General features: G+C 43.1%; 43 protein-coding genes and 2 pseudogenes (1 of these 45 cut by a window edge). 7 read left to right on the top strand and 38 right to left on the bottom strand.

Features of this window, described 5'->3' with window-relative positions; genetic code table 11:
- Positions 1-239: 239 nt before the first annotated feature.
- From HG263_RS08395 to HG263_RS08305, 19 genes and pseudogenes are all read right to left on the bottom strand, one after another.
- Positions 240-1136 carry a DNA/RNA non-specific endonuclease gene (locus HG263_RS08395; protein WP_171625616.1) on the bottom strand — a complete coding sequence of 299 codons (897 nt, stop codon included), beginning with the start codon at positions 1134-1136 and terminating at the stop codon, positions 240-242.
- Between the two features lie 162 nt (positions 1137-1298).
- Positions 1299-1475, bottom strand: a pseudogene (locus HG263_RS08390) (tyrosine-type recombinase/integrase); the annotation flags it as partial.
- A gap of 599 nt (positions 1476-2074) precedes the next feature.
- Positions 2075-2461, bottom strand: coding sequence for an eCIS core domain-containing protein (locus tag HG263_RS08385; RefSeq protein WP_343043966.1), 387 nt, complete (start codon positions 2459-2461; stop codon positions 2075-2077).
- 94 nt (positions 2462-2555) lie between these two features.
- A complete protein-coding gene (locus HG263_RS08380; protein WP_171625615.1) occupies positions 2556-3536 on the bottom strand; it encodes a Pvc16 family protein in 981 nt (326 codons plus the stop codon).
- Positions 3537-3569: 33 nt separating this feature from the next.
- Positions 3570-5528, bottom strand: a complete 1959-nt coding sequence (locus HG263_RS08375; protein WP_171625614.1) for an ATP-binding protein — start codon at positions 5526-5528, stop codon at positions 3570-3572.
- A 21-nt stretch (positions 5529-5549) separates the two neighbouring features.
- On the bottom strand, positions 5550-7532 hold the full coding sequence (locus HG263_RS08370) for a contractile injection system tape measure protein (protein WP_171625613.1): 1983 nt from the start codon (positions 7530-7532) through the stop codon (positions 5550-5552).
- 51 nt (positions 7533-7583) lie between these two features.
- Complete coding sequence (locus HG263_RS08365; RefSeq protein WP_171625612.1) at positions 7584-7865, bottom strand: hypothetical protein; 282 nt, start codon at positions 7863-7865, stop codon at positions 7584-7586.
- A 62-nt stretch (positions 7866-7927) separates the two neighbouring features.
- Positions 7928-14278, bottom strand: coding sequence for a hypothetical protein (locus HG263_RS08360; RefSeq protein WP_171625611.1), 6351 nt, complete (start codon positions 14276-14278; stop codon positions 7928-7930).
- A gap of 23 nt (positions 14279-14301) precedes the next feature.
- Positions 14302-16647, bottom strand: coding sequence for a hypothetical protein (locus HG263_RS08355; RefSeq protein ID WP_171625610.1), 2346 nt, complete (start codon positions 16645-16647; stop codon positions 14302-14304).
- A gap of 77 nt (positions 16648-16724) precedes the next feature.
- Positions 16725-17672, bottom strand: a complete 948-nt coding sequence (locus tag HG263_RS08350; protein ID WP_171625609.1) for a hypothetical protein — start codon at positions 17670-17672, stop codon at positions 16725-16727.
- Between the two features lie 18 nt (positions 17673-17690).
- Positions 17691-20960, bottom strand: coding sequence for a baseplate J/gp47 family protein (locus HG263_RS08345; protein ID WP_171625608.1), 3270 nt, complete (start codon positions 20958-20960; stop codon positions 17691-17693).
- A gap of 13 nt (positions 20961-20973) precedes the next feature.
- Positions 20974-21396: a contractile injection system spike tip protein gene (locus HG263_RS08340; protein ID WP_171625607.1), complete on the bottom strand. Its 423-nt coding sequence runs from the start codon at positions 21394-21396 to the stop codon at positions 20974-20976.
- Between the two features lie 6 nt (positions 21397-21402).
- A complete protein-coding gene (locus HG263_RS08335) occupies positions 21403-21810 on the bottom strand; it encodes a GPW/gp25 family protein (RefSeq protein WP_171625606.1) in 408 nt (135 codons plus the stop codon).
- Between the two features lie 28 nt (positions 21811-21838).
- Positions 21839-23464 carry a phage baseplate assembly protein V gene (locus HG263_RS08330; protein ID WP_171625605.1) on the bottom strand — a complete coding sequence of 542 codons (1626 nt, stop codon included), beginning with the start codon at positions 23462-23464 and terminating at the stop codon, positions 21839-21841.
- A gap of 2 nt (positions 23465-23466) precedes the next feature.
- Positions 23467-24174: a CIS tube protein gene (locus HG263_RS08325; RefSeq protein ID WP_171625604.1), complete on the bottom strand. Its 708-nt coding sequence runs from the start codon at positions 24172-24174 to the stop codon at positions 23467-23469.
- A 3-nt stretch (positions 24175-24177) separates the two neighbouring features.
- On the bottom strand, positions 24178-24351 hold the full coding sequence (locus tag HG263_RS08320; RefSeq protein WP_171625603.1) for a hypothetical protein: 174 nt from the start codon (positions 24349-24351) through the stop codon (positions 24178-24180).
- A gap of 3 nt (positions 24352-24354) precedes the next feature.
- Positions 24355-24843, bottom strand: a complete 489-nt coding sequence (locus tag HG263_RS08315) for a phage tail protein (RefSeq protein WP_171625602.1) — start codon at positions 24841-24843, stop codon at positions 24355-24357.
- Positions 24844-25140: 297 nt separating this feature from the next.
- A complete protein-coding gene (locus HG263_RS08310) occupies positions 25141-25605 on the bottom strand; it encodes a phage tail protein (protein WP_171625601.1) in 465 nt (154 codons plus the stop codon).
- Between the two features lie 23 nt (positions 25606-25628).
- On the bottom strand, positions 25629-27029 hold the full coding sequence (locus HG263_RS08305; RefSeq protein ID WP_171625600.1) for a phage tail sheath family protein: 1401 nt from the start codon (positions 27027-27029) through the stop codon (positions 25629-25631).
- Between the two features lie 658 nt (positions 27030-27687).
- Here HG263_RS08305 and HG263_RS08300 point away from each other — a divergent pair.
- Positions 27688-28392, top strand: coding sequence for a substrate-binding periplasmic protein (locus tag HG263_RS08300; RefSeq protein ID WP_171625599.1), 705 nt, complete (start codon positions 27688-27690; stop codon positions 28390-28392).
- Between the two features lie 84 nt (positions 28393-28476).
- Here the strand turns inward: HG263_RS08300 and HG263_RS08295 are convergent, their stop codons facing one another.
- Positions 28477-28686, bottom strand: coding sequence for a cold-shock protein (locus HG263_RS08295; protein ID WP_070986022.1), 210 nt, complete (start codon positions 28684-28686; stop codon positions 28477-28479).
- 504 nt (positions 28687-29190) lie between these two features.
- On the opposite strand from HG263_RS08295, the gene HG263_RS08290 reads away from it, so the two are divergent.
- Complete coding sequence (locus tag HG263_RS08290; RefSeq protein WP_171625598.1) at positions 29191-30267, top strand: PAS domain-containing protein; 1077 nt, start codon at positions 29191-29193, stop codon at positions 30265-30267.
- A 122-nt stretch (positions 30268-30389) separates the two neighbouring features.
- Here HG263_RS08290 and HG263_RS08285 read toward each other — a convergent pair whose 3' ends face one another.
- Complete coding sequence (locus HG263_RS08285) at positions 30390-34322, bottom strand: GAF domain-containing hybrid sensor histidine kinase/response regulator (RefSeq protein WP_171625597.1); 3933 nt, start codon at positions 34320-34322, stop codon at positions 30390-30392.
- Between the two features lie 84 nt (positions 34323-34406).
- Here HG263_RS08285 and HG263_RS08280 point away from each other — a divergent pair, with 84 nt between their 5' ends.
- Positions 34407-35486 carry a response regulator gene (locus HG263_RS08280; protein ID WP_171625596.1) on the top strand — a complete coding sequence of 360 codons (1080 nt, stop codon included), beginning with the start codon at positions 34407-34409 and terminating at the stop codon, positions 35484-35486.
- A gap of 33 nt (positions 35487-35519) precedes the next feature.
- On the opposite strand, the gene HG263_RS08275 is transcribed toward HG263_RS08280, so the two are convergent.
- The 3 genes from HG263_RS08275 to HG263_RS08265 all read right to left on the bottom strand — a co-directional run bounded on the left by HG263_RS08275 (position 35520) and on the right by HG263_RS08265 (position 37318).
- Positions 35520-36347 (bottom strand): ATP-grasp domain-containing protein, encoded by an 828-nt coding sequence (locus HG263_RS08275; protein WP_171625595.1) that lies wholly within the window; start codon positions 36345-36347, stop codon positions 35520-35522.
- A 144-nt stretch (positions 36348-36491) separates the two neighbouring features.
- Complete coding sequence (efpL, locus tag HG263_RS08270) at positions 36492-37061, bottom strand: elongation factor P-like protein EfpL (RefSeq protein WP_171625594.1); 570 nt, start codon at positions 37059-37061, stop codon at positions 36492-36494.
- Positions 37062-37159: 98 nt separating this feature from the next.
- The gene (locus HG263_RS08265) at positions 37160-37318 is read right to left on the bottom strand and encodes a YqaE/Pmp3 family membrane protein (RefSeq protein WP_171625593.1); all 159 of its coding nucleotides are present in this window, start codon (positions 37316-37318) and stop codon (positions 37160-37162) included.
- Between the two features lie 567 nt (positions 37319-37885).
- Here HG263_RS08265 and HG263_RS08260 point away from each other — a divergent pair.
- A complete protein-coding gene (locus HG263_RS08260) occupies positions 37886-38311 on the top strand; it encodes a hypothetical protein (protein ID WP_171625592.1) in 426 nt (141 codons plus the stop codon).
- Positions 38312-38363: 52 nt separating this feature from the next.
- Here the strand turns inward: HG263_RS08260 and HG263_RS08255 are convergent, their stop codons facing one another.
- The 11 genes and pseudogenes from HG263_RS08255 to HG263_RS08210 form a co-directional block, all read right to left on the bottom strand.
- A complete protein-coding gene (locus HG263_RS08255; protein WP_439331986.1) occupies positions 38364-38996 on the bottom strand; it encodes a hypothetical protein in 633 nt (210 codons plus the stop codon).
- A gap of 70 nt (positions 38997-39066) precedes the next feature.
- On the bottom strand, positions 39067-39834 hold the full coding sequence (locus HG263_RS08250) for a hypothetical protein (protein ID WP_171625590.1): 768 nt from the start codon (positions 39832-39834) through the stop codon (positions 39067-39069).
- Positions 39821-40144, bottom strand: a complete 324-nt coding sequence (locus HG263_RS08245) for a cupredoxin domain-containing protein (protein WP_246239925.1) — start codon at positions 40142-40144, stop codon at positions 39821-39823. Before HG263_RS08245 ends, HG263_RS08250 begins: the two co-directional genes overlap by 14 nt.
- Positions 40145-40167: 23 nt before the next feature.
- Positions 40168-41502 carry an ATP-binding protein gene (locus HG263_RS08240; RefSeq protein WP_171625588.1) on the bottom strand — a complete coding sequence of 445 codons (1335 nt, stop codon included), beginning with the start codon at positions 41500-41502 and terminating at the stop codon, positions 40168-40170.
- Positions 41486-42142 (bottom strand): response regulator, encoded by a 657-nt coding sequence (locus HG263_RS08235; RefSeq protein ID WP_171625587.1) that lies wholly within the window; start codon positions 42140-42142, stop codon positions 41486-41488. The genes HG263_RS08240 and HG263_RS08235 overlap by 17 nt, the downstream gene beginning before the upstream one ends.
- A complete protein-coding gene (locus tag HG263_RS08230) occupies positions 42139-42792 on the bottom strand; it encodes a tetratricopeptide repeat protein (protein ID WP_171625586.1) in 654 nt (217 codons plus the stop codon). The genes HG263_RS08235 and HG263_RS08230 overlap by 4 nt, the downstream gene beginning before the upstream one ends.
- A complete protein-coding gene (locus HG263_RS08225) occupies positions 42789-43592 on the bottom strand; it encodes an SDR family oxidoreductase (protein ID WP_171625585.1) in 804 nt (267 codons plus the stop codon). The genes HG263_RS08230 and HG263_RS08225 overlap by 4 nt, the downstream gene beginning before the upstream one ends.
- On the bottom strand, positions 43592-44275 hold the full coding sequence (locus HG263_RS22345; protein ID WP_246239924.1) for an iron-containing redox enzyme family protein: 684 nt from the start codon (positions 44273-44275) through the stop codon (positions 43592-43594). The genes HG263_RS08225 and HG263_RS22345 overlap by 1 nt, the downstream gene beginning before the upstream one ends.
- A gap of 30 nt (positions 44276-44305) precedes the next feature.
- Positions 44306-45745, bottom strand: a pseudogene (locus tag HG263_RS22340) (AMP-binding protein); the annotation flags it as partial.
- Positions 45742-46386 carry a thermostable hemolysin gene (locus tag HG263_RS08215; protein WP_171625583.1) on the bottom strand — a complete coding sequence of 215 codons (645 nt, stop codon included), beginning with the start codon at positions 46384-46386 and terminating at the stop codon, positions 45742-45744. The gene HG263_RS08215 and the pseudogene HG263_RS22340, both read right to left, overlap by 4 nt.
- A 98-nt stretch (positions 46387-46484) precedes the next feature.
- Complete coding sequence (locus HG263_RS08210; protein WP_171625582.1) at positions 46485-49409, bottom strand: bifunctional diguanylate cyclase/phosphodiesterase; 2925 nt, start codon at positions 49407-49409, stop codon at positions 46485-46487.
- 177 nt (positions 49410-49586) lie between these two features.
- On the opposite strand from HG263_RS08210, the gene HG263_RS08205 reads away from it, so the two are divergent.
- Together HG263_RS08205 and HG263_RS08200 are read left to right on the top strand one after the other, a co-directional pair.
- Entirely contained in the window at positions 49587-50204 is a 618-nt protein-coding gene (locus tag HG263_RS08205) for a chemotaxis protein (RefSeq protein WP_171625581.1), read from the top strand.
- Positions 50201-50935 carry an oxygen-binding di-iron domain-containing protein gene (locus HG263_RS08200; protein WP_171625580.1) on the top strand — a complete coding sequence of 245 codons (735 nt, stop codon included), beginning with the start codon at positions 50201-50203 and terminating at the stop codon, positions 50933-50935. The genes HG263_RS08205 and HG263_RS08200 overlap by 4 nt, the downstream gene beginning before the upstream one ends.
- Before the next feature lie 20 nt (positions 50936-50955).
- On the opposite strand, the gene HG263_RS08195 is transcribed toward HG263_RS08200, so the two are convergent.
- Positions 50956-51303: a VOC family protein gene (locus HG263_RS08195; RefSeq protein ID WP_171625579.1), complete on the bottom strand. Its 348-nt coding sequence runs from the start codon at positions 51301-51303 to the stop codon at positions 50956-50958.
- Between the two features lie 164 nt (positions 51304-51467).
- On the opposite strand from HG263_RS08195, the gene HG263_RS08190 reads away from it, so the two are divergent.
- Positions 51468-52658, top strand: coding sequence for a cellulase family glycosylhydrolase (locus HG263_RS08190; protein WP_171625578.1), 1191 nt, complete (start codon positions 51468-51470; stop codon positions 52656-52658).
- 70 nt (positions 52659-52728) lie between these two features.
- On the opposite strand, the gene HG263_RS08185 is transcribed toward HG263_RS08190, so the two are convergent.
- Both HG263_RS08185 and HG263_RS08180 read right to left on the bottom strand, forming a co-directional pair.
- The gene (locus HG263_RS08185) at positions 52729-53136 is read right to left on the bottom strand and encodes a type 2 periplasmic-binding domain-containing protein (RefSeq protein WP_171625577.1); all 408 of its coding nucleotides are present in this window, start codon (positions 53134-53136) and stop codon (positions 52729-52731) included.
- 9 nt (positions 53137-53145) lie between these two features.
- Positions 53146-53352, bottom strand: the 3' end of a protein-coding gene (locus HG263_RS08180) for a porin (protein ID WP_171625576.1). Its footprint extends 987 nt past the window's final position; 207 of the gene's 1194 nt are visible here — the last part of the coding sequence; the start codon falls outside the window, past its right edge — the gene reads right to left on this strand; it ends in the stop codon at positions 53146-53148.

Genomic DNA, 53352 nt, shown 5'->3' with positions numbered 1-53352 from the left:
TAACTCTTTTGGTTAACTCTTTTGGTTAACTCTTTTGGTTAACTCTTTTGGTTAACTCTTTTGGTTAACTCTTTTGGTTAACTCTTTTGGTTAACTCTTTTGGTTAACTCTTTTGGTTAACTCTTTTGGTTAACTCTTTTCTTGGTTAACTCTTTTCTTGGTTAACTCTTTTCTTGGTTAACTCTTTTCTTGGTTAACTCTTTTCTTGGTTAACTCTTTCGACCTACCCTTTAAGCTCATTAAATTGTCTTGAGTTTTACAATTAGCGCTTGTGACACCCACGGCATTGCTCCAATCATTTCCAGATGTTCCAACACATCCTTACCGCTTTTCATCATCCTTCCATGTGGAGCCAACCTATCTATTTCCTCAGCCTTTCCTATAGAACCACCACCAACAGTCACCTTAACAGACTTCGCATTTACACCGGTAATCTCGGTACCAGAGGCAGTCGCAGGTTTTTTAAGCGGACACTTAGTAATCTTAGATACGTTTTGATCAGAAACGAAAGAGACCAAATTGTGGGTAACGTCTATTTCCACAGCTTTAACCCCTGTTCCGTTTGCTATTTCAGTTTCTAGTTGTTTGTAGGTCCTGTTGTTCATAGCAGCCTCCATTGGTACTAAATTATCGTAACCATCTATTTTCTCCGCAGTGCTCTGCACTGACCCTTTACCTAGTAAAGAATGACTTATTAAATGACCCCCTTGATAATATCCTGCACTGCCTGTTGTCAATGCAGCTTCTTGTACCCCTGCATGGCCAACCATTTGGCTATAGTGTGCATTCCGTGCATACTCACTTGGTCCGTTCGGTGCAACATTAGCCGAAACGGACTCCACCCTTTTTATGTATTTCGGCGTGTTAGGTAATATTTTTCTTAAGCTTGTCGCCACATCATCACCATCGGGATTCTTTCCAAACTTTGAAGTGTCAACTTTATTTAAGTATTGTTCAACTGGCGATTCAACCTCCACACTCTTAGACTCAAATTTTGTGACTTTTTTCTGAATAACAGTTGGTACTTGAGTTTTCTCAAAGGCAAAACCTTGCGCTACACAATTTTTCTTTTGAGCAACTGAATATGTATTCGCTCTACTATTATTCTCTTTAGGTTTATCTACTTGTTCATACATATCTCAAACCTTTCTAATTTTTTCTTTTTTCGATGTTATAGGCTTTTATTCCATTACCTATAACAAACCACGTACAACCCTATGGCTTTTACCTTGACTATCTCATTATCATTCTAAGGCGTTTTACACCCATTTAAGTCGTTATTTCGTCTCGCCTTTTCATCACTCTAATCCGTCGATGCCATCTAATGGTGACGAAACGTCATTAAACCCCTTTGTGGTTACATGCGTGCATATCTCCGTGGTTTTGGAACTCGGATGCCCAAGCAATGCTTGGATATATCGCAAATCCGTTCCCCGCTCTAAAGGGTGGCTAGCGAAGGAATGCCGTAAAGTATGTAACGTCGCTTTTTTTCTTTATCCCTGATGAAGCTAACGCGTGATAAGAGCAAAGAGATCAAACCACTCACTTCACAATCCCCTACCCAAAATAAAGCAAGTCAACTCGATACAAACGCACCAGCGTTTGCCCCAAGTCACTGTTTAACCCTTTTTCTATTACTTGTTTTAAATTTATATTTACCCCGCCTTTGGCCCACAAATTAATCGGGAATTAATTTGAACAGCTTTAGCTGGCCCGAAGGGTGGAAGGCAGGATGCCTGAAATACCCTAACCAGTGTTTTATATACTTAGCGATGCACTGTGTTCTCGCACCTTGCTCATAAAGCAGCTTAAGTTTACTAAAATGGTTAGCCCAGGTTTTCCAAGCGAGGGTGATGTTGGTTTTATGCTGTGGTTTTAACCGGTATCCCAAAAAGTCCACGCCGTCATGTTTTATCCTGCCAATATAAGTTTTAAATGGGTGTTTGGTTTGCTTAACTGCCTCTAGGGTCAGAAAAAGGGGTCAAGTCGCTTACTTCACAAGATCCTGACCTGCGTCAGGATGACGGTATAGTAAGTCAGGATGACGCTAGAAAGACAAGCAATCAGACCCCTTTTACCCAAATCTCGCTGCCTTCGCCCCCATAATATCAGCCTCTCGTTCTAGGCCTGCATTGTCATTCACTGCCATGCCGCCAATGGAGGTGGTGGGTTTTACCCGTCCTTGTTTTTGCTGCACTACGTGCCATGCTTCGTGGGCCACATGCTGTTGCTGTCCGGGGGCAACGTAAATGTTGCTGCCTTGAGTATACGCGTGCGCCTGCACCGTCGCGGGCTTTGAAGAATTGTAATGGACCTTTACATCTGACATATCCATGCCGGAGAGGCCCTCAATGCCGTTTTTTACTTTATCGGGTAAACCCGTATTGTTGGGCTTGCGTTGTTTGGTTGCATATTGATACATAAGCGTTCCTAAATTGTTGATTGATTGGGTCGAGCGCACAATCTGTGCGTTGTTTTTACCGTCGTTGAGCCGTTGTTGCGTCAGTCGTTAAAACGCTTTATTTGGCTAAGCAAGCAGAGGTTTAAAAGTAACGTTAATCCACTTGTCCATGCCAAACTATGGCCGCAGGCCATGCATTGTCTGAACTATCTAGCACAGTGATGTTCTCTCCTGTGGGCATTGGAGATGCATCGCGCAGTTGCACTTCACTTGCCACACCAATCTCGTACTCACCTGCTGGTAAGTCGTAAATAAAATAGTGACCATCTTGATTGATGTTGTAACTATCCACGGTGCCATCACTACGTTTTATAAAAATACGGTGGTCTTGCGGGTACTTGTTATTAGCAAAAGCAATGTTACCTACCACCGACATGCGGCTTTGCTCGTAGGCATTGTCTTTGTTATTGGCAAGTAGGTCGTCTTCGCTGAGCCCTTGGCGCACCGCACTATTAGCAAACTTTTTATATTCAGAACGAATGTTTTTAACTTGCGGCATGCGGGTATCGACGTCTTGCCAAACGTCCACTGGCATTACAATATTAAGCTGAATAATGGGTTTTGGTCGCGAGCCCAGCGCGCTCCAGAACTCGCCTTGGCTGCCCATATCAATCGGGTCGTCAAGCAAAGAGATCTCTACTTGAAAAGGGCTTGGTTCAAAATCAGAGTCTGCTACTTTTAATACACTGTGGGGCACATGGGTAAAACGCCCCAAGCTTTGAATGAGGTTCGATAACCAAAAGCTTTCAGTATTGAGTGCATCGCTTGCATCGCTTGATTTGCTCCACACCGACACAATGTAATGCAGGTTAATAAAACGCGGGCGATAAACCATATCCATCATGCCTTGGCTATCAACACTGGCAACGCGCATGGTTTCGCTTTGTCGGCGCTCTAAATTGTCGGTAATACGATTTAAATACACATTAATCACCGGCTTGCTCGGCAAAGCGGCCACAAATTCGGCGTCGGGCACATCAAAGCGTATGTCTGCCAAATCGCTCTGTTGTAAGGTATGTTTGCGGATCATGTGCTCCACAATACGATTAGCAATATGAAAAGCGCTGTAATTCATAATCTTCCTTAAAAATACTCTATTTGAGGTGAGCTATTTTGATAGCGCCCATTGCTTAAGCCAGTGCTCAACCATGGTGTTGCCATCTTGCTTTTGATATTCACGGTGTGCGCCTGCTGCGATATGGGCCTTGCTCAACTGTGTGGTTTGCTCGGCAGTTGCCAGTAGCATGGCATGGCGTACACAGTTTTTTATTTGTGCGGCTGAAAACACTAAGCGCTGTGCCAGTTGCTTAAGCTCTATGTCGGCACTGTAGCTAAAGTGGCCTTTGAGCATTGACTGCCAAAGCTTAAGCCTGTGTGGTTCATCGGGCAGGGTAAACTCAACACTTTGGCTTAAACGCCGTAAAAAGGCGTCGTCGATATTACCTTTAAAGTTGGTGGCCAAAATCAATACCCCAGTAAATCGCTCGATGCGCTGTAACAAATAGCTCACCCCAAGGTTGGCATTTTTATCATGGCTGCTTTCTACTTCGCTGCGCTTGGCAAATACCGCGTCGGCCTCATCAAAAAACAATACGCTGTGTTGGCGCTCTGCCATATCAAATAACTGCGCAAGGTGTTTTTCAGTTTCGCCAATCCATTTACTGGCAATGTTAGCCAAATTGACTTTATACAAAGGTAAGTGCAGCCGTTTTGCTAGTACTTCTGCGGCCATGGTTTTACCTGTGCCAGGGCGGCCCCAAAATAGTGCAGAGGTGCCGCTTTCAAGCTCAACGCCCTGCGACTCCAACGCATAACGGTGTTCAAAGCGCATCACCAATTCGTTTAATTGGGCATGCCCATCGGCACTTAGAATAAGGTCATGTTGCTCAAAACGCGGGGTAATGCGTGTTGCCAATTCGCCAAGCTGGCGAGCACTGTGTGCTACACAAGCCAACAGTACCTCATTGCTTGTAATAGGCTGTTGAGATGCAGATGTTACTACAGCGTTGACCAAAGCACGTAATTGCGCTGGGGTCATAGGGTAGTGATAGCACACTTGCTGGTAATTAATATCCACGATTTGATCAGGCGCACTGTAAGCGACGAACATGGCTTGCAGTATGTTTGCCAGCTCGATGTGTGATCCTAAGCTCAGCTCATAACTGCTGTTTGCGATATCTTGCAAGCGCAATGGCAACACAAATGGCGCGTCGTCCACTAAGTACAATCGACCACCACTTTGGCTAAGCCAATCAGCACAAATACGCACCAGCTCAGGGGCATCATTCAGTAACTGCTGGCCTTGTGGCCAGTATAAGTCGCCGCCTTGGCATAGCAACAAACGTAACACGTCGCTCAGTACAAGGTGTTTGTCGGTAAATTGTGCAAACTTACTGTGGTTCATCACATATAAAGGGCGCTGCCCACTGAGTTGCAGTGCGGCGCTTTTTTTACCTATACCCGCTTCACCAATGAGGCTTATAACCTGAATTGATTGCTCTGGCAGTTTTGCAATGTTTGCCACCAAGGTGTGCTTTGGAGGCTCTAATAAGGTTGCGCACTCGTTTGCATCGCTATGTGCTATGGCACCGGCAAAGTAGCTCAGCAGTTCAGCGCTTGGCATTAGCATGGGGTCCCCCAGTTGGGTGTGCGCTTGTATCTGCAACACTTGCCATTTAAACACCGGCAAGTGTTGCATGCTGGCCCGTAATTGCGCGCGCTGCGCCCTATCATCACTGACAAAGTACAACAGCAGCTCCAGTGATATGCCATTGGCTGAGGAGCTACCTTGCAGGCGCTCTATCGGGTAGCGCGCGCGTTCATCAAAACGCGGCAGCAAGCACAATAAGCACAGTGCCAACTGCGGCGCATCTAAATTAAAGCGCTGTGCAAAGGTGCTCAGTTCATCCTGTGCCAATAATGGCGCAATATGGGTATGTACTCGCTCGTTCCAGTGCTGCACAGCGGCTTGGTATGCCTCATCACTGGTGTCTACATCAGCAATGCGCAGGGTATATAAACTGTCGAGTAACTCACTCAGTGGCGTTAAATATGTATGAATATTCATATTGACCTTTTGCGTGGCACTTTAAGACCAGTGCCCATAAATAAGTAGTTCAGACCAAGGTAGTTTGATGGTGGCAATGCCAAATGGCAGGCTCTGCAACAATGCGTCTTGCGGTTGCTTTTGCACCGTTAAGCGATGACCATTGGCATAAGGCTCTATCACACACTCGCGACGAATGAACAAATCTCTGAGCGTTGCCGTAGAGTGCGTATTAAAGCCTTGCCAATGGTGCAGCAATGTCTCAAACATGCGCTCGCCCGCTTGTTGCATCTGTTCACTGGGCTGCTCGCATGGTTGCTCTATATGCTCAGCCCCAAGCCCAACCAGTAAAGCTGCGCTAAGCGGTATTTGCGCTTGCTCACCTGCAAGGTGTGCAAGCAAATACATGGCTTGGTACTGTGCCTGTTCATTTATAAATTGCGACTGTGTGCTGTTTAACCATCCCAGTTCGGCAAAACAGGCGTTTAACAAAGGCCACAGTAAAATTAGGCCGCCCGCAGGGCAGTGCCATTGTTCGCCTTGGTTTTGCTTGTCAAGCAGTGCTTGCGCTTTGGCCGTTAACTCTCGCAACTGTGCTTTTAATTGCTGTGCTTGAGAGGTTGACTCATTACTGTGTTGATAAGCGCGCTTAAGACGTTGTAGCGATTGTTTGTCTAGCTTGAGTTGCTGCCAATAAGCGGGCTGCTCTAAGCGCTCAGGGTGTGTTAACCACCCAGATTTTAGCTGTGACAAACTACTGAGCTGCTGATTTAACGCCGCTTTTTGCTCATCTAAAAAGTTAAGCGTGCTGGTTACTGCCGCATGTGTTGCGGCGCTTGGCACCGAGCGTGCATCACTTAGCCATTTAAACGCACAGGCGTGCTTGGCAAGCAACACGTTCGCCGCATGCGTTTGGTTTGCCACCAGCAGACTTTGCGCCTGACTTAAATCGCGATATTGCACCGCTTGCACGCTGAGCGATTTGCGCAGTTGGCGAAATAGCTGCCTGATAACATGGCTAAAGTGCTCCGCCGTATTGTTGTGAACAGGACCATGAACTTGATCATGTACAGTCGCACGCAATAGCTTAAACCATTGCTTTAACTCCTTACGTAATTGCGCCTGTAAGGGCTTTTTAAACATTAAGGCGTTAGACTTTTCGTGTTCACCGTTGCTGTGCGCTAAATTGCGCTCGCCGAGTACATTATCGCGACTTAACAATAGTAGGAGGTGCGAGAACACGTTCACTACCATTTTATGTTCAACCGCGCTTCGACTGCCCAGTACGTGTGCCCATTCGTTTACTTGCGCAGCATCTGAAGCGGGTAACAAGTTGGCCAACTGAACCAGCTTTAGACGCAGTTGCGCGGCAAATTGATGCGCATCCAAATGCCCTAAGCTCAGTTTGTGTGCCGCCACATGCAACAACTTTTGCAACTGCGCATTATTATAACGCTTGGCTGCTTGGGCTTGCTCAGTTGCCTGCCTAGCCTGTGCCAACCAAGTATTTAATGACGCGGGGATTGTGGGTTGCTGCTTACATATCCGTTCAAGTTTGGTTAACGCGTTACACCACGTTGATGAAGCAAATTCGCTACTTTGCAATTTGTGTAATTGCTGCAATGGCCCCTGTAGTTCGTTAACCTGATGCTTTGAAAATACCACGTTTGAGCTTGTCAGCTCACTACTTTGCTCGGCCGCACACTCGACAGGGCTAAGCGCAGCACTAGGCGTTAACGATGCCTGAGCGCCAACTTGAGCGATTGCATCATCCAACTGATGATATAAACGCGCGCGGAGCACCGTGCTTAACTGCGCTTCATCATGAGGTAATTCGCCCAGATCTAACTCCAATGACGACAATCTAACTGCTAAAGACACGGTTTTTTGCAGCGCATCTGGCACGCGGTACGATAGCAGCAATTGCTGTACCAGAGGCAGCAGCGTTTGCTGGGCAAAATCGTCAACAGCTGCGCTGCCTAGCGTTACATCAAGTACGGCTTGGTCAATTTTAATATCAACCATAATGATCCTTTAAAAGCAGATAGTGTGTTATTCGCATGCTTTCAGAGGCAGTTAAGCCTCTGACTGGGCCTCTATCGCTTGATATGCACGATGCCAAATTCCGTCTTGCTCAAGCACCACAGGTGCTAAACCTTCCGCTGTGACCATAGAGTTAATATCAAACTCAAACACAACAACCTCATTACTTTGCTGTGCGAGCCAAGGCTGCGCTTCAACCGGCTCTGTTAACTCCACATAACAACTGTGTGGGTTAATGGTTTTACTTGGTGTGGTAAATACCTCATCTTTTAGGACTAACCCAGACTCGGCACAAATTAATACATAGTGTTTCATTGTTTTTCTCACATAAAAAAGCCGGCTGCTTGAGCCGGCGTAAAGGTTTAGATTAAAGTTGATCAGCAGTTATAGTAATTCCAAGGGTAATAGGGGTTGCCTCTTCGTCCATCCACATATATACCGCTCCAATAACATCCACCTGCGTAAATATTCTTACTTGAACAGCGTGGTTGCTCGTCATCCTCATGCGTTTGGCTGCTACAGTCAAATGCTCGGTTACCACGCCAGTAACCTTCACAGATTAAGTCTTCGCATTCGTAAGCCGCCCCCCCTTTTTGACTAGCGCAGCAGCTTGTGGCTGTTAATTTAAGGCGCACACAGTGATAAGCTGCGCCCCCCATCATTGCGTAACATGCTTTGGCCACTGCGACACTATCAAATAATGATGCATAAGCCCCCCCTAAATCGGCGTAACATTCGCTTGCAGATAGGTTAGCTTGATACAAACCATAAGCAGCGCCGCCCTCGGATACATAATCTTCGCCATATTGATGTGCGCGGCACTGCTGAATGTGTAGCGCTTCAACTGCTTCGTTATATACCTGATAACAGCCATCAATATTATATTTAGGTGAATAAATAGCACCGCCACTGCCTTTTACGTAGTGGTTAATAAGTTGGCAATTTAAGGTGAGTTCTCGGGCATACTCCAATCGGAATGCGCCCCCACTTCCTTCAAATTCAAACTCGCAGCCATCAAAGGTCCAGCCTTCACAGCGAATTTTTTCAATCCAACAGTTTGCTTGGCCTTCGATGATAAATCGGCACGCTGCGTGCGCTTTTACGACTCTTGTTGCATCCATATCCAGACCAATAATGCTGGTGTGGCTGTTCAAACGCACCGCATTTTTTAAGATATATGCAGGCTGTTTTGGGTGTTGCTGGCAACAGAAATCGCACGCGCAATCGCATTCACAATCGCATTGATTGGGTATTTCAGAGCCCGAACATGGCAATTCATCACGCTCACTGTAAGTACTGTACTCACTAAATTGTGGTTCAATACCACCATCGCAGCGGGTATCAACATACTCACTCGGTGCAAGCAGTAAAATACGGGTATCAGCTGGTAACTCAACGACATCACATGAGCCATCGCCAAACACGGCATCAAACTGCGCTTGAGTTTGGATCACATAACGATGCTGCGCCTGTCCAAGTAATGCGGTTTTTTCATCAATGTAGGTTTTAATCGCCGACTTAGTTACCAACTCGTTGACACACGCGCTGCCCTCGGTGCTCAAATCGTCACTAACACCTTCTATCGGCATACCCATCTGACCAAACTTAATGCTTTGTTTAAAGTTAACAGGGCAGTCAAACTCAGCCTGTTTGGTGACATGCAGCTTGCCTTTTACATGGGTGGTTTTTTCAACCGTGAGGTTATCTTTAATGCGCGCATCACCATTCACATCTAAGGTGTACTCTGGGTTATCTGTGTGAATACCAACTAGCCCACACTTGTTAACCACCAAGTTACTACGCTCTCCTACACAACCGCCCTCAGCGACATTTTGAGTAACTTTAAACGCGTCACTGCTCGCGTTGTGAGGCTGACGAACCACCACGTTTTCTGTACAGTCTGCTTTGACTTCCAAACGAGCCAGTTTGTCCAAGTCGGTCACTTTAAGCACTGAGCTATTGTCGCCCGACTTACTCACCACCACTTTGGTGCTATCGCCTAGATTGCGCTTACCAAACGTGCCTTCACCTGCAACATATAAGTCATCGTGTAGATGTGATTTACCATTCACTGTCAGTGCAGGCTCACTCTCACAGCCTGCATCAGCGCGCCCTACGGATACGCCTTGTTCCAGTTCTGTGTGCCCGGCTACTTTAGCATCACCACATACTTGTAATGCAGGCGCACTCTGCATACAGCCTTGTGCTGGCGCTGACTTAACAATGGCACCTTGCGCAAACTCTGCCTGTTTTTCAAAAAGTGCTTTACCTGACACTTCTAGTGCTAGTTTGTCATCGTCTCCACAACCCGGTATTGATACGCTTAACCCATTGCGTAAGTCGGTTTTATCACACACAGTCAACTCGCCAGCAAAGTGGCTATTGCCATCGGTAATGTTTAATCCCTCAGAGCCTGTTATGGGGCCTGATGCATTGAGGCCACTTGTCAGCTTAGTTGCACCTGAAACGGTTAGCTCCGCTGCACAAACTTCACCGTTGAGCGTGGTTTTATCATCAACCAATAGGCTTGTAGTATGTGTATGACCTTGTACTTCTAGTGTGTTTTGTAACCCACAGGGCGCATTATCTGCACTAATGTGTACGCCACCTTTGAATGCACTGTAGCCATCGGCATTTAAGCTACCAGCTTGCTGTTGGGACTTATTAAGTGATAAGTCGCCAGTAATTTGCGTCTCACCCTCTACATTTAAACTTGGCTTCGTCGCTGTGCCACCGCTGATTGTCGTCCGACCGCTTAGGTGCGTTTCACCTTGAGATACTCGCAGTGCGAGCTCGTTGGCTGCGCCACCTGTCACCTCAGTATTACCCTGTAGGCTTGTGGTGCCATCAACCGTTAAAGCTACTTGCTCTTGGTCTGTTGTACTGATCTGCGCCGCGCCGTTAAGCGAAGCGCGCCCTGCAACCTGCAGAGCACCTGATGAGTTTTCACCCGCGGCAACTTGTACATCACCTTCTGTTGTCAGCGCCGTTTGTTTGCCAGATTCTGCTTGTATTTGTGCGCCACCTTGTAACAGCGCTTTACCTTTAAGCGTGGTGGTGTGTGTCACCTCAAGCTTACCAACCGTGGCTTGCTCTTCAACATCAAGATTACCTGTGCCAAGTTTCAGACCATCGCGAATAAACGCATCACCTTGTACATCCAATGTATGCATTGGCGTATCAGTGCCCACCCCAATTCTACCCTGATTATCGACGGTCAATGCGCTGTATTCAGACGACGGTCCTTCGGTTGCTGGCTGCGCAACATCAATTTGTAATGGGTGAGTATCTAAAGCATTGTGTTTAACATGCAAACGGGCTTGTGCGCTTTGCCCTTGCTCAAAGTCGCCCAATGCAATTTGGCCCGCAATTGAGGCGCTTTCGTCAACCTCTAAGTTATTTTGCACTTTTGCTGAACCATTTACATCAAGCAACACGCTAGGGCAATCGGTATTAAGACCAACCCAGCCTTGCTTGTCTACTATGACTTTAATTACTGATTCATCTTGAGCCGTTATTTTTAACAGATCCGCTTGAGATCCTTGAGGGCTGGAGATTTTAACTACTTGCTCACAGCCCCCCACATCAAACAAGGTATTGTGCTCAGCATCGTTGATTTTAAAAGCGTGTTTGCCTGAACGTCCTTGGACTACGACGCGACTTTGCTCGCCTTCCAAACGCTCGCCAATGGTCGTGTCATTCACAAACTTGGCATGCTGGGCAACTTGTAACTGGCCAGTCACATCCACATTACCATTAAGCTTAGATGGCCCGTTCACTGTGGCGCTCACAACAGGGTTGCCTTGCTCATCTGTGGCATGCGTGCCTATCACCGCTGACTGCGCTGTGAGTGTATTCAATGATGAATGCTCAGTAACGGTATGAGTACCATTGACCTGTGCATACCCAGTTAATGTCACTCCCCCATTGATGGTCGCCGACCCCGTTTGAGTACTGTCGCCGGTTAAATCAAATACTATACCCTCATGATTAGCTGCATTTGATGCTGCTCTGAGCTGAAATAGGCCATGCTGTTCCAATGTGCCAGTTACGCTCATATCCCCAGTGACATCTACTCGGTCTGTCACTGCCAGCACGTCTTTATCTGTGCCAGTGGCTTTAACTGTCAGGCCTTTTTTCAAGTCAGCAGTGCCAGACACCGTTAAGTTGTTCAATGAAGATTGCCCAGTTACATTTAACGTATTATCAAATGTGACGCTACCCGTGGTGTTTAAGGTGCCATTTAACTGAGTGTGAGCTGTGCCTTGCGTGCTTTTTACGGTCAAGCCATTTAACGTCGCATTTTGCGTAGTTGTTAACTTTGCAAGATTTGTATCGCCAGTCACCGTTAATGCTTTTTTTAGCTCAACGTCTTCGAGTGCTAGTACTTGACCGTTGAATTGGGCCACTAGTTCCGACGTCGGTTGGTTGTTTATTAATTGACCGAATGTCGATACTTTTTCAACATACAGACTGTTATGCTGTGAATGGTTATTAACGGTTAATGTACCATCTAGTTTAGAGGGACCTTTTACTTTAAAGTTATAGCTCTGTGCGCCTTTACCTGTTGAGCCTTCGCCATTTTCAATATCACAGTTGACTGACAACGAGTCCATCACACTGGCTTTTTGTAAAGTGGCCATCGTGTCTACGACTAGAGTGTCCGTATCCGTCGTACCAGTGACTTCCACGTCGTTTAAGTCTGTTTTACCTGTAACTGCTAACCCTTTGCGCAGATTTGCTTTGCCATTGACATCTAAAGCAGCCTCAGGGGCTGCAGTACCTATCCCCACATTACCGCTTTTATCTACACTTAAACGAGTGCGTAGTGCCTCATTTGCATTATCTAAATCTACTTTAAAAATTGCGCCTTTGGCATTACTTGGTTGCGTGACTACCAAGTTATCATCGCACCCTTGGCCGACAGAGACTCTGGTTCGGTTGTTGGCGTCTTTGATATTGAGTGCATATTTATCGTCTCGACGGGCTTTAACAAATAAACGAGCAGGGTCGGTGTTATCATCGTCTTCAACACCTGCGTTTAAGCCAATAGAGGTACGCCCAGAGATGTTGGTATTACCGCCAAACTGTGCCGTTTGCTTAGTCGTCAGTGTGTCTACTGTGGTCTGGCCTTCAACAATCAAGCCATCGCTGATTTTTGCATCGCCGTCAACCGATAAACGTTGCTCAGGCTCTTCAACGCCAATACCGACTTTACCTGACTTAGTGACTTTAAACTTGCTGTGCTCTTGCTCACCGCCATCAATGCTAATGTCGAGCAGTGCTTTGTTAACATCATTTTTTTGTTTGATTTTGACCGTACTACTTGGGGTGCCCACTTGTAAGTTAGCGTTGCCTGCCATATCAGACACAGACAAGGCTGGTGCACTACTTTGTTGTCGTACCGCCAAACGTGCGTTTTCATCGTCGCGACGCTCGCCTACAGAAACACGCTCATTCAATTGAGTGTCTTCTTTAACCTCAAGCTTTGTGCTGTAAAGCGTATCAGACACATCAACATTGCCTTGCACATCAAGCTGCTGAGCGGGCGTCTTGGTTCCTACGCCCACTTGCCCTTGTTCATTTACATGCAAAGCTGCGGTTTTATCGGTTGTGGCAATGTTTAAAGGCGATTGACCTTGCTCACTTTGTACACTTAGCTTACTTGTAGCTGTATTTGGATGCCCGCCAATGGCTAACTGATGGTCAACCTGAAGTGATGCCTGCGCATGCACATCGCCTTGTACACTTAAACCATTTTCTGGCGTATCTTGTGGTGTATTTGTATCACCAATTGTCACAGAGTCTTTGCTGACAATACCTTTCTCGGCAGATAATACATCGTTTACTTTGGCTTTTGAGTTTACTTCAAAACGCTCTGTTGGCCTGTCTGTATGAATACCCACTTTGCCATCAGCTTTAACAATAATCGACTCTGTGCTGCTATCGTCTTTTTTGATGCTCAAAGCATCTTTACTGTTACAACCGGCTAATGCCAATGAGGCATCGGCGTTGACGGTATGACCAACTTTAAGTGCACTTGTGGCGTTAAGTGTTTTGGCAATAGCTGACTTTGCATCTACTTGCTCACCCACTTTGAGGCTTTTTTCAACAACCAAGCCATCCTCAATGCCTACGTCAGATTTGCCAGCTATTCCTTTGCCTATCACTGCACCACCTGCCACTTCAAGCGCTTGCTCTGGGCTGGTTATGCCAATACCAAGCTTACCCTGCGCATCAAAGGCACTCTGTGCCGTGCCGTCACCTGACACTATCGCGATGGCATTTCTTTGGCCTGCGGCATGCACAGCTAATGTGTGTTCAGCATCAGCCGAGGCTGTAACTTTACTCGCATGGCCTGCTTTTTTAACTTGTAAGTCACCGTCTATATAGGTGTCTACTTTGGCTGTCACCGCCTTTGAAGTCACATCAAATAAAGCTTGCTCTTGATGTTTAATATGCAGTGCAGCAAAGCCGCCATCTGACATGTCATCACAATGATCGTTGTTCGAGACTGGATCTGTGTCATCGGTCTTAATTTCTACTTTGGCGCTTGGGTTAGGCTCACCTACGCCCAGCTTGCCATCTTTTGCATAAATTTCATCATCGGCTTGATTGATACCCGCGTCGATGAGTTGTTCAAATTGACTGCTAGACAGAGTCTGCCCGTCTGCGAATGCGTCTTTAAGCGCACTTCGACTATACGAGTTTGTCTTTGTATTAGACATACGTTTTCCTTCGTGATTATTTTTTAGATAGAGTGAGGTGGATTAACTGAAAGCACGAATGAGTCTGTGTTTGCTTTACCCACTCGCGTTTCTTGGTTAAGACGATGGCTTTTCTGGGAGCCAAGCACTAGCCCCTGACCCACATTACGCTCCTGCGGTGTCTCAGGCTCAAGCTCGAATAGCTTGTCCATTTTGCCTTGCAGGTACATGCTAAAGAACCTCTCCAGTTCAGCGTTTAGGTTTTTAAGGTTGCCTGTGATACCTAATGCCGCCGTTTTTTTTAGCTCATAGCGCCAAGCGGTATAAAGCACTTCAAATTTGTCCATCTGGTCACGCTCCAACCAGATGAGGTGCGGCATTAAGTGCAAGGGCGTTTCTTGCATTACAGTTTGCTGAACGACGTTTTTAAAACCATTGTCAGCAAAGCGAGTCGGCCAAGTAGGCAATACAAGGTATATTTGCCCTGTGTTATTCACCTTTTTTGGGTGATGTAACATCACCGATTCAACAACATGAAACCCTTCACGGTTGTGTTGTGTTAGCAAGCGTTCACTAAACGCCGTGATCCCCAAACGGTGACACAAACGTGCTTTGTATCCTGATGCACTGCTGGCTCCCCAAATCGGTTTGCTAAGATAGTCCATGCCTTGACCACGATTGCCACTGATACTTGGCATATTTATGAGCATACTGGCAAGGCTTTGCAGTGTTTTAAGCTTAACCAAACGGGCCAATAGGTTTGCGCCATGATTAGGCGCTTGACTATGCTGCGTTAACGCTTGCTCGTAATGCGCTAATACTTCTTGATATTTGAGCACAGAAGCATCGACTGGCTGCTCACCAAAACGGGCTAACAAGTGTTGCATGCTGGTAATACTACGATCGAGCATCGGCTCTGAAAAAGACACTTCCGTTAAGTCTGAAAAGCGACCTTGTTGATAACAGCGGTACTGTGCGCCCATCAACGTATCAAGCTCGTTAATCTCCGTTAATGGTTGTGTTAAGTGCGTAGCAGGTAACTGTTTAACGGCATCCCAAAACGCAGCTATTTGTTCGCTTGTTAGTCTTTTACTAGCGAACATGTCATCAAATACTTTGCCAATACCACGCCACTGGTCACTTTGAGGAATAGCAAACAAATGTTTGATGTTTTCTAGTTGCGCAAACAAGTTAGCCAACACTTGGTCAAACAAGGTTAAATAACCTTTAAGTTGCAATATCTCAGCATGACGCGCAGTGCCTTGTTGTACAGCCAGCCTCTCTTGACCTACACCATACATAGACGGTAGTTCATGTTGTACCGGTGTATAGTTTTTTAAGTGTCGATAACGACCCGCCAATGTGCGTTTAGAGTCTGGTTTTATTTGAGTCGGGGTTAATAACACGCGTACTTTTTCAGCCACATTGTCGGCATCAAAAGCCAATGTGTGACCACCTTGAGACACTTCAATCAAGTTATCTGAAAGCATGCCCAGATAGTCAAAGCGCAGAAAACTAGGTTGAGATAATGGCTCAAGTACCAGCACCCAGTTTTCAAAATCTAGCTTTTCATCGTCTTGTGCCACGCGCAAAAGATTAGGATGGTCTTGATTTTGCTCACCAACAATCTGTGCAATGCCGACACCTACGCTACGCTTTGCAACGCCGAGTATGTCAAAGCTGTCAATCCCCTTTACAGACTCAATCACCTTGATCAGATCAGAAACATAAACATGTTTGGTTGATTGTGTATTTTGCTCATGCTCACCACTGTCAATAAACTCTGTGAGTGCACCCAGCATCGTTGCTATGACGTCCTCAGCATCAACATGACCACTAAGGCTTATGGTCAGTTGGCAAACAACATTTTGTGGCACTGCCACATTTACCTGCTTTAGGTTATCACCTAGGTTGCGGTGGGCAACAAAGTGCCGTTTAACTTTAGCCATCAAAGCAGTTTGGTCGCTCGCCCCGTCTTGCGGTTCAACCGTAATATCAAACAGCCCATGCAGCTTTTGCTCACTCGCATCAGACAACGCGGGCTTAACGATAACATCTTTTATTTCAGGTAGCGTCAACAATAGCTGACGATAATCCTCGGTGGTGACTGGGTTAACCGCCAGTGCTTCGTGCTGCTCCCAGTATGGCTTGATTGAGGCAGCATAGGGGGAGGCTATCAAATCTTCAATTGGAAATGACAAACGATAACTCAAATCTGTGATGGCGTAACATAGCCCTTCCAGAATCGTGATACCCGGATCATGTGGATTATGATCCGTCCAAGTTTGTCCAGCCAATTGCTGTATAGACTCTAGGCCAATTTCTTTAAGGCGATAGAAGTCCATGCCCGTCTTTTCAAAAGGACGAGTCGCAATGGTTAGATTATCCATAAATATTCTACTCAGATTGGTGAGTATGAGCGCAAACGCTCAAAGATAAGTGTGAAAGTAATATGCTGTAAAAATGATTAAGGTGCTGGTGAATTATCTGAATCTTGTTGAGCCAGCAGTGCCTCAGCAGCTGCTAGCCTGCTTTCAAGCTCCTGAAGTTTTTTATACAGTAAATTACCATTCTCATCTGGGTCATTTGTATCTGGTTCATCAGTTAAGGCAGGCACTATACTGGTCCAATCAATATCTAGCCCGTCAGTATCAGAGGTTAACGCACTCCTTTCTTTCAACTTCAATGCAAGCCCCTCAGCATCAGATGCCAATGCACTGTCTTCTTTCAGCTTCAGTGCAAGCCCCAGAGCTTCATCCGTTAGACCCTCAGTTACGATTTCTAGCCCCTTGCTCGGTGCCAGTTTAAGCTCAAGTCCATTATTATCTTCGAGCTTGAGCCCGCCATTTGCGTTTATTTTGAGATCCAGATTTTGATTAAACTCGAGGCCTTTTGAATCAGTAACCAACTTAGCCCCATCTAGCGTAAGGCCTTTCTGGTCGGCTGATAACACACCGTTCTCGGCAAGTTTTAATGCTATTTTTTTCCCAGTTTCATCAAACTGAAGTCCTTTATCACTATCTACTAGTTTTTTGCCAATGGTATCCAATGAAACGGCCAAACCATCGTTATTTAGTATTAGCCCAGAGTCTGTTTCGGTCAGTATGCTGATCTGCTCATTCTCAATTTTTAAGCCGCTTTTTTCGGCGACTTCCAGCTTTGGCACTTGCGATTTTAGACCCTTGTTGCTTAGTGTAAGCCCGGAGTCTTCTGCAAGTTTTACTGCCAGTTTATCGCCTTCAAATGTCAAACCAGATTGGGCGCTTAAATTAGCCAGTATGTGTCGACAGTAGTCGGCCAATAACACTAGGCTCTCAAACTCTCCTTGTTTGGGCGTCGCCCCTGCTTTAAAAAATTCCTTTACGATATCGACATCAGGAATACTCGTATATTCTGGTGCTAGTTGCTGTGTCATAATGTTTTCCTCTTAAGTTTAATTGGTAGTAGGTGGTGCTACTTTGTCATTCTGTGCAACAGTAAAATCAGCCTCGATGACCATAGCGCCAATCCCAAAGAGCACCTCTTCTTGTTCACCAAATACGCGCAGTACGTGCTGTACTGCGGGCACTAAAACTTCATGCTCATTTCGTGCTTGTGTTGATTGGTTATTTATAGGTACGAAATCACCCTTTCTATTTTCAATGTAAGTTGAAATGCTGTGTATTAATTTAATTTCGTCTAACTGCGCTATGATTTTTGCCACTGATGACAAGCTCACATTGTTGTTAATTGGCTGCGGCGCTTTACCCGATTTTTCAATCCAAGGTGACATGTGCTCAATTAACGTTGCATTTATGCGCTCTAATGCCTGCCCCTTGTCATAACCATCTGATATTACTGCTGTTACTGAAAAGCGTATTTCTCGATAGTCAGGGTCTACCACATCAAGCTTGGCGTAATGTGGCATTTTGTCTGCCAAAAATTGAGCGATTTGTTTTTTCTTATGGTCGGCAAGCAAAGGCTGAAAATGCTCGGCGTCTCTAGTTTTGGGAATTGCCACAAGCGTAATGGTGCCTGCGGTATCTGCATTACTGACATTTGCATCATCATTGTTTGCATCATCTTTGTTTGCATCATCAGCATTCGTATTGTCAGTGCTTGCATTATCGGTAGTCGCTTGACTCACCACACCTCTAAAACATTTCACAAAATATAATTCTGGAAATGCTTCAAGCACCAAATGTTCATAATCCCACTGCGTCAACGCTCTACCTTTATGACGTAACTGCTCAGCACAATGTGTCACATAGTTCGACTCACTTTGTGCTGCGCGGCCAGCAAAACTCTCAGCAGGCTGCATTACACTATCTACCCGTGCATCGAGCGTTACCAGCTCATTGATAGACTCAGCTGGTAGTACTTGTCCAAGCTTTGGGTCGTCTGCTGACTTTTCAACATATGTGACTTCTACTGCTTGAGCCGCAAGATGCTTTAAGTGTGAGAGTCTTGCTAAGCGATTGCCGCCATAAGAAATGCTGGCTTTGATCCACGCTCTGCCACTTTGCAACATCGCGTCATCTAGGCTGGCCTGCTCAGGTAGTGCTAACCTCACGATGCCTGAATTGAGCAACCCATTGGTACTATCTGACAGCACTAACGCTTTGTGATTCGCCGAGTCTAAGCTATTTCGCTTTATTTCATGCCACTTATTTTGGTAGCGATAATGCCAAGTAATGGTTGGATTAAGGCTGCTAACAGAGTAGTTAAGTGGTTCAAGCTCTAACAGTAAACTCACTTCGCCTGGCAACCTTGGATTCACTAAGCCAATGATCAACTCGCCCTTGCTGTCTATTTGCGGCTGTAACGTAATTGATTTTTTGTCATTTTGCGCATCAATTGGCTCTTCACCCAATGGGTGAATGTGTCCAAGCTCTATGTTGTTTGATAGGTTATCAAATTTCACCTGCTCAGTGTGATAACCCATGTGTAAGTCTAACGCTTGCGGTATATAAGGTTCGGGTACTACCGTTGTGCCTGTCACTGGGTTGTCGATATTACCATTGACGTTACCAAGTACCTGAGCTGCGTAAAGCGATGCAAAATATTGCAAAGCAGGGCCATATACACCGGTGCCAAAGTCATCACCAGTGAGGCTCAGCTTAAACCACAATGGGTATTTTTTAGGGTCAACTGCGTCTAAAGGTAAGTCTAGATAGCCCTGCGAAGACCTTTTGTCCGCTTTTTTCGGCATCTGGGCCGCTGATGAAGATACTCCAAGGCCTTCAAACAGTGATAACCCCTCTGCCAACAAACCTTGTGCACTGTCTAGACGAACAAGGTGTTGTGGATATTGGTTCTCATCGAAGCCGGCCATTTGATAAATTGGGTTAGCTTGCAAAAATTGCTTATAAGCATCGTAGTAACCACGCATGTCTTGCGGTTTACCCGCCCAGTTAAAATCCAGTTTTAAATTTGCGAGCGGCTTTACGTTCAGCTCAGGGTGAGTAAAGTAAAACCCTGAGCCACGTACGGGTTCAGGTCCAAAGATCAAATCAGGGTTGTCAGCTTCCAGCTCCCCTTGGTCGTTAGCAATACTCGACGGCACGAGTCCCTCAGCTGACACCTGTAGCTTAAGTTCTGCAAAATTCACCTGATAGCTTTGTTGCTTTGCAAAGAGGCAAATATAAGGGTTGCGCCGACCTTTTTCGACATCGGCTTCAGACAATCCAATGGCAGGAAATTCAGGCTCAACCGTTAATACTAGGCTAAGCTCCTCGTCGCTTTGTTGTATGTCAACATACCCATCTTGGTCTGATTTGGCGGCGTCTGAAGTATCTTTATCTATGAGCGGCAACACCACTTTACCTTGCTCGGTCGAGACGGCGATATCGAAGCTTTTAAAAACATCGACTAAGGTATCTTGGTCATTTTCATCATCTGGTGCGGCATCAGAGTCATTAGAGACACGCGTAAACGTTATACCTGAGAAGGTGATATGTATTTGGCGCTTGCCGCTACCCAGCCAAAGTAATTTTGAGCTTATGATTAAACCCAGCTCAGCGGGCACCTCTGTGTTTTCGCCAAAACAAGGTACCCCCTCAGCAGGAAACACCAGTTGCTGCGATGTTGACTGAGCTTGTGTAACGTAAAAGCGGTTGCTATTTTTTTCTGAATGCTTTGCCAGCGTAATGATATCGCTCACTTGCGCTGTGTTAAGCTGAACGGTATCAGCCAAGGCGTACTCAATTGGCTCATCATTGTCATCCACCCCCGCTGAAAAGCGGGTACCTTCACGCAAGGTTAACACCTCAGTGTCTTCATTGAGTGTGACGATTAGGTTTGCTTTATCAGGCTCACCCTTCTTCGCGGCCAACCCTAAGACCCCACGGTAATAATGCTGTAAGTGACGCGCAGTGAGCTCATGAAATTGCTCAGCTGGATAATTGAGTAATTGAATAAACGTTAGCAACAAGCTCAGATCAGGGCGTGCAGCCAATGCTTTGACTTCATCAGGTATTGCCGCATCTTTTTGTAACCATTTAGCAAGTGCTTTAAGCTCGTCATTGTTTGGTAATAACTGCGCCCAAGTGCCATCTTCACCATTTTGCGTGTCAAAAAATGTGAGGCGAGAGGCAAATTGCTTAAGAAATAGCAACCAGTCTTCAGATGACCTTTGCTCTATTGAGTAATTGGCTTGCTCCAATGCTAACAAGCCTCTGTCGAAATACACCGCCCCATTGGTGACGCTGTTTTTTAAGTCCATAATTTTGTACCATTTATTTAGACGTGCACTTTAGGTTTAAAGAAATGAATTTGCCTTTTCCTTTGTACTTGGGTTTTGCGTCAGGAACCGGCCCCGCAGCAGTGGGCTGCTGAGCTGGAGATAACACCGTGAACTCAGCGTCAAAGACACTGCCTTTCAGTAGCGCTTTTTTGCCGTTGACGGTTTTTTTGCTGACTTGATTTCCTGCTAACTTTATGATTTTCAACATCCCCATACCGGGGATCACATAAGGTGGTTTGATGTAACCAATTTGCAGCTGTACTTTCTTTTCATCTCCTTGCAAACATATCAGCTTTCCCATCACAGTGACTTTACCGCTCGCTTTAATTGGCACCGGTGGCGGTCCCATCAATACAGCACCACTGAAAACAGGGTCAAACTGCACGAGATCGGCATCAAGAAGCAGTTTATCCATGCTCTGCTATACCCCTTGATATTCCGTCAAATAAAACGGAAAGACGAAGTTAGTGCGGGTGTTGGTATCTCTGACTACATAGTCAAGGTCGATTTCAAGTTTTTGCCCTTGCTCAAATGACAAGGCAACGTCCACATTTTTTAAATCGACTCTTGGCTCCAACGCAATTACTTGTCCAGCAATATGCTCTTTGAGCCATGCCAATGTATTGCCATCAGGAGATTCAAAGACATAATCCGCAATGGCAGTGCCAAAACTTGGTGCCATCGGGCGCTGCCCAAGCTGGGTAAATAACAAAATATATAACGCCTGACGAATGTCTTCTTCTGCAGATACCATATTAACGCCAGCGCCATTGGCGCTAAACCTAGGGGGGAAGCCCCACCCTTGACCTAAGAAGTGTGTTTCCTTCATGCTAAATCTCCTTTATCAGTTATATGAGTTAACTAATTTCAGTTTTTGATGCTTTGATTTTGGTCTTGCCGCTGGCTTTAATCGCTACATCTTTTTTAGCTGATAGAGAAACTTGAGCTCCACTTTGTAATTGAAGGTCTTTCTCAAGTACAACGGTTGTTTTATCTCGTTTCAGCTGCAATGACTTGTCATCGTTGATGGTCATACTGTTATTCTTGCCACCCGCTAAGACAGTGCTTTTTTCTTTTTCATCAAAAAGCAGTGATTGTTTGTCTTTAACAATGACCAATCCTCTGCGCTCTAATTTGCCGTCAAATGGTAAAGGCGGTTTATTCTTGGGGTTGTGCAGTGAACCTAAAATCACGGGGTGTTCGGGTTCGTCAGCAACAAAGCCAAGCAACACTTCATGTCCAGGTTTTGGCGGAACAAACAACCCCTCTTCTTTGCCAGCATAAGGAGAGGCCAAACGACACCATAAGCTTTTGTTAGTCAATGCGGGAATGCTGACCTTATAGCGATACAGTTTTTTTGGATCTTTGCTGTACTTAAGTACCTTACCAAACAGTAGCCCTTGCTCTTTGCTCGAAGCTTGCGTGTTTTTGGTCAACGATGTGGGAAATTGCAATCCTAAATCTAATTGCGTTTTCCAACCATTCATATCGACTTTATGACGTACACCACTGATGATGTATTGCCCGCTAAACTCATCCCCCATCTTACGGACCGCCAGTTTATCGCCCAGTTGAAAATGGCTTTGGCCTTCAACAACTACCTTGCCGCGATATAAGTCCAAAGTGCGATAAGTCGCCTGTGCCTTACTCCAAGCTTGCGCACTGGCCCTATCCTGAGGGCTTCCTGTATAACTTTTGAGTGGTGACTTGCTCAGTGCTTTTGCAGCTGCCTGTGGTTTTAATGCCCCACCGAATAAGGCCCGAGTGCGTGTGGTTGCAGGGCTAAGGTAGTCTTGCTTGGTCTCGTCATAGCCCACTCGACTAATACTACCAAGCTGCATAGACACATCATTTTCCAGCTCAACACTGACTACCTCATCAAGGCCCACTTCTAAGCTATGTGTTTTCGAACCCACAACCTCTATTGCAGCAATAGTGACTTTTTCAGGCGAAGGGAGCATTAAAAAGCCATTGGCATGCACACGCTCCATAACCAATTGCCAAGGTGTCATATTAAATCGGCAAAATTGCTCGTGCTCGATGTCACTTTTACTGACTTTGATATTGCTAATGGCACGCTCAGAGCATATCTCACGCACGATGGCATCATCCGTTTTGCGCTGACTAAAAATAAAGTCTTTTGGAGGGTCAACCAACTTAATTAAATCGCTATGCAAAGTGAGTTTTAGCTCAGTCACCCCATTACTCAACCTCAGTTTCTTTGCACAAATTAAACCACTGAATACCAAAGCTTGCGTATTTGGTTGACCCTGTCTGCCCAGCTTAATTTTTACCTCATTACCGCTTTTGAAGGCGCTATCATCAGCCATCGGATAACTCGCTGTAGCAGGGCTTCCGGCTCTTAAGGTGACGGTTGCGGTTGGGATCCGCTGCGCTCGGTAATCAATGTGTAAAGCATGAATGCCGTAGCGGTTTATTTCTTTACCATTGGCAATAATTTGAATATTAACGGGTAAATTCATCTTTAACGCTCCAATGGTGGAAAGATCAGGTTATCCCCAGTGTTCAATTGCCTAAAATTGTCCAAGCCGTTTACTCTGGCCACTTCTAGGTAGTAACGTGGATCTTGGTAAATTTCATTGCTTTTAAAAGGCAGCGTTTCTTTGGCTTGAACCGGCCTGATATGGCTCAGATCCGGAGAGTTTTTCTTAACTTTGGTGTCTCTTTGTTGTTTTGATAAGCATTCAATAAAAGCACAATTAACCTCTGCTTGTATCGGCTTACCTTGCTCATCGGCAGAGACAATGTGATATTCGATTGACTCTAATCGACAGTAGAACCCGCCACTGACTGAGTCGCCAATCGGCATATCACCCCATTTTAAAATGAGATAGTTTGGTTCATGACTACTGTCTTCCATCGTGTAAAGCAAACTAAGTAACTGCTTAATTTGTTTACTTACATCTGGTGTATCAAGCTTTAAGTCACTTAATGCTTTGAACTCATAGGCATCAAGAATAAAACGCATTGACGCACGCGTGGTATTGCTGCGCTGATACGTTATATCGCCACTGATTGAATTTAACGTACTAGGGTTGTCATATGCGTTGGATGCACTAATTTGTAAAGAGCTAGGATCGCCGTCAAGCTGAAAAACGTTTGCTTTGCCAGTGCGCTTAATATCCTTAAATGCACGAATTTCAACGGGCACTCTTGATGCAGTAATATTCATTCATTACTCCCACGTTCTCTCATTCATAATACGCTCGACCGTTTGCTCTATAAGCATTTGAATTTTTTGCAAGTCTTGTTCTTTTAAAGTCATACCTATGGGCTGGACTTGATGACCAAGCGGCTTGTGCGTACTAAGCTGAGCTTTCATTGTTAACTTGTTGATTTCAATAACCATAACTCACACTGAAACCTCATATATCTGTGAATACTTGTAGGTCATAGACTCAACAAATACTTTGCTCTCATCAGCGCTCAGCGGATCCCACTGCAATGATTCAAAATAGGCTTTTTTAATTAGCCATGCCCGCACAGGATGACCCTCAGGTGCCATTAGTGTCAGCAAGATCCGACAACGCAACGCTTTGGTTTTCCAAAACTGCGCTTCTAAGTGCTGCAAGTTTGTTAGGGGCGAGCCACTGATCCCAGGTAGTACAGCGCCGTCTTTGGTTACATTCATCACACCTCTTTTTAAGGTCAGAGGGTGCAGTGCCTCGCTGTCGGTTATCACCGGTTTGGCATTTTTTTCGCTGATATTACGGCTCATCTGCAAACCTGAAACTTGCTGAAAGCGGATATCGCTTAAAAGCGGTACGTTTCCGGCAAAGATCACCGCCGCAAACCGATAGTTCACCAGTGGCTTTAAAGAAATGTCTGCGATATCAAACATAAATATGGCCTTTGCTGTTATCAAAGGTGTAGCTGCCGCTACACCTAAATAACCTCAGCTGAGGTTAAATAATAAAGTAATGCCAATCCGCATTTTTGAGCTACCAGTTTGCCAGCAAAAGAATATGCATCACTCGCATCGCTATTGTGTTACGCCTACGCCAAGGCCCTCGCACATGTTGGCAAGGTAGAAAATTCTTTATTCAGTTGCGCTAAATCAGAAACTTTCGTGTAGCTAGGTTAATGGCAAGAATAATAGGGTAAGATTACGGATTGGTATAAGTGACAGTTACTACGATTAAGAGATGTACTCAACTTTGATGCTATCAGCACGTAAGTCAACTGACTCAAAAGCGATGTCACTGCTTGATGCATTGAGACTTGGGCCAGTAAGCTTTGTTGGGAAAGCGCCTGATACAGTCCAAGTGAGCAATGGTTCTAGTGCTGCGGGGCTTTCTGGGTCGACCTTATCTGGACGAGCGCCCACCAAACTAATGACAATGTCACGTTTATGAACCATATTGCCATTGACCGTACTTAACCATTTGTATAATTCACTGTGCTTATCACCAATGCCACGCTTTAACATAATGTTAATGTCTGTTTGCTGCCCTGGCATATGCACGCGATTTCCTTCACCGTCTTTGTAGGTGATAGGTTCAAACTCAATATCTAACCCTGATACTTCAGAAAAAGACATATCTTCGCCATTCAAAGACACTTTGAATCGATATGCGTTAAGTGGGTAGTATGGTTGTGTCATGTATTTGCTCCAAAGTAGTTGAATTAGCTAGAGATAGATTTATGCGAGAAGGTCAACACAATAAATTCCGCAGGGCGCACGGCTGCCAGCCCTATTTCAATATTGAGATAGCCATTATTAATGTCATTTTCGGTCATGGTCTGACCCAAGCCAACATTCACGAAAAATGCTTGCTCAGCGCTATTGCCAAATAATGCACCTTGCTTCCATAAGCTTTCTAAGTAGCTTGAAATCATGGTCTTAAGCTTTAACCAAGTAAACGCGTTATTGGGCTCAAACACAGCAAACTGACTGGCTTGCTGAACAGATTCTTCTACCATATTGAACAAACGTCTGACCGGAATATAGCGCCACTCGTTATCGTTACCAGCCAGCGTTCTGGCTCCCCACACCAATGTACCTTGACCAGTAAATGCGCGGATCGCATTAATCGACTTACCGCCAACCGTATCAACGTTCATTGACTCTTGAATAACATCATCAATCACGCGTGTTGGCTCAAATACCTGACTAACAGACACATTAGCAGGGGCTTTCCAAACACCGCGCGATTTATCTACTTGAGCGTAAATACCGGCCATAGCAGCCGATGGTGGCAAAACCAAATAATTTTTCGCCAGCGCTTTTTCCATCATAGACGCTTGCTCGCTGCCCGCATCTCGAAGGGCTTTGAGCTTATCCGAGTTATCATTTCCCAGCTGTGTACTCTCTGGGTCATAACTGCGTGCCATGGAAGTTTTCAAATAAGGGTAATAAGCGGCCCCATATTTTAGGTGCTCTTTGCCAATTGCTTCGCGCATTCCATCCATGTAGCTTTCCTTTAAGCTATCACTTGGTGAGAGCGCAGCTTGATCGTCCAATACATCAATTAAAGCAAAACGGTCTTTGGTATCGGAGCATTGTTTTAGCGCAGTTTGACACAGTTGGTAATACTCAGAGTTTTGGAACGGTGGTTCACCGATCAGACGTATTGCATCTGACAGCACCAATAGGGTGACTTCATCAACTTGCTTGACAGCTGCTAGACCTGCTTCGTAATCATCTTTTGTAGGTTCAGTGCTATAACCCGCTTCAGTGCTACCACCAACACTAGTGACGTAACATGCGCCACCGCCATTGGCAAAAAAGTGTTTAACGCAGTGGTACATAATATTCTTCGGTACTGCGCGATAGCCTGCACTTTTATCAATTTCACCGGCTGTCGTTATGGTGAATGTTTCAAGCTCGGGCCCGCCAAATACGGCTTCGTATTGAAGCATCGAAGTGATGCGTATAGGCTTATTAAGAAGAGAGGTTTCTCCATCTTGTTCAAGCTTTTTGTCGGTTGCGCCAATAAAAGCAGGGATAGCTGTCGCTACCTCAGCAACCGATGGAGGAAAAATTGACTTTTCCTCTACGTAAACGCCTGGCGTTTGTTTTTGCATTGTGTATTTCCTTGTTCTTGCCCCAAGCAAGGAGCTAGGTTTATAAAAAGGGATAGAAATATTCAGATTGAAATTTATGGTTTGGACAAGCTGAATACGAGCTTTGAAAATATCAGGTATTTGTGGGTGTACACCTTTCGGTTACACTGTGTGTTTAATAAGAATGTTAATTAACATTTGAATCTATGAATCAGCCACCTTTGAATCTAATTCCAGGATATGTAAATACTACCTATTATCTAAAAAAGGAACAGGTCAAAATCGCCCTAACCCACGAAAAATTAACAAAAAGCCAACTCATCGGTTACACTAGAGACATATCAAAAAAACAAGCAATTGATTAATAAGAAGTATTTTTATAAAACAGTGCTATAAAGCTAAATACAGAAACTGAGTGATACAAACTAAACCACTCAAACAAACAAGAAACGTCAAAGAAGGGTGAAAAACTAATCAAATGTCGCCAGCTATTAATAAACATCACCACTTGTGCTGCCTAAAAGTAATGTTGGCAAACGTGACACATTTAAATTGCTAAACATCATATAACTTACTTTAACTTTGCTACACTTCTAAGTATCAGTCTGTTTTGGGTACCGCAGTGGTAAGAATTACTCAACGCTCCTTGTTACATTTATTATGCTTTTGCGTTCTATGCATGAGTTTAAATTGTATTGGCGCAAATGCCAGCTCGCTGCCTCCTTTAACCGTGGTCACAGAGCTCTCCCCCCCTAACCAAACATTCAATAATGGTGAAGTAGGCGGCACCAGCACAGAACTTGTAAAACAGATCTTACAACGTGCTCACTTAAAAGCAGATTACCACCTCTTCCCTTGGGCGAGAGCCTTTAAAGTTGCAAGTGAAAAAGAAAATACTTTGATCTATAGCATTGCCAAAACCCCCCTGCGAGAACAAAATTTTCATTGGATTGGTCCTGTCGCTAAATTTGAGTTGGGCTTTGTAACAAACAAATACCGAAGTGATGTGGTTGTAAACTCACTTGGAGATGCAAAAAGGTATCGCCTTGCAGTACAAAGAGGAGATATTGCCGCAGAAGAATTGAAAAGATATGGCTTTGACTATGTGCTCACCTCCGATATTGAGCGCTCTTATCAGCTGTTAATTGCCAATAAAGTTGACTTGGTGCTCGATGACCCTCGCTACTTAAAATCAATGGCAGATACACTCAATTTGCCCAATGACCATTTTCGTTTTCTATTTAGCGTACCTGACTTATCAGTGAATGGTTACCTTGCTGCCAATATTCAAACCCCCGCAGAGATTGTTGACAGGCTTCGCATTGCCTTTGCAGATATTAAACGAACACAGGCATATAAGGACGTACTCTCTGGTTACCAATAAGACCGACATTTAATACGGTTTGAGAAGCGTTTTTTAGCCACAAAAAAAGCAAGCCTTAGCTTGCTTTTTTCTAAGTAATAAAACTTAGATTACAGTGATGTTCTCAGCTTGAGGACCTTTTTGGCCAGTAGCTAGAGTGAACTCAACACGTTGGCCTTCAGCTAAAGTGCGGAAACCGTCACCTTTGATAGCGCTGAAATGAGCAAAAACGTCTGGGCCATTCTCTTGAGCGATGAAACCAAAACCTTTTGACTCGTTGAACCACTTAACTGTGCCTGTTACTGTATTAGACATATCTAGATATCCTGATTTAAAAAATTTAACTATGCCCATCTGGGCGCATAGAGCAAAAATTAGACGGTACTTAAAAACTTCAGGACGGTACTACAAGTATGACTTATACAACAACGTAATGGAGATTTATAAACACTGACATATTTTTTGTCTAAACCCAGTCTATCTAGATAAGGCCTCAAGTCAATGAATTTTGCGACCAATGAAATGAAATTTCTGTGACACCTTATTAACACAAAACATCACTTTTACTTTCAATAATAAAAAATAACCAAACTACCCAAAACATCAAATAAAAAAGGATTAACTCAACGCATTACAGGCACATGGTTTGAGTAAAAACTCTAAAGAGCTAAGCAGTAACAGCGGTGTTTTTCAATCGAATTATACGCCAAAGCAATCAAAGTTGTCCCATCTTACGTATTAACTTTTGGTAACTGATTATTCACCACCTTTGCACTAACTTTAACTTAGCTTTTTTACAAATATTGGGGTTGATAGCTCATGGATAATAGAACATCGAGTTTAGAAGAGTCTGCTTTTTTTAGTCAGCTTATGCATGATTGCTCTGTACTGCAGCTACTGCGACAAGTACTCATGCACTCTCATCATGCAATCGTGATCACTAATGCAGACCACGCTCAAGGCTACCCTATTGTGTATGCTAATAAAGTGTTTTGTGAGCATACAGGCTACGAATTAGCAGAACTTGTTGGACGCTCTCCACGCATCCTTCAAGGGCCAGATAGCAACCATAAAGTGATTGCTAAAATCACCCCCTCGCTACAAAAAAATGGGTATTTTTACGGCTCTTCGATTAATTACCGCAAGGATGGTTCAATCTACCCCGTCGAATGGAACATTTCTGAGATCAAAAATGAACAAGGCAATGTCACACACTACATATCAATGCAAAAAGACTTAACCAATCTCAAACGCATCGCTGAGCAAATCAAAGATACTAATGAGTTATTTAAACGCTTTTATGCAACACAAGCCAAACTAAATACTATTAAAACAGACATTAACGACAAAGTTGTTGAAACAATTAAAAGTAACGAAAAGATCTACAATGGCAATTTGCGCTCACAAGAGAACGAAGAACTCTTTGAAGACGCTTTTTTTGACTTTTCACCCAACGAAATGGGGGCGTTGGGCAACAAAATAGAAAAAACGCCCATCAGCGCCCAAGCGTTTTGGCAAGAGAGTCCTATTGCAGAGGATGACGTTATCTCATTAACCGAGTCTATTAGAGAACTTGATTCTGAGATAGGAATGGCAGAAGCGCTAGGCAGCAATGTAAACTACCTAAATATTGCTAAGTACATGAAAGAGATAGCAAACAACTTATATTTCTGTGTTGAATTTAACGACGGTGCATTAATGATAGATGAAGTAGCCAACGCTCTATCTAAGCTATCTGATACATCACAGATCCCCATTGAAATGTTGTCGATGTTCAATAAAGACGTCTCGGATTGGATAGACAGCGTATTTGTACACAAAAACGCCGACAATATTTTCTCTGGCGAGAATAATACTGTCGCCGCAGGTAACCAGTTACTTTCTTTTATTCAGTAACTTCAGCAATACAGCTCTTACTTCACTTAGTTTAGAGCTGTACCTAAGATTCCTTGCAGATATTTTGCCCTTGAAACCCTCACTAAATATCACTTTTAAAAACCTAATGGTTGTAAAAAAGTTCAATCAACACGAATTTGCTGAATAATTTCTTTGGCTTGTTCAAACTCAAAGTCATTGATTTTTTTTCGCAGCTCATCAAGCTTATCTTTTGCTAGTGAGTCATGGGCAAATAACGTATCCACAAGATCTAAGGATTGAACATCATTACCATCTACTAATTCATAAAGCTCATCAAACAGCTTTTTCAAGTTGCTTGCTTGAGGTTGTACTTCATCCTGACTCTTCAATGCAGTTTTACTCTCTTTAATGCTAAGCTGCTTATCAATTTTTCTTAAATAGTCAATAACTTTATGCAGCATACCGACATCCAGTTCTGCAGTATCTTTTATCTGCTCCTCAAATTTAGCTCCTTGCTCTACTAAATAATGAGCCGATAAATTAGCAGCGGAGCCTTTGAGTGAATGTACAATACGTGATGCATGTTCCAAGTCGCCAATGATCATTGCCTGTTCTACATTGATTAATTCTTCTATCTGTTTATGAATAAATTTACCCAAAATACTCCAATACGCCCGTTCATTCCCGCCAATTCTGTTGATACCATCTTGAATATCTATTCCCTCTAGGACAAAAACAGCATCCTGAGGCACTGGCTGAGCTTTTGTATTTTCAGGTTTTTCCTTTGTATTTACCTCAAGCCATTGCGACTTCTTTGTTACTTTTTTGATTGTCGACACTAAGGCCTTAAAATTAATTGGCTTAGCAATGTGCGCATTCATACCCGCATTTAGACAGCACTCGATATCTTCTCTCATCGCATTGGCTGTCATGGCAACAATGGGTAAGTCAGCAAACTTGGATTGCGCCCTAATTTTTGTTGTTGCAGTGAGGCCATCCATAACAGGCATCTGCATATCCATAAAGACAAGTGAGAACTGCTTTTGTTGCTCAAGTATTTCTATTGCTTCTTTACCATTGTTAGCAATCGTTACTTGTATGCCTAACGATCGCAGCATTTCAGTTGCCACTTCTTGGTTAGTTTCATTGTCCTCCACCAATAGCGCCGTCTTGTCTGTGAATGAAACTATCTCTTTGCCTAGCAGCTCAACATTTGATACATCCTGAGTTCGTATGTCAAAACAGTCCAAAACACAGTCAAACACAATTGAAGCATTCATCGGTTTACTGATAATGCCATCTAACTTATCACTTACCTCCTGATCAATATCTAACTCTTTACTATGCGCTGTGACTAGAATTACTTTTGGCTTAGGGTTCAGGTCAAGCTCATTAATGCGCAGTGCCAACTCACAGCCATCAATGTTAGGCATGCTCCAATCGGTAAACACTATTTGGTAGGGTCTTTTTGTTAACTCTTTAAGCGCCTCTTGGGCACACGAAACAGCATATGTTTTAAACCCCAAACCTTGAACGAGGTTAGACATTACTTCTCGAGCAGCTTCATTATCGTCTACAACAAGCACTGAGGTATTTCTGATGATCGACTCAGGGCAAAACCATTGCTTGTTTGCTTGCTCTTGTAACCCAACTTTAATAGTAAAGTAAAACTCAGAGCCAACGCCAGGTTCACTGGTGACACCAATTTGCCCACCCATTAACTCAACCAAATGTTTTGAAATACTCAAACCAAGCCCGGTTCCACCGTATTTACGTGTAATCGAGCTATCGGCCTGAGAAAACGCTTTAAACAGCTTGTCTTGCTGTTCTTGTGTTAGGCCAATACCTGAGTCTTTAACAGTAAACTTCAATGTTGCAGAGCCTTTTGTTCTCTCAATCACTCTTGCGGTTATGATAACCTCGCCTTGCTCAGTAAATTTGATAGCATTACCACACAAGTTTATAAGTACCTGACCCAGCCTCAGAGGATCACCAATCAAGTTGGTGGGTATTGTAGGCGGAATGTCTAACAGCAACTCAATGCCTTTGTCCTCAGCTTTAACCGAATTGACAACCGTCACATTGCTGGTTACTTCCTCTAAATCAAACGCCTCTTCAACAATTGCCATTTTCCCTGATTCGATTTTAGAGAAGTCTAAAACATCGTTGATGATCCCAAGTAGGTTGTTGGCAGCGACATCTATTTTTTTGATGTAGTTATTTTGTTGCTTAGACAACTTGGTGTTTAGCACTAAATGACTCATACCTATTATGGCATTCATGGGAGTGCGAATTTCGTGACTCATATTTGCCAAAAATTCACCTTTAGCTTTGCTGGTACTGTCAGCTTTAGCTTTGGCTTCACGTAACTGCAGTTCCATCTCTTTGCTTTTTGTCACATCTAGCAGCAAACCTACGATACCAGCAACTTTGTTGTCTGCATCACTAAATGTGGCTTCATACACCACCACTTCTCTTATTTGTTCATGCACATCTTTTAAGCGCATTTCATAATTGTGACTGCCAGGTTTTGCCAAAAGCTGCCTTTGTGATTCATTAAAACGGCTGGCTATATCAAAACTGAATATATTGTCTGGCGTTGCCCCAATCACATCCGCTTCAAATGTGCCTATAAAGTCGTGAAACTGAGAATTTACGCCTAAATAAACCCCTTCAGTGTTGCGATAATACATAGGATTTGGGATCGCATCGATGATCTTGCGATTAAGCTCAAGCTGCTCCACAACCATGCGTTCAGTTTTACGTTGTCGCTCTTGGTTTCGGGCTAAATGCAAGCCTATAGATAAATCGCGGATAATAAAATTAAGCCAGTAAAACTCCTTTTCACTAATGTTGTAAAAGCTGCCTAATTCAAGCAAACCTATACAATTATCATCCATACTCAACGGGAAATAATGCAGCTCTTTGAGCAATAGACGTTTACCCTGGTGTAGTATTGCGTATTGCTCTGACACATCAATTGAATATTTTTTATTTCTTTTAATAACATGAAAATAGACAGAATCTTCGTCTTGATATGTTTCTTTATCCTGCCCCTCATAACCGATACCCGACACCCTAAAAAGTTCGTCTTCATGCCAAACATACAAACCAACAAGCGGAATAGATAAACGCTCACAGATAAACTCAATCACTTCATCTCCCAGCTCTTGAGCACTGGTCTTTCCTCTTAATGCTTGGTTTAAGTCTTTTTGGATTGAACTGTATTTCAGTTGCTCAGCAATATCACCTAATAACTGATTCATCGCCTGTGCAAACTCAGCAAGTTCTCCGTAGTAATTATTAGCAAGCTGAAAGTCAAAGTTGTTACTCTCTACCTGAGCTACGAGCGCTTTTTGAATTCGTGATATTGGCCAAATGTAATAACGCCATAAAAAATAAAAAGACAAGGTGATAGCTAGCAACAAAACGCCAATAATAAAGTTTTGGGTTTGCGTAGCAGTATTTAATTTGCCTGTATATTTACTTGCCTGTGCTTCAAGACGCTGAAAAATAAGTTGCGCTACATTTTCAAGCGAATACATAACATCATTTTTAACACTCAGGTACGAATCGTCTAAAAGCTTATGGCTTAAATTACTTTTCTGTTGTTTCTCTGCAATGGCCGAGCGTTCAATTTCAATTAGTTGACCTACTTTTTCTAGCGCTTGATCCACCTGAGCAAATTCATCATGGCGCAACTTAATAGCTTCAAAGCGCTCAATAAATGGCTTGCTCCTATAAGAGTTATCTACTGCAGGTATTTTGCTTGTTGTCAGAGCCAAGCTATCCCAATAGTTTAAAGCGTGTTTATCAATAATTTTTGCATTGCCTTCATAGACGGCAATCGCGTAATTAAATAATGTGAGCCAGCGCTCTTCGCCTGTAGAGATATAGGCTCTGGCAAACGAACTTCTGTGTTCTGACATTTGTTTAAAGTCATCAGCAAGCTGGTTAAACATGATTAACTGCTGACGCGCTCTTTGTTCTTCCGCTTGAATTTCTCCGATATAACTCGAAACAAACACCAAAGACACACACGTGAAAAACATAAAAGCGAAAAGCATTACAAATAGTGACTTCAGTCGAATCATATTAGCCCCTTAGAATTGGCACTAATAAAAAGGTAGACCTAATATTTAGATCGTGTACGAGTATTTTGAGGGAGCTACCACCGTATGTTTGATAAATTCACTGTGTTACTGGTTGATGATACATCTGAGAACCTAGCACTTATGTCTGAAATTTTAAAAACAGAGTATCGCGTAATAGCCGCTAAAAACGGCCAAAGCGCGCTTAAAGTTTTAGAAAGCCAACCTGTTGATATAGTGATATTAGACATTGTTATGCCAAATATGGATGGGTATGAAGTAATCAAACGTATAAAGAGCAACTCTGATACCCATGATTTACCCGTGATTTTTTTAACCGCCAAAAACAGTATTCAAGATGAAGAAAAAGGCTTTGCATTGGGCGCTTGTGATTATATTAACAAACCGATTAGCCCACCTATCATAAAGTCCAGAGTCAGAACACATATTCAAATTAAACGTCATCGAGATTTTTTAAAAGATAAAAATGCCTATCTGGAGGCAGAGGTACAAAAAAGAACAAAAGAGCTATCAGCTGCGCAAGATGCAACGATTGCTGCTCTGGCAAGTCTCGCTGAAACACGAGATCAAGAAACTGGTAATCATATAAAAAGAACACAGCTTTATGTTAAAACGCTTGCTTCTAAACTTGCCACATTACCTAAATATAAAAAGGCACTAAGTGAAGATGTGATTGAGCTGTTTTACAAGTCAGCGCCTTTACATGACATAGGTAAAGTTGGTATTCCCGATGCAATCCTTTTAAAAGGTGGAAAACTGACCAGCGAGGAATTTGAAATAATGAAGACACACGCAAGGTTGGGATACGATGCAATCGCCAAAGCTGAAAAAGAAGTTTCTGGCGAGGTCAGGTTTTTGAAAATTGCCAAAGAAATAGCGCTATCACATCATGAAAAGTGGGACGGCAGTGGCTACCCCAATGGCTTGTCGGCAGAACAGATCCCTTTAAGTGCAAGGCTTATGGCCATTGCAGACGTGTATGATGCGCTCATAAGTAAACGCGTTTACAAAGATGCGATGACTCACGAGCAAGCAATCTATATTCTCAGAGAGGGCCGAGGCAGTCACTTCGACCCAGAAATTTTGGGTGAGTTTTTAGCAATTGAACAAGAGTTTTTATCAATTGCACTTCAATATGCCGACTGATCGAACCTATCAAGGACACGCAGCATTAATGCTCTACCCTTGCTTGCTTAGCTGTGTCAGCGCATGCTTATAGAGTTCAATGACCGGCTCAGAGCTATTATGTTCAATAAAGTTGTTAAACTGAGGGGAAGCGTTTAGCTCAATCAAATAGAGATCGTCTTTGTCATCAACGATGATATCGTAACCAACCCACCCCATTGGAAATTCATTGTGAATAGGTTGCACAAAATCAGCAAGCTGTTGAAACAAGACCATATCTGTAACCCGTTGCGCTTGCTCACCATTTTCCCAGTATTTAACATTAAAGGTCGCAGCAGCGCTGCCACGCTGATAGGCAAATATCGGTTTGCCATACGCACATAACAGTCGATATTCTGCTTTTGTTGTCACAAACTCTTGCGCAAGTGCAAGATAGTCATAATATTTTGACTGATGGTTAAATATCTCCTGAAACGCTTTTTCAGTGTCTAATGCATTCGCACATAAAAATACATTTGTACCTAAAGCGCCTTTATTCTGCTTAACCACAATCGGGTAGGTAAAATTTTCGTCAATACGCGTCAGTGCTGCTGCAATACTATTGCAGTGTTTATATTTACTGTATTTAGACGAGACATTGAAGTCCAAAAAATCAAGCGTCTTGGGAACACGTACAACGTCTTTTAGTAATTGATATGAGTGACCTTTATCTTGGCAAATGCAATATGCAGCTTCAGTGTTAAAAGGAGTCTTATTCAGCTCAAAGTATTGCCAACCATTGTCCATTTTGACACGTACAAAGTTATGATCTAAGTCTATAAATTCATAGCTCAACCCTAACTCATCACACGCTTTTGTAAGGCTCTTTATATTATTTTCCATACCGTAGTTTGCTCTCGTAGTGTGAATGCTGCAATCTAGTTTTGTTTAAATGCAACGATATGGCGCTCCGTTGCACTTACCCAAAATTACATTTTGCGAGGTTGCAAGCACATTATCTACACGCTGCAACCCCAGTAAGCAATATTACTCAGCGCGTCCCATGAATTTTTTCTCATCGGTATTAATACGGATTTTATCACCCGTTGAGATATGCTCAGGTACTTGAACAACAAGGCCGGTAGTCAATGTAGCAGGCTTGGTACGAGCGCTAGCTGATGCACCTTTAATCGAAGGAGAAGTTTCTTCAATCACAAGTTCTACACTGGAAGGTAAGTCGATAGATACCGGTCTGCCTTCAACAATAACCGCTAATAGCCCTTTGGTATCTTCATTAACAAATAAAACTTGCTCTTCAATACTGCTTTTATTTAGATGGTATGGCGTGTAGTCCTCTTCGTCCATAAACACGTATTCTTCACCATCAATGTACGAAAACATAACTGGACGGCGCACCAAATCAGCAAGGTTTAGCATTTCATCTGCTTTAAAGGTTTCATCTACTTTTGCGCCATTAACTACATCGTACATGCGCATACGATACAAGCTGCCACCAGCCCTACCTTGAGGCACTGAGCGTTCAATATCTCTTACGATCATTACACGGTTATTGTATTCAATTGCGGCATGTTTTTTTATTTCACTGGCCTTAGGCATAACTATTTCTCTTAATTCTATGTTGGCAAAAACTACCGAGATATTGCCATATAATCATACTCTAAGGCCAGATAAATTGAGTGGGTTTGTAATGTTTCCTAACGCAGGATCAACCAAAAAGCATGGATAATCCCTGGAACAATAAATAGTAGGCTGAGTAAAATATTAATCACTAAATCCTTACCCACTCCATTGTTTAATGCCACCGCAATCGGCGGAAATATAATTGCCAAAATAATCAATACCAGTTTATTCATCGTATTCTCCGTAAATATGAATTATTAGGGTACGTAGTTAAGCATCAACTACTAACAACTAGCCCATTTTAAGGCTAATCCAAAAACCCACCTTTGCAACGTCTACACCCAACTTATTACAAAATAAAAAGAAAAAAAAAAAGAAAAGCACACTCACTCTTGTCAGTGCCTTTTTAAAAAGTGAAATAATATGAGCGTCGCTTTTAAACGTGCAATGGCGCATAAGTGCCAACCAAAAAAGCCTCAAAAGCTCATGGTTCTTTTAAAACAGATGCTTGCTCGTAAGCTTTAGCGAAAAACTTCACGGTAGCAGAGATTTCAGATACATTCTATTCAGTGGTATTTTGGCAACTGATTACTGCCAATCTTATACTGAGGTACAAACCTAGAGCATTCACTCTAGCTTATCATCTAGATGTCTAATCATTGTTAACTGCAACTTTCACGGGTTACGAACCCGACACACTTTGAAAATAAACTAATTGATATTTCGGTATGATAGAAACCACACAGATCGCACCCACTATGGGAAACACCTGATACTATCAATAATCGTATTAGCCTTTAATGAGACTTGAGCATGACAAATGTATCCTTAAAAGCAATATCTATTACTTGGCTGTAAATAGCTATATGTTATGTGCTTTTAACTATTATTCAGAGTTAACCTTTAGCGTTAAGTCATTACTTGCGTTGACAATATTTATCTTTATGCCTTACTTTTTGCAGAATCAAAAACTCAAGATAATTCGTGAACCGATAAAACATGCTGTATTTAAACAAGGGTATTTGTGCTTTGCACAGCACAGAATAAACGTAGAAAGTATCAATAGGGTTGTACTGAGCAAAACGCCACAATTTGTAACCTTCGTTTTTCCGTACAACTATGGCAATGAAGGGAAGCTAATCGAGTTTAACTTCCCTATTGGCGATTATGAACTCTTTAAAAGCTACTTAAGCGGCCATATTCCGAGCATTACTTTTATTGACTAGTGGGTGAATAAAACTCAACCACCCACTGAAAAACGTTGCCATTACTTTGATATTAAAATTCGAACTCTAATGCCAATCTAAAGCTGTGATCTTTACCGGAATGCGATATTTCACTCACAAAGCCCGCCTCCCACTTTAATTGCCGCTGCCCTTCAAATCGATACAACCCAATAATTGCAGGGCCAATACCAACAAAGTCCTCTCCACTGTAGATCTCAATTGCGGGTTGAAAAGCAGGCATAAATCTATATCGCAGCTGTGCTCTAAATTCGCTTTCCCATTCATTTTTAATCTCAGCGCCCCACTCTCTCACTGCAAATGCATTCATTGTGAGGCTCATTTTTCCTAATTCTTTTTCAAATAGAACACCTATTGTTGCCTCATAGGCAGATGTTTTATGCTGCTTTTCAAGTTCGAACAACATTCCCCAGTCAGCCCAGTAACGTCCTTGCTCTACCACCTGCCAACGTGCTTCGAGTTCGTATGCCGCTAAGTCAAAGTTATCAAGTTGATCGCGCTCACCAATCATGTATCCCTCAACCGTAACCGTTTCAGCAATCGCCCAACCAAGTCCAGCTCGTTGCGCTAATACATTCCCCTCATCAGTTTGACGTGATAACCAGCGCCACTCAACTTCTCTTTCAAAAGGCAGAACATACGGGTGATATACCTTATCAACCACCATCCCATCAGCACGGCAAAACCCCGAAATAACGCCCAGTAAAGTTATAAAAAGCAACCGTTGAATTTGCAACTTATAGGCCATGTTCGCCTCCTTTAACAACCTTTTGCTCATCGAGGCGCATACGCCAAATAATCACAACCGCGGCTATCATCAATGCAGATGTAAATGCCACTAAGTTTGCGTAACTTGGTGTGGCTTCATATCCTAACAGCGCTTTGAGCAAACGACCCGTAATACCATACTCATCTAACCAAAATCGTAGGTCAAACACCGTTTCACTGCTCGGTAGTATGTCAATTTGTGCAGCTAGATCAATGGCATTAGCCACCTTACTAGCACTGTGTGCAGACAATAACGCCAAGACAATCGCAGTGGCGCCATGCGCTTTAAACCAAGACAAAGTAAAAAATAATAATGTACAAAAGCTTAGGCAAATCCCCAGCCCAAGTATCGTCCCTATCATAATTCCTTGCTTAGTATCTAATTGCCAATAACTACTTACATACATAACAAAATGACTTAGGTACATCACACTGGCCAGTACAATTGCTATTTGTTTATACACACGCCTTGCAGAGCAAAATACCGCAATAACACTTCCATAAATCCCTAACAAAAATAGAATTTTGAGCATTTCAAGGCCCTTGTAATCAAACCATTGGCTGATAGTATCGGCAAATCCTAAGAAAACAGCACATGCTAACGCACAGGTAATGAGGGTTTGCAAAAAGGGTAACTTTTCGCCGGATTGACCAAAATCGCTGTGATGCAACAGTACCCATAACAGTGCTAATGGCAAGAATTGGTTGATACTAATAATCACGCTATTGAGCAGCATCGCTGGACTCCTTTGCAATCACTACGCCTTGCGCCGTATTGGGTGAAAACTCACCGAAAAATCGGTACTCTCCTACGCTAAGCGGCCCAATATAAATGACGCTTTTTCTTTTTGGAAACAAGACCTTCTCGCGATTTAAGTCAAAACTATCAAACTCTTCAGCCGTGTCATCTTGATTATCAATGATTAAGCGAACTTTTTTACCCGCAGGGACTTCTACCTGCGCGGGAATAAACAAATGATTTCTAAGAACAATTGTGACAGAGTCAGTGGCAACCGCCTTGACTGATGCAAACATCCCAAACAACATGCAAAAGTACATATAACTCCTTGTTATTCGCATGTATGCTCCTTAGGAAATTCAACCTGTACCTGTAAGCCACCTAGCTGTGAACGTCCAAAGCTGACAGATGCGCCATAAATTTCCGCAATTTGCTGTACTATAGCCATCCCCAAACCTGCCCCTTTTTCTCCCGAAGGGTGTTTATCTCCGCCCACTCGATAAAATCGATCAAAAATACGTGCTATCTCGGTATCATCCATGCCGGGACCAGAGTCTTCTATCATCCACACAATTTTGCCGTTTACACAAGTGATCGACAAACGTACATTGCCTTCATTGGGAGTGTATTTTACCGCATTACCGAGTAAATTAATGAACAGTGTATGGAGTGTAAACTCACAGCCTTTGAGCCAGTATTGCTGCGCATCTAGGCTTATTTGAATATGCTTTTGCTCTATTCGGTCGTATAACTGAGCAACCACATTTTGACTTAGCGCCATTACATCTATGGGTTGAAAGTTCGTACGCCATCGGTCGGGTTCCGTTCTCGCCAAAGTGAGCATTTGCTCAACGATATGATTTAGCTGTTCAATACCTTGTTGTATTGCAGGTAGGCTTGGGTGCTGAATATCATCAGATAAATTATGTAAATTGATTTTTAAACTACTGATTGGTGTTTTCAATTCATGTGCCGCGTCAGAAGCAAAATAACGCTCACGTAAATAAGCCTTTTCGACTTTTGCAAACAGGCTGTTGAGTCGTTCGATCACGGGCGCGACTTCGGCATCTTCACTCACAATCTCTAGTTTCTTAAAGTCATTTGCTTGACGCTCTTTGAGTTCATTCGACAATGTTGTTAATGGCCGTAGCGCTTTACGGATATACCAAGCAATAAAAATGGCCAGTAGAGGCATGGCGAAAACAAGCGGGGTCATAGCAGATAAAATCAAGCTTTCAGAAAGCATAAAGCGTTTGTGAATAGGTTCAGCCACCATCAAACGTTTGTCACCCGCGTGTAAAACACACGTTCTCAGCCTAGTTCCAGATATATTTTGCGTCTTAAACCCAGGCGACTCTAAAGCAGATATCGATTGATTTTTTAGTAAGTTAGCAGAGTAAACTAGGCTTTTTTGTTGCCATAGTTGGGCAAATAGATCACTTTGCTCAGGCCAATGGCGCACCGGTGTTGCTATCAATACATTTGCCATACTCATCAGTTGAATGTCTAGTTGTTTTTGTGCTTCATCCATACTGCGCTGATAACCATTCATCAACGCCATAAATGCGGTGAGAATAACGCCCGAAAGTACGATCATCGTCAGCCTTCGACTTATTGATAGGCGTACTTTTTGCTCTTGCGTATTTCCATTATTTAGCAACGACATATCCTATACCGCGCAAAGTTTTAATAAAGTCTTTAGGCAGCTTTTTTCGTAAATGATGTATGTGGACTTCAATGGCATTTGAGCCTAGCTCCTCACCCCATTGATACAGTTTACTTTCTAATTGCGTTTTTGATAAAACGCGACCCGCGTTTTCCATCAAGGCTTTTAATAACATAAACTCTTTACGTGGCAAAATCAGCGGCTCTCCCGCCACCAATGTTTGATGGCTTGCAAGGTCAAGCTGTACATTCTGACACTGCAATGTACTACTCGTTTGACTACCCAGACGTCGACTGATAACGCGCAAACGCGCAAATAACTCTTTGGCTTCAAAAGGTTTTGGTAAATAGTCATCTGCGCCGAGGTCCAACCCTGTGATTTTGTCTTCAATTGAATCTCTGGCAGTTAAGATCAATACCGCAAGCGCTAAACGACGCTTTTTAATCGTCTTTAGCACGTCTAAACCGTCCCCATCTGGTAAGCCTAAATCCAAAACAACGAGTTCAATTTCTTCGTTGTCTAGCATGCTCTTAGCCATACTGACGGTTTGAGCATGCTCTACGGAGTAACCTTCTTTTTGCAATGAATGTATCAGCCCTTGGGCTAGCAATGCGTCATCTTCAACAAGTAATAGTTTCATCGTTTATGTTTTAGTTTTCTCTCTACCTTTGCGATTAAATTATCAACCTCTTGTTGGCGATACAGATCTGCTTTTTCTCTGCCCAACCTGGCTGGTGCATTTTTTGCCTTTTGTAAATGTGCTAATGCTTTTTTATACTGCTTTTCATCATAAAGAAATTGTCCGTAAAAGTAATTAACATCTAGTCCAGTTGGGTTAATTTTTAAAGCTTTATCAAACAACTTTTGTGCTTTTTTATCACTACCAAAACCAATTGGCCAACCAGGAACTTGGCTATAAAGGGTACCAAGGCTGGTTAGTGCCGAGCCGCTTAAGGCTGTCTCATCAATTTCAATTGCCGCTTCCAGCTCTGCTTTGGCCGCTTTAGCTAACCCTAGTGCCCCCAACCCACCTTTGGCTCCCGCGTAACTTGATTGAACAATACCGTGCCAAATATGACTTTCGGCCTTGTCTGGATAGTTAGCAACCAACGAGTGGCTGTCTTTGACCAATGCTTCAAACGCTTTTTCTCGCGCCTCGTCTTGCAACTCGTAATTAACACTTGCCCAAGTCTTTTGAATAGCACTGAGTTCTTGGCTAAAGTCTGCATTTGCAAAACCGCTCGTACTGGCGAACAGCGCTGCAATTATAACTGTTTTAAGTTTTTTCATGAGGATGACTCCTTAGTATTAAGCTGACAACTAATATAATTTTTAATGGTTTTTAACTGCTTGATGATGGCATTATCGACTAACTCAGGTAGCAAACCATTTACCCTTGCAAAAAGCTTTTCAGGAAACCCGACCACCAAACGGCGTTTTTTACTATTCAACAAACGCATAAAGCTGTGGGCCACTTCTTCGGGGGTATCCATTTTATTTCCCAAAGCAGTGTTTAACGCTCTCACATCTTCTGAGTTAATGCTGGTATCGGTTGCACGCGGAGCAAGATATTTAACGGCAACTTGTCCATCCAGTTCTCGGGATAGCGCCTCGCTAAATCCACGAAGTCCGAATTTGCTCGCACAATAAACACTTTGGTAAGGATAACCAATGTAGCCAAATGCCGACCCAACATTAACCACCGTGCCTTTAACACTGCTTAATTGTGGTAGTAAGTGATGCGTCAACAACATTGGCACCACCAAGTTGACTGTCATTTGCCGTTGAATTTGTTCCAGCTGTTCACTTTGAAACGAACGCATTTCATTACACCCGGCACAATTGACGAGCAATGCGGCTCCTCCTAAACTTGCAGCATGCATCATCACTCGCTGAACACTACCTGGCAGGGTTAAATCTAATGCTAAGTATTGATGTTCCCCACCCAATGTGCGCTGAAGCAGTTGCAATTTATTTTCATCGCGACCAAGTAATAAGCAACGCCACCCAGCTTGGCTCAGTTGCGTTGCAATTGCCGCGCCTATTCCACCAGAAGCACCGGTTATAACGGCAAGCCCTTGTTTACCCATTAGCTAGCCTCCTGTGTTAAATCAATACTCGGTTGCGCCTCAATACTTCTAAACACATCACCATAAAGTCGGTAAAAACATCGAGCACTGTGAATGATAAGTTGTCGCTCTTGTTGGCAGTCAATTTTATTCATTAATCCTTTGAAAAAGTCGATATGTTCAATATCCAGAGCACCGTGAGACGTTAAATAACTGAATGCTTTTTTCGGTAAGTTAAGCTGCTTTGCAATACTTTGAGCCGCTTGATCCGCTAATGTGATAGAAGTACCTTCTAACACATTAACCATCCCAAAAAAGCACAATGGATTAACACGGTTAATGCTGTCGTATGCATAACTCACCATCAGCTCAGTCGCAAAGCTTGGTGTTGAGTGGCGAACAGCTTCTTTATCGAAGCCACACTGCGCAAGATCATTCAAAATCCACTCTTGATGTCCCATTTCTTCTTCAATATAGTGACCAATGGCTTCACGTAACCATTCTTTTGACTCATCTAACTTGCTGCCACAAGCCATCAATAAAGGCACTGTATGTTTCACATGATGATAAGCTTGCTGTAAAAATGAGCCATATTGACCTAACGTTACTTGCCCTTCAAAAACATCTTTAATGATTGGAGCAGATAGTAGGTACTCACGTTCAGCCTGTGTCTGTGCTTGTAATTCATCGTAAAAAGTAGTCATTAGTTTCTCCTGCTCGATACTGTATAAAGCGTTAATTTTTTCAACATAATAGTTTGCTATAGCCGCTCTTTTAGGTCGTCCATTAGCACTGAGCAAATCGGCTTGAACACTCAAGGGAGTATCAAGGCGATGCCAACGCGCAACTTGGGCGTAATCAGGCAATAAGCTGTTAATGTCTTCAACATGCTGTGAAAGAAGACCGTGGGAAATATTCTCTGGTGCCCATATGAGCGCACATAAATAAGGTTTAGCTTCACCAAATACCACTACCTGTATGGGAAAGCTGGCACTTTGCAGCATAGATTCCGGCCATTCAGGGGCTATGTTTCGGCCAAAGCTGTTAATTAGTTGATTCTTTTTCCTGCCAACAACAGTCACAACCGGAGTTCCCGCTTGTTCATCAATATTGACTAAGTCTCCAGTTGCATACCACTGATCTTTAGGATGCTCTGACTCACCCAAATACCCCAAAAAGATAGGCCCTTTTATATATAGTTGGTTTTCAATTGTCTTAATTTGAATGTGACCTAACGGTGCACCTACTGAACCTTCTTGCTCCGGGTTGGTGTTTAAGCACACCACAGAGCTTGCCTCTGACAAGCCATACCCTTGAAAAACCGGTAGGCCAAGGGTTCTTGCTTTTTCCAACATAGAGATAGAGACATGCGCTCCACCGACCGCGATGAAAGCTAAGCTATTTGGTGGTTGCCAGCCTTGCTCACACGCTAATATTAGAAACTTCAAAAGCTCAGGTACTAAAATCATGCTATTAGGCTGATAGTGCGAAATGGCGCTAAGTAAAGCGTCGCCATCTTTTAACTGACTGCCACAAAATCCTAGTTTTTCGATAGGCAGTACTTTAATCTGACCGCCACTGAGGATAGGGGCATAGACGCCTGCGATATTTTCAAGTAATACGCCCAGTGGCAATACGCATAAATGCTTGGGCGCACTTAAGTTAATACGCTCACACAAACTGTTAGCCACGGCTAATTGGCTATGTAAAGACAAGCAAACACCTTTAGGCTGCCCAGTTGAGCCAGAAGTAAATGTGATTTTTTGCGTATCCGTAAATAACGCCACGTCATCTGACCCTGACAAGTAATACACCCACAGCTTTTGCTCGAACACGGTTAAAACATCAAGCGCAATATGTGCTTCTAATTCTGTTTGTGAAATGAATAATTGCGCACCCGCTTTTTGTATCGCAAAGTCACACTGAGTTTGGCTAAAAAAGGTCGGCAAAGGCAAAGCTGCACAGCGGGTTAAAGTTAAAGCAAGGTCTACTGCTACCCATGCAAGGCCATTTGCAATACTGTGAGCAACACAACTTACTTGTTGATAGTTAATAAACTCAGCAAGCTGTTCGACCTGCACCAGCAGCTGCTCGGCACCAATGTGATGCAGTTCATCAACTAACACGATTTGTTCTGAGGGCGTATCTTTTAGCTTTTGAATAAGTGCATTCATAGTTGTAATCCTGAAACTAGCTCGCTGACTTCATTACGGTATTGCTCTGCAAGCTTGGTATATAGCTTGGTCGTATTAATCACTTGCTGCACATTTTCTAAGTCGACCACACATACTTTAGGGTCAGCGTCATAGTAGCTACCATAATCTTTGGCACTTGCCACTTTACTAGGTTGCGCTGGCGTTAATTCGCAAATTGGTACCTGGCACAAAGCCATTAGCTTTCTTACTTGCATCGTACCTGTAAATGTTAGAAATCGAATATGCTGAGATAATAGTGCTTGAGCAACCACTATGAAGTGTCCAAGCGTTGCGCTGCGGTGCGTAGAATACAAATTACCTAACTCTGCAATCTCGCTACGGTGGGTACATTGTGGTAAAAAGTTTTCTACTGGCTGTTCTAAATACTGCTCAACAAACAACGTATCGGTTGTCGCAATGCGCAGCCCTAAAACACAATAGCCTTGAGGGGTATTTAAACAGCTCAGTAATGGATAAAACTCGTGTAAGTCAGCAGCATAGGCTTTTGCAAAACCGGTTTTGACCTGCAATTCCAGTTCTAAACGGCCATTTTGGTTATATTTAGCCCAATGCAAAGCGCTCGAAGGCACGGTTAAATCATGAATTGTCATTGCGGTCATTTGGCAACTCCCCTAGAAGTGATATGTTTAATTTAGGGAAGCAAAATTAAGTAAACCTTAAGACTTCTTAATTTTTATTATTTTTTAAAAAAAATCGCTTATAGCAATGTTCTAGACTGATTTATGCGCAGGCCAGCCGTTATAATTGAATCAATATCGAGCTTAGATTTAGGTCTAGAAAAGTAATAGCCCTGTAGTTGTTGGCATCCTGCTTCAGCCAGTATTTTTGCCTGCTCCTGGCTTTCGACGCCCTCTGCGACACAGTTTACATGTAAGCTTTTGGCCATATTAACAATAACCAATGCCAGCTCACCTTTTTTACGGTTCTCATTTAAGTCTGCAACAAACTTTTGATCGACCTTAATAGTGTCAAAATTTAGGTCTTTTAAATAGCTTAGACTCGAGTAACCGGTACCAAAGTCATCAATTGCAATACTAATGCCACGCCGTTGAATTTCAATTAAGGCTTTTTTCATAACGTCTAAATTAGAAGCAAGTGAAGATTCAGTAATTTCAATCTCAATGTTACTGGGTGGAATATTGTTTTTGTCTAATAACATCAAGACCGTTGCCATAAATTGGGGTTCAACTAGCTGTGAAACTGAAATATTGACACTCAATACCAATTTGGGCATTTTTACTAGCCAGCCTGAAAAATCCATAAGTGCTTGAAATAATAGTTGGTATGATACTTTGTCAATTAAGTTTGCCTCTTCAGCGATAGAAATAAAGCTTTCAGGGCCTTTTATCTTCCCTCCGTGGTGCCAGCGAGCAAGCATTTCTAACTTTTCTAACAAAAAGCTCTGAGCATTAACTACTGGCTGATAGTAAGGAATAAACTCACTGTCTTTCAATGCGTTTGCAATAGCTGCTTCTTGCTCTATGCGCAGCTCTGCAGCATGATCAAGCTCTATGCTGTAAAACTGATAATCACTTTTACTGACTTTTTTAGCTCGATACATTGCAGTATCGGCGTGCTTCATCAACATATCTGGTGATTCGCCATCCTGAGGATACATCGCTATTCCGGCGCTAATTGATAGTTCAACTTGTACTTTTTCCAGTTCATAACACCCAGAGGCAATATTAAGAATCTTGTTCACCACCTTAGCAACTTGATGCTTGTCTTTAATTGCATCGAGCATCAACACAAACTCATCGCCCCCCATACGTGCGACGGTATCAACGCTTCTCACGCCATTAGAAAAACGATTAGCCACTTTTTTCAGCAGCGAATCGCCCACATCATGGCCTAACGAGTCATTAATCTTCTTAAAGTTATCTAAATCAACAAAAACCACAGCAAACTTATGCCCTTCTCTTTGCGCGCGTTTGCAAAACTGGCTCAGTCGCTCTTGTAATAAAAGCCGATTTGGCAAGCCGGTTAACACATCATGATGTGCCATATGTGTGAGTTTTCTAGACATAATACGCGACTCAGTGACATCCTGAAAAACCATGACGGCACCAGCAATCTCACCATTTTTAAGATATATGGGAGAAATAGAATCCTGTATCGCAAATTCTAGCCTTAAGTGATTTTTAACGCATGTTAATTCGGGTAAACTCATCAGCTGATTATTCTTGATGCACCTATCTGTGAGCCCAGTAATCGCCTGTTTAGTATCTTCATTGTAAAGCGGCATAACGTCATCAAACGGTAAACCTTTAACCTCTCTTGTGAGTTTAGCTAAAACAGCTTCTGCAACAGGGTTCATATAAGTCACTTTACTATCCACATCGGTGCAAATCACACCATCTCCAATTGAGCTAAGTGTTACTTCAAGCAATTCCTTTTCTTGTTCTAACACGTCCGCCAACTCTAATTGTTCAGAGATATCATGTAAAAAACAGACAGTCGAATAATGACTATCACTTTCAAAAACGGTTGCTTTTAAATCTGCGGTTATCTTCCTACCGTTGCTGCTAATGATTTGTAAACCACTTTCAGCAAATGTGTGCTTCAAATCTAGCTTGTGAGATGAGAACAACATTTGGCTTGACTCGTCCAAAAACAAAGTAATGTTTTTTCCTTTAATTTGCTGTTTGTTTAATTGCACTGCTGACAAAAAGCCTTCACTTGCGTCGATAACAACCCCTTTACTATCTAGCACTAAAATAAGCTCAGGACTCAATTCAAATGCATGTTTGCTAAAGGTTTTAAGTTTTCTTAAACGCGTGACCAAGCGCTCAACACCTTGTTTAGATCGGCTTAGCCTTAAGGCAATCAAAAACCCCACCACCGAAGCTAAAAACATGGTGCTTCCTAATGTCGGTAGGCTTTCTTTGAAAAGCGATAGATTTACATAAAGAACAATATGGGCGGCACCTCCCAGTAAGAAACCGAGCAAAGCGAGTAAGTTGCTCCCATAAGCAATAGCAGATAAAACTAACAAAGCGACGGTTGCAATCATAACAAGGTTTAAATGAGTCAAAGAAATAACTGACAGCAAACTAACAAAAGCCAAAGCAGCGAACATGTGAGTAAAGGTGTACGTCTGTGCAAGAAAATGCTTTCCTCGCCTCACGTAAGCAGATAAGAAAGGAACGCCCATTAACAGCGCAAATACGTTACCGAACAGCCAATGTTGAAAAATTGCCAACCAACTATATTGACTAAAACTACTGACAAGCGCTGCACTTATAGCACCAATAGCAAGTGAAGGCAGTAACATAAATAATGTGACTCGCCTGAACACTACCAACGCAGAGGTTTGCATCACATCAAATTTAATTTTTGTTCGTAACAACTCGCAAAGTATAAATGCGCCAGAAAGATTCATAAAAATAAAGAACCTTGCCACAGTGCTGTTTAACGAAAGGGAGAACACAAGGTAACTAAGTATCCCCGCGACGGCCAAAAAAGTGCATAACCTAACACGGACACTATGATTGACAACAGCGCCGATTAACCACAGACCACAACCACTTAACGAAACGATTGTCAGCTCAGAAGGAGCATAATAAAGCGCAGCAAAAGCAACTGTTAAATAACCCATAACCCAAATGAACAGGTGTTTCATGTTGGTCAACCTAACCTTGGTTTAAAAAGAGAGAAGCATTTCCCAGCTTAAAATATGAGCTAGGGGTACTGATTATGCAAGTTAAGCACTTAATAATGAGGGTTTTAACCGGATTTTTTAGGCGAAAAAATTAAAAATTATCTATGCTCTAGAAAATGCAATCTGTGAGTCTGTTTGATGTATCATCAAAATGATGCCACTTTGGCCATTAAAAACGTCGTCCGTGTAGCCAATATCATTGCCAATCTTGACACCATTTTACAAGAGGCAAAAAACCTTTCTTTGACAGCCAAGAACGCGCGAGTCGTTGCACTTCGAGCTGGAGATTCTGCCTTCGGCTTTAAACCAATTACAAATTTCATCGACGAGTTTTCTGAGCTCACCATCAAAACAACAAAAAGTATTTCAATGCTCTCGAGTAATTTATTTGAAATCGCGCTGTCCGTGGTCAGATATAGTGACTTTCAACTGCGATTAAACATCGCGGCACAATACACTGAGCACACAGACATTCACCACTTACAACAACAAGGGCGTTTGGAATTCATTCGTACAGTCAAGCAACTAGAGTCCGCTGTTATGCATTTAGAGGGGTATTTTGAAGACATTTTAAAACAAATGCGTAGCGCCGAATATATCGCAGTAACTAGCCGCGTTGAAGCCTCTAATGCTGGAGAGTTTAGTGAAAGCTTGCAATCAGTTTCAAATTTCATTGCAGGAGCCGCAAAAAATATAAAACACGCCATAAATGAAAACTTAAAAGAAATTAGCCTATTAAAAGGAGCGCTACGTTGAAGTCAACAGAAATCTATAGCTCCACCACGCATACATGGATTGTGCTAGGTAGAGACTCTCAGAAAAGCGAAAAGATCATAGACACTAACCAATACTTAATTAAAAGTAATGATGAAGCGATTATTCTTGACCCAGGTGGTATTGAATTATTTTCTTCGATGCTGGCTAGCTTATTGAAACACGTAAAGTTAGAACAAATAACTACGCTGTTTGCATCCCATCAAGACCCCGATATTATCTCTTCTTTGGGGCTGTGGGATAAAGCGCTTCCTCATGCTACCTTGCATGCACCATGGCTTTGGGAGGGCTTCATTAGGCACTTCGGAATGGATAATATTCAATACCAGTCTATTAAAGATGAAGGCGGGGAGATAAAAATCGGCAAAGCTGCATTGAAGTTTATTCCCGCACACTACCTGCACTCTTCTGGTAACTTCAATGTCTACGACCCCAAAGCAAAAATTTTAATGAGCGGCGACATTGGCGCAGCACTTGAAAAAAATGAACCGCCAATGTTTGTTGAAGACTTTGCTAGTCATATAAAGCATATGGAGTATTTTCACCGTCGCTGGATGCCATCCAATCGTGCTAAGAATAATTGGGTTGCACGTATTCGCGAGTTAGAAGTTGACATGATGGCACCACAGCACGGCCGAATATTTAAAGGTGAGATGGTGCAAGAGTTTTTAGAGTGGTTTGCAAGACTTGATGTGGGCAGTGCGAGCGATTAACTCGCACTGCAACTAATACGTTAAGATGCAGTCCATACCGCCAATTCATTGCCACTGGGCTCAATGAAATGAAACCTACGCCCGCCTGGAAAACTAAAAATGTCTTTGCTGATGGTGCCACCGGCTTGCTTAACATTAAGCATTGTTTGCTCAAGTTCATCGCTATACAACACCACCAGAGCACTGCCATTGACGGTATTGCCAGCAAGCTCACTTCGGAAAAAACCACCATCCAAACCTGAATTGCTAAACGCAATATAATCAGGACCATAGTGCTCAAATTGCCACGCGAAAACTTGCTTAAAAAATTGCTCAGTTGCAGCTAAATCTGCGGCCGCAAACTCAACATAATTGATGTGGTTGTTCATCGTCATCTCCTTATTAAAAACAAATTAAGTAATCAGGCAAACACAAGTTGTTGAGCACATACGGTCAATATTGTGTTTATTCACCTTCGACCAATGTCTGCTGGTTAAAAAAAGCACAAGCTATACATTGAACTGGATACAACATGTAACTATAGGAGATCACTATGATCAAGAAAATTCTGACTGTTTCAAGTCTATTGCTTTTATTATTCTTTTACTCAAATAGCCATGCCAGTAACTGTACGGACATCAATGAATATCCAAACTGGCCACAAACTAACTGGGCTGGGGTGCCGAACCATGCCCTAGCTGGCGATCAAATGCACTATGATGGTGTATTATATCAAGCTAAATGGTGGACCAATTCGCTACCAGGCAGCAGTAACGCTTGGCAAAAACTAGGTGTATGTAAGCAGACACCTCCCCTTGATGGTGCATTTAGTCGCTATGGCAAACTGAGTGTATGTGGGAAAACACTTTGTGATAAAAACAACACCCCTGTACAACTGCGTGGTATGAGCTCTCACGGTCTGCAGTGGTTTGGTTTAAATAAGTGCCTGACTCAAGACTCCTTAGCCACTTTGGCTAACAACTGGCGCGCAGATATACTTCGTTTAAGTCTTTATGTTCAAGAAGGTGGTTATGTCACAAACCCCGCTAGCTTCACTCAACAAGTCAATCAACTGGTTGCTTTAGCCAGTGATTTAGATATGTATGTGCTCGTTGATTGGCACCAGCTAACACCTGGCGACCCCAACGACAATTTGCAGTACGCAAAACAGTTCTTTCACGATATCGTTGCTGCCAACAAGCATCGTGATAACGTTATTTACGATATCGCCAATGAGCCTAATGGCGTAAACTGGCAGCGCATTTATGACTATGCGGTTGAAATAATACCAACAATTAGAGCTTTAAATCCCGATGCTGTGATACTCGTTGGCACACACGGTTGGTCAACATTTGGCGCGTCCGATGGGGGGAGCTATTTAGATGTGCTCAACAACCCTCTGCCATTTAACAACGTGATGTATACCTTTCATTTTTATGCAGCATCACATCTGGACTTCCACCGAGATATGTTGGACAAAGCATCTAACGTACTCCCCGTATTTGTCACAGAGTGGGGAACGCAAGATTACCGAGGAGAAGGGCCAAATAACTTCGCCAGTGCACAAGCTTATCTAGACTTAATGGCTAACAAAAAAATAAGCTGGACTAATTGGAACTTTTCTGACGATTGGCGCTCTGGTGCAGTATTCAAAGTAGGCGCTTGCCAAGCTGGCACATTCGATGACTCACAGCTCAAAGAAGCGGGTATTTGGGTGAAGCAAAAAATAGCTACCGGCCGCTAGATTGCATGTAAGAGTTACCACTTTTTAATTGGTTACTTGCATCGTACTATGCAAGTAACCAAACGAGTAACTAGAATTTACCAACCACTTTTACGTTATCGGTTACTTTTGCACTATCTACATAACCAATCGCATCAGCATTAGCCGCTACAAAATCGATAACAGCTTGCTCATTGTCTAACGCTTCAGGCGGTGTTCCCTTACCCGTAAATATTAGCTTCGACCAATATGCTTTGTATTGGCTACTCGATTTTCCCAACACACTGGTTGTAAATTCATCCACTGAACTACCACTGTTCAGCCCTACCGCATTTACTTTTGTACCGTCACTAAATGACTTTGTTTTGCCAAGATAGATTTTTGCTATCGCATCTTTATCAATGGCAGCACCGTTGCTTGGGTTAACAATAACAGCCACTTCAGCCTGCGCACTTACATTGATTGCTAAAAACATGCATGCTGCAAAATACTTTTTCATGTTTGCCTCCTAAAATACCAAGTCAATAGCAACCGCTATAACGTCATTGTCTTGATTTGTTAAATCATTGTCTTGACGGCTCCAATCGACCTTAAAGGCAGCAGATGGATGAAAGTCATATCTAGCACCTAAAGTGAGCGTATTTGTATCTACGTGAGTTGCCCTCAATGCACCATTGAGCAGGTCCCTAACTAACGGGGCATTTGGATTGCTAGG

The organism is Pseudoalteromonas caenipelagi (assembly GCF_013140855.1).
GTDB classification, from domain to species: Bacteria; Pseudomonadota; Gammaproteobacteria; order Enterobacterales; family Alteromonadaceae; genus Pseudoalteromonas; species Pseudoalteromonas caenipelagi.
Note: the sequence above shows the minus strand (reverse complement) of the source record. Positions and strands in the feature narration are given on the sequence as shown.

What these genes read in the sequence shown, in the direction of transcription:
- HG263_RS08365 (WP_171625612.1), bottom strand. Translation starts at nt 7,865, where the DNA reads ATGAAACACTATGTATTAATTTGTGCCGAGTCTGGGTTAGTCCTAAAA.
- HG263_RS08260 (WP_171625592.1), top strand. Translation starts at nt 37,886, where the DNA reads ATGAGACTTGAGCATGACAAATGTATCCTTAAAAGCAATATCTATTAC.
- efpL (WP_171625594.1), bottom strand. Translation starts at nt 37,061, where the DNA reads ATGCCTAAGGCCAGTGAAATAAAAAAACATGCCGCAATTGAATACAAT.
- HG263_RS08265 (WP_171625593.1), bottom strand. Translation starts at nt 37,318, where the DNA reads ATGAATAAACTGGTATTGATTATTTTGGCAATTATATTTCCGCCGATT.
- HG263_RS08380 (WP_171625615.1), bottom strand. Translation starts at nt 3,536, where the DNA reads ATGAATTACAGCGCTTTTCATATTGCTAATCGTATTGTGGAGCACATG.
- HG263_RS08235 (WP_171625587.1), bottom strand. Translation starts at nt 42,142, where the DNA reads ATGAAACTATTACTTGTTGAAGATGACGCATTGCTAGCCCAAGGGCTG.
- HG263_RS08350 (WP_171625609.1), bottom strand. Translation starts at nt 17,672, where the DNA reads ATGACACAGCAACTAGCACCAGAATATACGAGTATTCCTGATGTCGAT.
- HG263_RS08205 (WP_171625581.1), top strand. Translation starts at nt 49,587, where the DNA reads ATGTATCATCAAAATGATGCCACTTTGGCCATTAAAAACGTCGTCCGT.
- HG263_RS08240 (WP_171625588.1), bottom strand. Translation starts at nt 41,502, where the DNA reads ATGTCGTTGCTAAATAATGGAAATACGCAAGAGCAAAAAGTACGCCTA.
- HG263_RS08370 (WP_171625613.1), bottom strand. Translation starts at nt 7,532, where the DNA reads ATGGTTGATATTAAAATTGACCAAGCCGTACTTGATGTAACGCTAGGC.
- HG263_RS08335 (WP_171625606.1), bottom strand. Translation starts at nt 21,810, where the DNA reads ATGAAGGAAACACACTTCTTAGGTCAAGGGTGGGGCTTCCCCCCTAGG.
- HG263_RS08275 (WP_171625595.1), bottom strand. Translation starts at nt 36,347, where the DNA reads ATGGAAAATAATATAAAGAGCCTTACAAAAGCGTGTGATGAGTTAGGG.
- HG263_RS08295 (WP_070986022.1), bottom strand. Translation starts at nt 28,686, where the DNA reads ATGTCTAATACAGTAACAGGCACAGTTAAGTGGTTCAACGAGTCAAAA.
- HG263_RS08290 (WP_171625598.1), top strand. Translation starts at nt 29,191, where the DNA reads ATGGATAATAGAACATCGAGTTTAGAAGAGTCTGCTTTTTTTAGTCAG.
- HG263_RS08195 (WP_171625579.1), bottom strand. Translation starts at nt 51,303, where the DNA reads ATGAACAACCACATCAATTATGTTGAGTTTGCGGCCGCAGATTTAGCT.
- HG263_RS08215 (WP_171625583.1), bottom strand. Translation starts at nt 46,386, where the DNA reads ATGACCGCAATGACAATTCATGATTTAACCGTGCCTTCGAGCGCTTTG.
- HG263_RS08245 (WP_246239925.1), bottom strand. Translation starts at nt 40,144, where the DNA reads ATGTTGTTTGGGATGTTTGCATCAGTCAAGGCGGTTGCCACTGACTCT.
- HG263_RS08255 (WP_439331986.1), bottom strand. Translation starts at nt 38,996, where the DNA reads ATGGTGGTTGATAAGGTATATCACCCGTATGTTCTGCCTTTTGAAAGA.
- HG263_RS08250 (WP_171625590.1), bottom strand. Translation starts at nt 39,834, where the DNA reads ATGCTGCTCAATAGCGTGATTATTAGTATCAACCAATTCTTGCCATTA.
- HG263_RS08325 (WP_171625604.1), bottom strand. Translation starts at nt 24,174, where the DNA reads ATGAATATTACTGCATCAAGAGTGCCCGTTGAAATTCGTGCATTTAAG.
- HG263_RS08225 (WP_171625585.1), bottom strand. Translation starts at nt 43,592, where the DNA reads ATGGGTAAACAAGGGCTTGCCGTTATAACCGGTGCTTCTGGTGGAATA.
- HG263_RS08285 (WP_171625597.1), bottom strand. Translation starts at nt 34,322, where the DNA reads ATGATTCGACTGAAGTCACTATTTGTAATGCTTTTCGCTTTTATGTTT.
- HG263_RS08315 (WP_171625602.1), bottom strand. Translation starts at nt 24,843, where the DNA reads ATGTTTGATATCGCAGACATTTCTTTAAAGCCACTGGTGAACTATCGG.
- HG263_RS08300 (WP_171625599.1), top strand. Translation starts at nt 27,688, where the DNA reads ATGAGTTTAAATTGTATTGGCGCAAATGCCAGCTCGCTGCCTCCTTTA.
- HG263_RS08320 (WP_171625603.1), bottom strand. Translation starts at nt 24,351, where the DNA reads ATGGTTATTGAAATCAACAAGTTAACAATGAAAGCTCAGCTTAGTACG.
- HG263_RS08355 (WP_171625610.1), bottom strand. Translation starts at nt 16,647, where the DNA reads ATGGATAATCTAACCATTGCGACTCGTCCTTTTGAAAAGACGGGCATG.
- HG263_RS08330 (WP_171625605.1), bottom strand. Translation starts at nt 23,464, where the DNA reads ATGAATTTACCCGTTAATATTCAAATTATTGCCAATGGTAAAGAAATA.
- HG263_RS08190 (WP_171625578.1), top strand. Translation starts at nt 51,468, where the DNA reads ATGATCAAGAAAATTCTGACTGTTTCAAGTCTATTGCTTTTATTATTC.
- HG263_RS08310 (WP_171625601.1), bottom strand. Translation starts at nt 25,605, where the DNA reads ATGACACAACCATACTACCCACTTAACGCATATCGATTCAAAGTGTCT.
- HG263_RS08375 (WP_171625614.1), bottom strand. Translation starts at nt 5,528, where the DNA reads ATGAATATTCATACATATTTAACGCCACTGAGTGAGTTACTCGACAGT.
- HG263_RS08185 (WP_171625577.1), bottom strand. Translation starts at nt 53,136, where the DNA reads ATGAAAAAGTATTTTGCAGCATGCATGTTTTTAGCAATCAATGTAAGT.
- HG263_RS08345 (WP_171625608.1), bottom strand. Translation starts at nt 20,960, where the DNA reads ATGGACTTAAAAAACAGCGTCACCAATGGGGCGGTGTATTTCGACAGA.
- HG263_RS08340 (WP_171625607.1), bottom strand. Translation starts at nt 21,396, where the DNA reads ATGGATAAACTGCTTCTTGATGCCGATCTCGTGCAGTTTGACCCTGTT.
- HG263_RS08230 (WP_171625586.1), bottom strand. Translation starts at nt 42,792, where the DNA reads ATGAAAAAACTTAAAACAGTTATAATTGCAGCGCTGTTCGCCAGTACG.
- HG263_RS08210 (WP_171625582.1), bottom strand. Translation starts at nt 49,409, where the DNA reads ATGAAACACCTGTTCATTTGGGTTATGGGTTATTTAACAGTTGCTTTT.
- HG263_RS08305 (WP_171625600.1), bottom strand. Translation starts at nt 27,029, where the DNA reads ATGCAAAAACAAACGCCAGGCGTTTACGTAGAGGAAAAGTCAATTTTT.
- HG263_RS08395 (WP_171625616.1), bottom strand. Translation starts at nt 1,136, where the DNA reads ATGTATGAACAAGTAGATAAACCTAAAGAGAATAATAGTAGAGCGAAT.
- HG263_RS08360 (WP_171625611.1), bottom strand. Translation starts at nt 14,278, where the DNA reads ATGTCTAATACAAAGACAAACTCGTATAGTCGAAGTGCGCTTAAAGAC.
- HG263_RS22345 (WP_246239924.1), bottom strand. Translation starts at nt 44,275, where the DNA reads ATGACTACTTTTTACGATGAATTACAAGCACAGACACAGGCTGAACGT.
- HG263_RS08280 (WP_171625596.1), top strand. Translation starts at nt 34,407, where the DNA reads ATGTTTGATAAATTCACTGTGTTACTGGTTGATGATACATCTGAGAAC.